The 48,504-nt window shown below is 40.9% G+C and carries 48 protein-coding genes, 18 tRNA genes, 1 rRNA gene, 1 pseudogene and 1 other annotated feature (2 of these 69 only partly in view); of the genes and pseudogenes, 4 read left to right on the plus strand and 64 right to left on the minus strand.

From position 1 onward, the window contains the following. The 3 genes from N4597_RS06905 to N4597_RS06915 all read left to right on the plus strand — a co-directional run. A protein-coding gene (locus tag N4597_RS06905) for a DNA-directed RNA polymerase subunit epsilon (RefSeq protein ID WP_056976502.1) crosses the window boundary here: on the plus strand, positions 1–110 show its 3' portion. The gene continues 103 nt to the left of window position 1, outside the view; only the last 110 of its 213 coding nucleotides appear in the window; the start codon falls outside the window, past its left edge; the stop codon is at positions 108–110. A 1-nt stretch (position 111) separates the two neighbouring features. Further along, complete coding sequence (rnjA, locus tag N4597_RS06910; protein WP_050612476.1) at positions 112–1,788, plus strand: ribonuclease J1; 1,677 nt, start codon at positions 112–114, stop codon at positions 1,786–1,788. A 168-nt stretch (positions 1,789–1,956) separates the two neighbouring features. Further along, positions 1,957–2,934: a diacylglycerol/lipid kinase family protein gene (locus N4597_RS06915; protein ID WP_260903082.1), complete on the plus strand. Its 978-nt coding sequence runs from the start codon at positions 1,957–1,959 to the stop codon at positions 2,932–2,934. Between the two features lie 38 nt (positions 2,935–2,972). Here N4597_RS06915 and recD2 read toward each other — a convergent pair whose 3' ends face one another. The 29 genes from recD2 to dapG (N4597_RS07055) form a co-directional block, all read right to left on the minus strand. Continuing rightward, positions 2,973–5,384, minus strand: a complete 2,412-nt coding sequence (gene recD2, locus N4597_RS06920; protein WP_260905249.1) for an SF1B family DNA helicase RecD2 — start codon at positions 5,382–5,384, stop codon at positions 2,973–2,975. Beyond that, entirely contained in the window at positions 5,380–6,057 is a 678-nt protein-coding gene (locus N4597_RS06925; RefSeq protein WP_260903085.1) for a tetratricopeptide repeat protein, read from the minus strand. Before N4597_RS06925 ends, recD2 begins: the two co-directional genes overlap by 5 nt. A 9-nt stretch (positions 6,058–6,066) precedes the next feature. Then, on the minus strand, positions 6,067–6,720 hold the full coding sequence (locus N4597_RS06930; RefSeq protein WP_056976498.1) for a histidine phosphatase family protein: 654 nt from the start codon (positions 6,718–6,720) through the stop codon (positions 6,067–6,069). A gap of 153 nt (positions 6,721–6,873) precedes the next feature. Further along, positions 6,874–8,001, minus strand: coding sequence for a tRNA 2-thiouridine(34) synthase MnmA (mnmA, locus tag N4597_RS06935; RefSeq protein ID WP_202022142.1), 1,128 nt, complete (start codon positions 7,999–8,001; stop codon positions 6,874–6,876). A 160-nt stretch (positions 8,002–8,161) separates the two neighbouring features. Beyond that, positions 8,162–8,503: a DUF1831 domain-containing protein gene (locus N4597_RS06940; protein ID WP_050612481.1), complete on the minus strand. Its 342-nt coding sequence runs from the start codon at positions 8,501–8,503 to the stop codon at positions 8,162–8,164. A gap of 9 nt (positions 8,504–8,512) precedes the next feature. Beyond that, on the minus strand, positions 8,513–9,664 hold the full coding sequence (locus N4597_RS06945; protein ID WP_260903096.1) for a cysteine desulfurase family protein: 1,152 nt from the start codon (positions 9,662–9,664) through the stop codon (positions 8,513–8,515). A 15-nt stretch (positions 9,665–9,679) separates the two neighbouring features. Beyond that, a complete protein-coding gene (locus tag N4597_RS06950) occupies positions 9,680–10,363 on the minus strand; it encodes a 5'-methylthioadenosine/adenosylhomocysteine nucleosidase (RefSeq protein ID WP_260903099.1) in 684 nt (227 codons plus the stop codon). Between the two features lie 12 nt (positions 10,364–10,375). Further along, positions 10,376–10,561, minus strand: a complete 186-nt coding sequence (locus N4597_RS06955; RefSeq protein ID WP_050612484.1) for a hypothetical protein — start codon at positions 10,559–10,561, stop codon at positions 10,376–10,378. Next, complete coding sequence (locus tag N4597_RS06960; RefSeq protein WP_260903103.1) at positions 10,562–11,098, minus strand: NUDIX hydrolase; 537 nt, start codon at positions 11,096–11,098, stop codon at positions 10,562–10,564. Between the two features lie 9 nt (positions 11,099–11,107). Further along, positions 11,108–12,085, minus strand: a complete 978-nt coding sequence (gene dapF, locus N4597_RS06965) for a diaminopimelate epimerase (protein WP_260903105.1) — start codon at positions 12,083–12,085, stop codon at positions 11,108–11,110. Positions 12,086–12,237: 152 nt separating this feature from the next. Further along, on the minus strand, positions 12,238–15,033 hold the full coding sequence (gene ileS / locus N4597_RS06970) for an isoleucine--tRNA ligase (RefSeq protein WP_202022139.1): 2,796 nt from the start codon (positions 15,031–15,033) through the stop codon (positions 12,238–12,240). A 260-nt stretch (positions 15,034–15,293) separates the two neighbouring features. Then, positions 15,294–16,016: a DivIVA domain-containing protein gene (locus N4597_RS06975; RefSeq protein ID WP_167589520.1), complete on the minus strand. Its 723-nt coding sequence runs from the start codon at positions 16,014–16,016 to the stop codon at positions 15,294–15,296. A gap of 34 nt (positions 16,017–16,050) precedes the next feature. Further along, positions 16,051–16,836 (minus strand): YlmH family RNA-binding protein, encoded by a 786-nt coding sequence (locus tag N4597_RS06980; protein WP_101811710.1) that lies wholly within the window; start codon positions 16,834–16,836, stop codon positions 16,051–16,053. A gap of 12 nt (positions 16,837–16,848) precedes the next feature. Continuing rightward, the gene (locus N4597_RS06985; RefSeq protein WP_260903113.1) at positions 16,849–17,103 is read right to left on the minus strand and encodes a YggT family protein; all 255 of its coding nucleotides are present in this window, start codon (positions 17,101–17,103) and stop codon (positions 16,849–16,851) included. A gap of 11 nt (positions 17,104–17,114) precedes the next feature. Further along, entirely contained in the window at positions 17,115–17,537 is a 423-nt protein-coding gene (locus tag N4597_RS06990) for a cell division protein SepF (RefSeq protein WP_056976489.1), read from the minus strand. 26 nt (positions 17,538–17,563) lie between these two features. Further along, complete coding sequence (gene ftsZ / locus N4597_RS06995; RefSeq protein ID WP_170091080.1) at positions 17,564–18,805, minus strand: cell division protein FtsZ; 1,242 nt, start codon at positions 18,803–18,805, stop codon at positions 17,564–17,566. A gap of 14 nt (positions 18,806–18,819) precedes the next feature. Then, positions 18,820–20,172 carry a cell division protein FtsA gene (ftsA, locus tag N4597_RS07000; protein ID WP_260903119.1) on the minus strand — a complete coding sequence of 451 codons (1,353 nt, stop codon included), beginning with the start codon at positions 20,170–20,172 and terminating at the stop codon, positions 18,820–18,822. Positions 20,173–20,336: 164 nt separating this feature from the next. Then, positions 20,337–21,185: a cell division protein FtsQ/DivIB gene (locus N4597_RS07005; protein ID WP_260903123.1), complete on the minus strand. Its 849-nt coding sequence runs from the start codon at positions 21,183–21,185 to the stop codon at positions 20,337–20,339. Between the two features lie 16 nt (positions 21,186–21,201). Then, positions 21,202–22,296, minus strand: coding sequence for an undecaprenyldiphospho-muramoylpentapeptide beta-N-acetylglucosaminyltransferase (gene murG, locus N4597_RS07010; RefSeq protein ID WP_089144563.1), 1,095 nt, complete (start codon positions 22,294–22,296; stop codon positions 21,202–21,204). After that, positions 22,296–23,672 carry a UDP-N-acetylmuramoyl-L-alanine--D-glutamate ligase gene (gene murD, locus N4597_RS07015; protein WP_390892628.1) on the minus strand — a complete coding sequence of 459 codons (1,377 nt, stop codon included), beginning with the start codon at positions 23,670–23,672 and terminating at the stop codon, positions 22,296–22,298. Before murD ends, murG begins: the two co-directional genes overlap by 1 nt. A 21-nt stretch (positions 23,673–23,693) precedes the next feature. Beyond that, complete coding sequence (mraY, locus tag N4597_RS07020) at positions 23,694–24,659, minus strand: phospho-N-acetylmuramoyl-pentapeptide-transferase (RefSeq protein ID WP_056976483.1); 966 nt, start codon at positions 24,657–24,659, stop codon at positions 23,694–23,696. Positions 24,660–24,684: 25 nt separating this feature from the next. Beyond that, positions 24,685–26,139, minus strand: a complete 1,455-nt coding sequence (locus tag N4597_RS07025; protein WP_260905251.1) for a UDP-N-acetylmuramoyl-L-alanyl-D-glutamate--2,6-diaminopimelate ligase — start codon at positions 26,137–26,139, stop codon at positions 24,685–24,687. 13 nt (positions 26,140–26,152) lie between these two features. Next, on the minus strand, positions 26,153–28,297 hold the full coding sequence (locus N4597_RS07030) for a penicillin-binding transpeptidase domain-containing protein (RefSeq protein ID WP_056976481.1): 2,145 nt from the start codon (positions 28,295–28,297) through the stop codon (positions 26,153–26,155). Next, complete coding sequence (ftsL, locus tag N4597_RS07035; RefSeq protein ID WP_234403088.1) at positions 28,294–28,659, minus strand: cell division protein FtsL; 366 nt, start codon at positions 28,657–28,659, stop codon at positions 28,294–28,296. The genes N4597_RS07030 and ftsL overlap by 4 nt, the downstream gene beginning before the upstream one ends. A gap of 24 nt (positions 28,660–28,683) precedes the next feature. Further along, on the minus strand, positions 28,684–29,628 hold the full coding sequence (gene rsmH / locus N4597_RS07040; RefSeq protein WP_172573979.1) for a 16S rRNA (cytosine(1402)-N(4))-methyltransferase RsmH: 945 nt from the start codon (positions 29,626–29,628) through the stop codon (positions 28,684–28,686). 9 nt (positions 29,629–29,637) lie between these two features. Beyond that, the gene (mraZ, locus tag N4597_RS07045) at positions 29,638–30,069 is read right to left on the minus strand and encodes a division/cell wall cluster transcriptional repressor MraZ (protein WP_050612502.1); all 432 of its coding nucleotides are present in this window, start codon (positions 30,067–30,069) and stop codon (positions 29,638–29,640) included. Between the two features lie 215 nt (positions 30,070–30,284). Continuing rightward, positions 30,285–31,484, minus strand: a complete 1,200-nt coding sequence (dapG, locus tag N4597_RS07050) for an aspartate kinase (RefSeq protein WP_167589526.1) — start codon at positions 31,482–31,484, stop codon at positions 30,285–30,287. 141 nt (positions 31,485–31,625) lie between these two features. Continuing rightward, positions 31,626–31,985: a DUF3397 family protein gene (locus N4597_RS10750; protein ID WP_050612504.1), complete on the minus strand. Its 360-nt coding sequence runs from the start codon at positions 31,983–31,985 to the stop codon at positions 31,626–31,628. 2 nt (positions 31,986–31,987) lie between these two features. Then, positions 31,988–33,190: an aspartate kinase gene (gene dapG / locus N4597_RS07055; protein WP_050612505.1), complete on the minus strand. Its 1,203-nt coding sequence runs from the start codon at positions 33,188–33,190 to the stop codon at positions 31,988–31,990. A 233-nt stretch (positions 33,191–33,423) separates the two neighbouring features. Here dapG (N4597_RS07055) and N4597_RS07060 point away from each other — a divergent pair, with 233 nt between their 5' ends. After that, positions 33,424–33,546, plus strand: coding sequence for a DUF4044 domain-containing protein (locus N4597_RS07060; protein WP_101812405.1), 123 nt, complete (start codon positions 33,424–33,426; stop codon positions 33,544–33,546). A gap of 73 nt (positions 33,547–33,619) precedes the next feature. Here N4597_RS07060 and N4597_RS07065 read toward each other — a convergent pair whose 3' ends face one another. The 35 genes and pseudogenes from N4597_RS07065 to rrf all read right to left on the minus strand — a co-directional run. After that, on the minus strand, positions 33,620–34,549 hold the full coding sequence (locus N4597_RS07065; RefSeq protein ID WP_050612506.1) for an alpha/beta hydrolase: 930 nt from the start codon (positions 34,547–34,549) through the stop codon (positions 33,620–33,622). A 23-nt stretch (positions 34,550–34,572) separates the two neighbouring features. Continuing rightward, a complete protein-coding gene (gene cls / locus N4597_RS07070) occupies positions 34,573–36,036 on the minus strand; it encodes a cardiolipin synthase (RefSeq protein ID WP_172575777.1) in 1,464 nt (487 codons plus the stop codon). A 21-nt stretch (positions 36,037–36,057) separates the two neighbouring features. Then, on the minus strand, positions 36,058–36,903 hold the full coding sequence (locus N4597_RS07075; protein WP_089144621.1) for an amino acid ABC transporter substrate-binding protein: 846 nt from the start codon (positions 36,901–36,903) through the stop codon (positions 36,058–36,060). Between the two features lie 24 nt (positions 36,904–36,927). Continuing rightward, on the minus strand, positions 36,928–37,563 hold the full coding sequence (locus N4597_RS07080) for an amino acid ABC transporter ATP-binding protein (RefSeq protein ID WP_094129966.1): 636 nt from the start codon (positions 37,561–37,563) through the stop codon (positions 36,928–36,930). 11 nt (positions 37,564–37,574) lie between these two features. Then, entirely contained in the window at positions 37,575–38,222 is a 648-nt protein-coding gene (locus N4597_RS07085) for an amino acid ABC transporter permease (RefSeq protein ID WP_056976471.1), read from the minus strand. A gap of 47 nt (positions 38,223–38,269) precedes the next feature. After that, positions 38,270–38,503 (minus strand) — a binding site (T-box leader). Positions 38,504–38,551: 48 nt separating this feature from the next. Continuing rightward, on the minus strand, positions 38,552–39,358 hold the full coding sequence (gene minD / locus N4597_RS07090) for a septum site-determining protein MinD (protein WP_050612510.1): 807 nt from the start codon (positions 39,356–39,358) through the stop codon (positions 38,552–38,554). Position 39,359: 1 nt separating this feature from the next. After that, the gene (locus N4597_RS07095; RefSeq protein ID WP_202022217.1) at positions 39,360–40,025 is read right to left on the minus strand and encodes a septum site-determining protein MinC; all 666 of its coding nucleotides are present in this window, start codon (positions 40,023–40,025) and stop codon (positions 39,360–39,362) included. A 12-nt stretch (positions 40,026–40,037) separates the two neighbouring features. Beyond that, positions 40,038–40,550 carry a rod shape-determining protein MreD gene (gene mreD / locus N4597_RS07100; protein ID WP_050612512.1) on the minus strand — a complete coding sequence of 171 codons (513 nt, stop codon included), beginning with the start codon at positions 40,548–40,550 and terminating at the stop codon, positions 40,038–40,040. 13 nt (positions 40,551–40,563) lie between these two features. After that, entirely contained in the window at positions 40,564–41,409 is an 846-nt protein-coding gene (mreC, locus tag N4597_RS07105) for a rod shape-determining protein MreC (protein WP_167589532.1), read from the minus strand. A gap of 93 nt (positions 41,410–41,502) precedes the next feature. After that, positions 41,503–42,507: a rod shape-determining protein gene (locus tag N4597_RS07110; protein WP_050612514.1), complete on the minus strand. Its 1,005-nt coding sequence runs from the start codon at positions 42,505–42,507 to the stop codon at positions 41,503–41,505. A 173-nt stretch (positions 42,508–42,680) separates the two neighbouring features. Beyond that, entirely contained in the window at positions 42,681–42,887 is a 207-nt protein-coding gene (locus N4597_RS07115) for a cold-shock protein (RefSeq protein WP_056976466.1), read from the minus strand. Positions 42,888–42,954: 67 nt separating this feature from the next. Then, positions 42,955–43,629 carry a RadC family protein gene (radC, locus tag N4597_RS07120; RefSeq protein WP_082618675.1) on the minus strand — a complete coding sequence of 225 codons (675 nt, stop codon included), beginning with the start codon at positions 43,627–43,629 and terminating at the stop codon, positions 42,955–42,957. Between the two features lie 54 nt (positions 43,630–43,683). Next, positions 43,684–44,331: an HAD family hydrolase gene (locus N4597_RS07125; RefSeq protein WP_167589534.1), complete on the minus strand. Its 648-nt coding sequence runs from the start codon at positions 44,329–44,331 to the stop codon at positions 43,684–43,686. 4 nt (positions 44,332–44,335) lie between these two features. Then, positions 44,336–45,631: a bifunctional folylpolyglutamate synthase/dihydrofolate synthase gene (locus N4597_RS07130; RefSeq protein WP_260903144.1), complete on the minus strand. Its 1,296-nt coding sequence runs from the start codon at positions 45,629–45,631 to the stop codon at positions 44,336–44,338. A 182-nt stretch (positions 45,632–45,813) separates the two neighbouring features. After that, positions 45,814–46,065, minus strand: a pseudogene (locus tag N4597_RS07135) (terminase); the annotation flags it as partial. A 306-nt stretch (positions 46,066–46,371) separates the two neighbouring features. After that, positions 46,372–46,644, minus strand: a complete 273-nt coding sequence (locus N4597_RS07140; RefSeq protein WP_094129987.1) for a glycine reductase — start codon at positions 46,642–46,644, stop codon at positions 46,372–46,374. 148 nt (positions 46,645–46,792) lie between these two features. After that, positions 46,793–46,876, minus strand: a tRNA-Leu gene (locus N4597_RS07145). A gap of 26 nt (positions 46,877–46,902) precedes the next feature. After that, positions 46,903–46,973, minus strand: a tRNA-Cys gene (locus N4597_RS07150). A gap of 24 nt (positions 46,974–46,997) precedes the next feature. Further along, positions 46,998–47,069 (minus strand) — tRNA-Gln (locus tag N4597_RS07155). Positions 47,070–47,076: 7 nt separating this feature from the next. After that, a tRNA-His gene (locus N4597_RS07160) sits at positions 47,077–47,149 on the minus strand. Between the two features lie 19 nt (positions 47,150–47,168). Further along, positions 47,169–47,239 (minus strand) — tRNA-Trp (locus tag N4597_RS07165). A 1-nt stretch (position 47,240) separates the two neighbouring features. Further along, positions 47,241–47,326 (minus strand) — tRNA-Tyr (locus N4597_RS07170). 4 nt (positions 47,327–47,330) lie between these two features. Next, positions 47,331–47,403: transfer RNA gene (locus tag N4597_RS07175), tRNA-Phe, on the minus strand. A 51-nt stretch (positions 47,404–47,454) separates the two neighbouring features. After that, positions 47,455–47,527: transfer RNA gene (locus tag N4597_RS07180), tRNA-Asp, on the minus strand. Between the two features lie 9 nt (positions 47,528–47,536). Continuing rightward, positions 47,537–47,626: transfer RNA gene (locus tag N4597_RS07185), tRNA-Ser, on the minus strand. Positions 47,627–47,634: 8 nt separating this feature from the next. Beyond that, positions 47,635–47,708: transfer RNA gene (locus N4597_RS07190), tRNA-Met, on the minus strand. A gap of 6 nt (positions 47,709–47,714) precedes the next feature. Continuing rightward, a tRNA-Pro gene (locus N4597_RS07195) sits at positions 47,715–47,788 on the minus strand. Between the two features lie 5 nt (positions 47,789–47,793). Then, positions 47,794–47,867: transfer RNA gene (locus tag N4597_RS07200), tRNA-Arg, on the minus strand. 17 nt (positions 47,868–47,884) lie between these two features. Then, positions 47,885–47,970 (minus strand) — tRNA-Leu (locus N4597_RS07205). A 10-nt stretch (positions 47,971–47,980) separates the two neighbouring features. Beyond that, positions 47,981–48,052 (minus strand) — tRNA-Gly (locus N4597_RS07210). 3 nt (positions 48,053–48,055) lie between these two features. After that, positions 48,056–48,128: transfer RNA gene (locus tag N4597_RS07215), tRNA-Thr, on the minus strand. A gap of 8 nt (positions 48,129–48,136) precedes the next feature. After that, positions 48,137–48,219, minus strand: a tRNA-Leu gene (locus tag N4597_RS07220). 14 nt (positions 48,220–48,233) lie between these two features. Beyond that, positions 48,234–48,306: transfer RNA gene (locus N4597_RS07225), tRNA-Lys, on the minus strand. A gap of 4 nt (positions 48,307–48,310) precedes the next feature. Then, positions 48,311–48,383 (minus strand) — tRNA-Val (locus tag N4597_RS07230). A gap of 5 nt (positions 48,384–48,388) precedes the next feature. After that, positions 48,389–48,504: ribosomal RNA gene (rrf, locus tag N4597_RS07235) — 5S ribosomal RNA — on the minus strand; it runs 1 nt beyond the window's last position.

Genomic DNA, 48,504 nt, shown 5'->3' on the forward strand with positions numbered 1-48,504 from the left:
TACTTGTTGAATCAAATACAGAATACAACGTTGAATTTATTGAAGGCTTGGACGAAGCAACGTTAGCATACGAAAAAGAAAGTCCTAACTTCAAACTTACGGAGTTTTAGCATGAAAAAGCTAAATGTTAAAAATAACGAAACGGCTGTTTTTGCTATTGGTGGTCTAGGTGAAATCGGTAAAAACACCTATGGTATCCAATTCCAAGATGAAATTATCGTCGTCGATGCCGGAATTAAGTTTCCCGAAGATGACTTGCTTGGAATTGATTACGTCATTCCTGACTACCAGTATTTAGTAGCAAACCAGCAAAAAATTAAAGCGTTAGTGATTACCCACGGGCACGAAGACCATATTGGGGGAATTCCTTATTTATTAAAAAAGGTTAATATTCCTATCTACGCCGGGCCACTAGCTTTAGCCTTAATCAAAAGTAAACTAGAAGAACATGGCTTGCTTAGAACAACTGAGTTACATGAAATTAACGAGGACACCGTCTTAAAGTTTAGGAAAACCAGCGTTAGCTTTTTCAGAACGACTCACTCTATCCCTGATACCTTAGGAGTGGCTGTTAAAACTCCTTCTGGTACGATTGTTTGCACCGGGGATTATAAGTTTGACCTAACTCCTGTTACTAATCAGCCACCTAATCTCCAAAAGATGGCTAAATTAGGATCTGAGGGCGTTTTGTGTCTCCTTTCTGATAGTACCAACGCTGAAGTTCCTAACTTCACCAAGTCTGAACGTTGGGTTGGGCGTTCTATTCGCCGCATTTTTGAAAAAGTCGAAGGCCGGATTATATTTGCGACCTTTGCCTCAAATATTTCTCGAATCCAACAAGCAGCCTCTGCAGCAGTTAATAAGGGCCGGAAAATTGTCGTCTTTGGCCGTAGTATGGAAGCCGCTATTGTTAATGGCCGCGAACTCGGCTACCTCGACATCCCAGATGATGCCCTAGTCGACGCCCGGGAAATCAATAGCCTTCCAGCTAACAAGGTCATGATTCTATGTACCGGTTCACAAGGAGAACCTATGGCTGCCCTTAGTCGCATCGCTAATGGGACTCACCGCCAAGTGGCCATTCAACCTGGTGATACCGTCGTTTTCTCTAGTTCCCCTATTCCTGGTAACACTTTGAGTGTCAACAAGGTGATTAATGAACTAGAAGAAGCAGGTGCAACCGTTATTCATGGTAAAGTGAACAACATCCATGCTTCCGGTCACGGTGGGCAAGAAGAACAAAAATTAATGCTACGGTTAATGCAACCTAAATTCTTCATGCCGGTCCACGGCGAATACCGGATGCTTAAAATTCATACTGAGCTGGCAGAAAAATGCGGAGTGCCAACCGAGAATTCCTTTATCCTAGAAAATGGTGATGTCCTGGCACTTACTAAAGATTCCGCCCGCATTGCAGGTCACTTTAATGCCGCCGACGTTTACGTTGATGGCTCAGGTGTTGGTGATATCGGGAACGTTGTCTTACGTGATCGTCGCATCCTTTCAGAAGAAGGTTTGGTTGTGGTAGTGGCTACAATCGATATGAAGAAGCGCGAAATCCTTGCAGGTCCAGATTTACTCTCCCGTGGTTTCATTTACATGCGGGAATCAGGTGAATTAATCAACCAAGGACGCAGACGCCTATTTAGAACGATTAGACGGACTCTGAAAAACGATAAAGTCACTGAAGCTATGTTGCGCGATGCTATTATCGGCGACTTACAGAACTTCTTATTTGAACAAACGGAAAGACACCCTATGATATTACCTATGTTAGTCACATTATAATCAAAGTTTTCCCAATAATTGCTAATCATAATAACCAGGGACAACTGCTAAAAACTAAGTCATTTTAGCAGTTGTCCCTCCTTGGTTAAGGTTACTAACATTTTACGGGCAAAGCTTACTGTTAGTTAATTTTAGAGACCTACTTAATTTAATTGGAGGCATCCAGGCGTGAAAAACTTTTTCGTTATCGTTAATGAAGATGCAAACGATGGCCAAGGTAAGAAAAACTGGCAACTAGTCAAGCAAAAACTGACTGAGCGGCAAGTTTCCTACACTTACCAACTCACTAACAATAATGCTAAAGACTTAGCTTATTCCTTTATCAAAAAAACAGCCACTTCAGAACTAACTAAAACTGTAATCTTAGTGGTTGGCGGTGACGGCACCCTAAACGAAACTTTAAACGGGATTAAGGCGGCCAAGTTAGACTACGACATTCCCTTAGCCTTTATCCCCTCTGGCAATAATAATGGCTTTGCCCAGGGAATTGGCATCAGCTTTGATCCTCTTACCGCACTAGAACAGGTTTTAACCACAGATAAGGCTAGCTATTTTGACATTGGCTTTTTTGAAGAAACGACCCATAATCAGACCGGTTATTTCCTCAATGACTTTGGAATTGGGATTGACGCCTACATTGTCAGTCTTAACGCACACGCTCCACACCATAAGTACCTACAAAAGTTTCATTTGGGCATTTTCTCCTACATTTGGAATGTTTTTGAGGCTTATGTTAACCAAGAGGCTTTTAATGTCACAGTGCGAATTGGGAGTAAGTATGAATTTTACAAGCATGCTTTTCTTGTCAACGTCGCCAACCATCCTTATTTCAAGAAAAATATTGCCCTTTCACCCGTGGCCAACGCAGGTGACCATAAATTAGACCTGATTATCGCCGATAACATGAATTTCTTTAAATTCCTGTTGTTAAGCATCTTAATTTATTTCCGCAAGCAACTTAAACTTCCATCGGTACACCACTATAAAGAAAAGGATATTCATTTGATTATCAATTCTTTAGAGTTTGGCCAAATTGATGGTCAAGAGCAAGGAAATAAATACTATGATATTTTCTTTAAAGCTAGCAAGTATCCATTTTGGTTTACCGCGCTAACACCGACTGATTCCCAAGAAAAATCAGCCTAACAAAATCCCCCCTAACGCTAAGTTAAGGGGGATTTTGTTTAGTTAACCTTTTCCATAAAATCATAGGGGCTTAACCCATCAAGTCCAATCAAAGGTTCAATTTGATTGCCCTCAATTAATGCCATCGTTAAAATTCTTTCTTGAGTAACTTGCCCTTCGGTTGTCTGCTCAGCTGCTACTTGAACTGTATCCGCATCCTCTTTGCGACTTTGGTCAGTTTCAAAAACCTCCGTCAGTCTCTGCTTTAAACTAGTCTGCCGGTTTAAGGAGAGAGTTTCCACGCTAAGTTTAAATGCACTGGGATCTCCAACCATGATTAGCTTTTGTTTAGCCCTAGTTATGGCCGTATACAGTAAATTGCGGGTCAACATTCGTGAAAATTGGCGTACCAACGGTAAAATCACCACGGGAAACTCACTTCCTTGCGACTTATGAATCGATAGGCAGTAAGCTAGCCTTAAATTATTCCAGTTTTTAGTATCGAAGGTAACTTCATTACTATCAAATGCCACAATTAACTGTTGCTCTTTTTTAGAATCCTCAATCCCCACAATCTTGCCAATATCACCGTTAAAGATATTTTCTTCCGGGTTATTGACTAGGTGTAACACCCTATCACCAATGCGAAACTGCTGATTTAAATAGGTGACCTCTTTTTTATTAGCCTTTCTTGGATTAAAAATTCCTTGAATCAACTCATTTAACGCATCTACCCCTGCTATTCCCTTATACATCGGGGCTAGCAGTTGAATTTCGTCTTGCTTGATTCCCTTAGCTAAGGCAATTTTGACGACCTGCTCTATCACTTGTGGAACTTGGTTTGGTTGACAGTTGATAAAAGATCTATCTGCTTGTTTAACTAGCAAATCAGCGGGTAGCTTTCCTTCCTGAACCTTATGAGCTAGCGTCACAATGGTTGAGCCTTCACCTTGACGATAAATTTTACTCAATTCCTTCTTAGGTAAAACGTCGCTATCCAATAAATCGGAGAAAACTTGTCCTGCCCCAACTGAAGGTAACTGATTTCTGTCCCCTACCAAAATAACCTGCATCCCACTCGGAATCGCTTCGAGCAAGGTTTCCATCAAGTGGGTATCTACCATAGAACTTTCATCCACAATTAGTAAATTACCCGTAACCTCCTTAGGTTCAAATTCATCTTCCTCGTTACCGTTTAGACCTAATAACCGGTGGATTGTACTTGCCGTTAAGCCAGTGACTTCACTCATTCTTTTGGCCGCCCGGCCTGTGGGTGCGGCTAACTTAATTGCTTGGGGATTTAAGTCATATAATAGGCAGTAGGCTTCAATAATCCCCTTAATGATAGTGGTTTTACCAGTCCCGGGACCACCTGTCAGTAAAAAGACTGGCGCAACTATAGCCGCCTTGATAGCTTCAAGTTGGTCATGGTCATAGTCAATTCCTAATTTTTTTTCAACAATTCTTAGGGCATGAGCTAATTTTGTTGCCGAAAATTCCGGTTGGTCCTTATCCTTCACCAGGCGGTAACAGTTTTCGGCTATTTTCAATTCGGCGTAGTAATTACGCTTGAGGTAGACTAGCTTTCCTTCGGGAACAATTTTCCTTTGCTCAGCCAACTTAATCATCATATTGGCAATCTCGTTTGGATCAATTTCCTCGTTACGCCCCGCTTCTAAGTAAGCCTGAGCTTCACTTACAACTTGTCTAAGCGTGAGATAAGTATGGCCTTCTTGGTCATTTGCTTCGTATAAAACTTGAAAAATGGCGGCCTCAATTCGGTTAGGGTCATTGCTTGCAAAGCCTAATTCCTCGGCAATTTGATCAGCCCTTGAAAAACTAATCCCGCTAATATCTCGCGCTAAGCGGTAGGGATTTTCATGAATAATATCTAACGCCTGTTCATGATAAGCATTATAGACTTTATTTGCTAAATTTCCCGAAAAGCCAAAACTATTTAAGCCAACGATAATTTGCTCCATCCCATTATTGGCCTGTAAGACCTCAACAATAGTTTGGCGTTGTTTGGCGCTCAGGGCTAGGTCAGCCAGTACGCTTTTGGACGCGAGAATTTTGCTAATGGCATCAGTTCCTAACTTAGCTACAATCTTCGCTGCCGTTTTCTTACCAATTCCAGGAAAATTTTCACTAGCAAAGTAGGCAATCAAGCCCTCTGCAGTCGTTGCAACCTCTAATTGATAATTATCAACCCTAAACTGCTCGCCGTAGGTAGGATGAGCCACTAACCTTCCAAAAAAACGATAGCGGCCTCCTTCCTTAATATCACTAAAGTTTCCCACTACCGTAATCTGACTTTTAGCCCATTCAAAATCATGCTCGAGAGCTTTAACCACTAGTACCTTATAAAAGGTATCGTGAGCTTCGAACAAAATATGTTTTACTACTCCCACTAAGGACTTATTTGTAGCAGTGGAATTTCCAGCAAATAAATTTAGCTCCTCCGTTTTAATCACCTGCTTTATCCTTTGGTTGGGTTTTCTCTATGAAGGCCTCTACCTCTTGGAGACGGGTTTGCATTTTAGCATAATACTTGGCATCGCTTTGTTTTACTTTGGTAAATAAGCCTTTGGCATCTTCGCCTAGTACCAGCTTAACTAAACCTAATGAGAACAGGACTTCCACATTAGCTGGACTAAGTTCCAAAAATTTTTGGTAATATTGCTTTGCCTCTGCAAAACTACCCAAGGCCATTAAACTATCAGCTACTAATTTTAAGGCAGTCGTATTAGTAGCATCTTGTTCAAAAACCGTTAAAGCAAAAGCTACACAGGATTGATATTGCTTTTGCGCATAGTTAGTCTGAGCCAACATCAATAACGCCTCGTTAGCCAACTTACTATCCTTAACCGCTTGAAATTCTTTAAGTGCCTCTGGATAAAACTCACTGGCATAAAAGACGTTACCTAAACCATAATGTAACAATGCCTGCTTATCTGCTTGCCCCTCAAACACATTCAAGGCTTTTTTGAAAAGTTCTTCGGCCTGCGGATAACTTTTCATTTCCGTCAAAGCCATCCCTAATTGGTAATATGCTTCGGGATTATAAGGATCTTTGTCTACTTGAGCGATTAACTGCTTAAGTGCTACTTGAGCCTGCTTTTCTTTTTCTTCACGTTTTGTCATTTCTTCCACCTAAACCATATCTGTTTTATCTAATTTTCTTTTAAGATAATCATGTTTATTCCAGGCTAAGCATTTAAAATGTTCACCATCATTCGTTTGCAAAATAGTAGTGCTAGTATTATTGAGGCCCCCCTTAGCTCGCAATTGCTCTAAAGGTACTCCCAGTAAGTGCCTAATTTCAGCACATAAGGCTGCCCCATGACTAACGATAATTACGTTTTCGTTAGGATAGCGCCGACAAATCTCCTTTACTTTAGGGGTCATCCTAGCGAAAACCTCTTCAAAAGACTCGCCCCCAATTTTGGTTGCATCGTATTTGTCGGGATGGTTTCTAAAAGCATCTACCTCCTCAGGAAAAAGGCGCTCACAGTCTGTAAAATACATTCCTTCCATTTGGCCCAAGTTAAATTCCTTAAAGGCATCATTAATCTCTAGCTTAACATTCTGGTCTAGACTAGCAGCTAATTTTTGAGCCGTAACCCTAGCCCGTTTGATGGGACTAGTATAAATTTTGGCAAACTTAAATTGCTTCAAATAAGTTGCTAACTGCTCGATTTCAGCATACGATTGTCCTAATAGGGGGGAATCCCCCTTAGCCCCTTGGTATCTACCTTCTAAATTCCATTCAGTTTTACCATGTCTAACAAAATATAGTTTAGTCACTTAAAAAACTTCCTTCATCTTATCTAATACCCTTTATTTTACTAGAAATAAGCTTTGGCTTCAAACACCACCCCTTTTTTGGGGTAAATAAAAAATCTACGTTTAATAACTAAACGTAGATTTAATTAGTCCCGTTAAGACTTACTCTTAAGCCTAGACATATTGCAATAATTTTTCGTCTTGGTAAGCATGATCAATCGTCCCGCTCCCTAAACATTCAGCGCCGTCGTAAAAGACCACTTCTTGTCCAGGGGTAATCGCACGAACTGGCTCATCAAAGATAACGTCAACTTTAGTCTTATCTTTATTAAAACGAACTGTTACCCCGCTATCAGTTTGCCGGTACCTAAATTTAGCAGTACAGTGAAATTCATTGCCCCGTTCTTCGATTGGAGCAACAAAACTCAACTTACTTGCATCTAAACTAGTTGCATAAAGGTGCTCATTATGATAGCCTTGTCCAACTAATAAAGTATTAGTCTTAAGATCCTTTCCGACTACGAACCACGGCTCGTTACTCTTGGAATCACCACCGATTCCTAGCCCCCGCCGTTGACCAATAGTATAGTTCATCAAACCATAGTGTTCACCCTTATATTCACCATCGACCGTCATCATCTTACCTGGTTGAGCGGGTAAAAATTCACTTAGAAACTTACTAAAGTTACGCTCACCGATAAAGCAAATTCCGGTTGAGTCTTTCTTTTCAGCGGTGGCTAAGCCCGCCTTCTTGGCAATTTCACGAACTTCTTGCTTGTTCATGCCACCGATTGGAAACATTGCTTTTTGGAGTTGCTCTTGGGAAAGTTGACTAAGGAAGTAAGTTTGATCCTTATTATCGTCTGCCCCCCGCATTAGGTGAACTGTCCCATCTTCGTCACGCTTAAGCTGCGCATAGTGTCCCATGGCAATATAATCTGCATCCAATTCCATTGCGTAATCTAGGAAGGCCTTGAACTTAACTTCCTTATTACACATCACATCAGGATTTGGTGTCCGGCCATTTTTATATTCGTCTAAAAAGTAGGTAAACACTCGGTCCCAATATTCTTTTTCAAAATTAACTGAATAATAAGGAATGCCAATTTGATTAGCTACTTTCGCAACATCTTGATAATCCTCTGTTACCGTACAAACACCACTATCATTTTGATCATCCCAGTTCTTCATGAAGACCCCGACAACGTCATAGCCTTCTTGCTTCAATAAGTAAGCACACACGGATGAATCAACTCCGCCACTCATGCCGACTACGACACGAATTTGGCTCTTATCTTTCATTTAAGTCACCATCATTTCTTTCAGATTCTGAATCTACGATTTGAAGGTCGCTTATCCAGTAAGAGCTATTATACTAATAAAAGTTCTTTTCTGCAAGCTGTCAGCTTAAAAAGGGCCATTCATCTTCGTGATTTGAAACGAGGATGAATAGCCCTTCGTACTATAGTTTAACTAAAATATTATGCGCTACTAAGTCGGCCAAAATAAAGTTTAATTGTTCAACGTTAACCTCAGCATTTTTACCAGTAAAAACGTTAACTTCCTTCAAGCCGTTAGCAGTAACTGTTGCCAATTTAAACTTCTTTAGGCTAGCATCGACCACTACCTTTAACTTAAAGGCTTGACCAAACGGAGTATTAGGATCCAATGAACGTTCTAGTTGAAACTTGCCTCCCTTTGTTTCAACAAAGCCCACATCCCGCAATGAATATCTTTTAATTTCAGGTGAAAGCCGGTAACTATCCTGTGCTCCTAAAACTTTTGCTACCTCTGTATATGCCATAATATTTCCCTACTTTCTTTTTAAGCGCCCAATTATATTAGCGAGGGCCGCTACAGTTTGACTAATTTCGTCCTTGGTATTGGTAATTCCAAAACTAAAACGTAGTGACTGACTTACCCGCGGACTGTCTTTTCCATACATCGCCGTCAAAACATGGGATGGTTCGAGCGAGCCCGCTGTACATGCTGAACCAGCAGCGGCAGATACCCCAGCTAAATCCAAGTTGGTCAGTAACGCATCGGCTGGACAACCCTTAAACCAGATACTTAAAACATGGGGTAATTCATCTTCGTTATGCTTACCGTTAACTTCAAATTCGATTCCTAAAGCCGTAAGTTCGTCAATAAATTGTTGTTTAAAAGCTAAATAATCCTGCCGATGCTTAGCCTTATTTTGGTTAGCCAACTCAACTGCTTTAGCAAAACCAGCAATGGCAGGAATATTTTCAGTGCCGGCACGCCGCTTTAATTCTTGGTCTCCCCCTTTTAATAAGGGTTTAAAGTTGAGCCCATCACGCCGGTACAAAAAACCCATGAATTTAGGTCCATTTAGTTTATGAGCTGAAGTAGAAAGTAAATCAATCTTATCTGCCTGAACATCAATCTCAAGCAATCCATAAGTTTGAACACAATCAGTATGGAACCAAGCGTTAGAAGCGGCCACTACTTGACCGATTTCATGAATTGGCATCCTGGCCCCCACCTCATTGTTTCCCATCATAATTGAGACCAAAATGGTATCTGGCCGTAAAGCTTTTTTGAGGTCTGTAATTGAAATCAGCCCATTTTCATCAACTGGTAAGTAAGTAACCTCAAAACCGATTTCTTCTAAATAAGCCATGGGCTTTAAGACTGCCTCGTGTTCAACTGCACTGGTAATAATATGCCGCCCTTCACTCTTACGGGCTAAAGCCGTTTGAATAATGGCCGTATTATCACTTTCAGTCCCACCACTAGTAAAAACAATCTCGTTGTCATTTTGGGCATTAATTGATTGTGCGATTAGATGACGGCTAGTATCTAAAACAAAACGCGCCTGGCGGCCATAATAATTGACCGCAGAAGCATTACCGAAGGTTGTTTCCATCTTCGTAGTCATTTCCGCAATAACCTCTGGTGCCATGGGGGTGGTTCCAGCATTATCTAAGTATATATAATTCATTTAATATCATCCCTACTAAGCAAGTAAGTTAAGAATCATTTGCGCCGACTTCTTACCTGCATCAATAATAAATTCATCAAAACTTTGACCGGCGTCTTCATCCCCAACGTCCGACATTGCCCGGACAATTAAGAAAGGCTTATCAAATTGGTAGGCCACTTGAGCTACCGCTGCCCCTTCCATCTCACAACATAGTGCTTGTGGATAAATTTCCTTAATTGCCACAATTTGGGCTTGAGAAGAAACAAACTGATCACCAGTCACGATTAAACCAGGTTTCACCTGTAAACCTGCTTGGCTTGCCGCTTCACTAACGGCTTGCAACAATTCTTGATCAGCTTCAAAAATTTGTGGTTGCTGTGGTAGTTGGCCCGGTTTATAGCCAAAGACAGTCGCCGAAGCATCATGGTAAGCGGCCCCGGTAGAAAGCACTAGGTCTCCTACAGCCAAGCCGGCCCCAATTCCACCAGCTGACCCTGAATTAATCACAGCGTCAACCTTGAAGTTTTCAATTAAAAAGGCTGTCGTTACTCCAGCTTGAACTTTACCAATTCCTGCCCGCACCAATACCACTTCGTGGTCATTAATTTGCCCACTATAAAAAATCATATTGGCAATGTTTTCTTCATTAGCATTCGTTAACTGTGCGCGTAATTCCTTGATTTCTTCTTCCATCGCACAAATAATTCCATATTTCATTAAATCTACCACCTAAAAATTAATAAAACGCATAAACAACAAAATCAAGATTAATACCGTCACTAAAAAGGCAATGACATAGTTAAGGCGCCGTTTTAGTTTGGTTATCTTGGCCTCCTCTAAGAGCTCTTTTTGTTGCTTACGCATCTCTGTCCGACTTAGATTTTCAGCCTTGGTTTCTACTTGTTCTTCTGTCATCTATTGCATCGCCTGCCATATCATAATTGCCATTAGGGTTTTGGCATCACAAATCGTTCCCGCTGCAATCTGAGCTTGAACTTCAGCTAAAGTCAATTCTTCCAATTGCAAAAACTCATCGTCATCTTGAGCTAGTTTATTAGCTACTGCCTGCAAATTAACGGCATGGTAAAGATACATCTTTTCATCAGCGAAGCCTGGTGAAGTATAAAACTCAGTTAGTAGTTCTAGCTTGTCAGCTTGAAACCTTGTTTCCTCATTTAGTTCCCTAACCGCAGTTTGACTAGGTGTTTCTCCCGGTTCAATTTTCCCTGCGGGTATTTCCAGGGTAACTTGACCTAAAGGTGCACGCCATTGCCGAATTAACACGATTTTATTAGCCGGAGTTATTGCAATTATACCGACAGCACCTTGATGGCGAACAATTTCTCTCTTGGCTTGACGTCCATCCGGCAGACTGACCGTTTCTAAGTCTAATTTCAAAATGGCACCGTCGTATAAATTTTGGTTAGAGATTACTTTTTCCTCAAAGTCCATCATGACCACCTACTTTTTTAAGTTAGCGACAAATTCTTCATATGCCGCTTGTTCTCCAGTTTCATTCCAAGTTGCCTTAGTAAAGTCGCCTTGCATAGCATCAGCTTGTTCAAGTTCAACTTCGGCTACAAAGCTTGCATTCCCAATCAGTGACATCCAGTATGACCCATCTTGACGTTGATGAACCTTAGTCTTTACCATTCCGCCTGGATTTATTACCGTGATTAAGTCTTCCACGGAAGTTTCTGGATAAAGTAGTGAGTAAACTAAGCTAGAAGCAGACATTGCTGTCCCACAAGCGTTGGTATAACCAACCCCTCGTTCGTAAGTTCTAACAAAAATTTTGTTAGTTGCTAACACCTCTACAAAGCTGACGTTAACCCCATCAGGGAAGAGTGGATTTTGACCATCATTCAAGTAGGAAGCAATCCGACCTAGTTCTTCCACCATTAAGGTTTCATGGTCAACAAAACTAATTAAGTGCGGGTTAGGTACTGCCACGGCAGTGAACTTCAAATTGCTTCCTAACTGGGGAACAGTTTCATTAATTAGTTGTTCCTTGCCAATATGCATTAGCAAATCTTCTGCTTTAAAGCTGACTGGTGAAATCTCAACATCAAATGCGGGTACCCCTTTGGCAAATGCGGGAGCTGCTTTTACTTCTAAATCAGCGTGCATGGTCTCCACTTTAAAATCAGTTAACCCGGTTTGCGTACTCAAATAACGCGCTACGGTCCGTAAACCATTCCCACACATACTTGCTTCACTACCATCAGCGTTAATTACCCGCATCTTTCCAGCTACGCTAGCATCATGACCGGAGGTTACATACAAAACCCCGTCGGCCCCACCATGTAATCCACCTTTTCTATCACAAAGCTTTTGAGCTAGTAACTTTAACTCAGCTTCACTCAACGGCTTCGTTAAATTAGCGGCTGGTAAAATAAAAAAATCATTATTTGAACCATGAACTTTCAACATCTTCATTTTACAATACCTCTTAAGCGAAATTTATTACTTACTCCATCTTAACAAAAAACAATTCCAGTGTGAAGTATTCCAACCTTAGCCCTAATTTGAGCAAAAAAAACAAACCTCAGCAATTAAAGCCAAGGTTTGTTTTTACTAATCAAATACTATTAATCTTCTAAACCAGCACTTACAGCTTCTGGGTAGTTAGCCCGTACAATTTGAGCACAGTGAGCACACAACTTAGGTAAGTCTTGATCTGCACCGACATCTTCTTTAATCATCCGGCACCGTGGGCAAACTTCGCCGCTAGCATGTTCTACCTTAACAGTAACCGCGTCGAGTTTTAATGCATCCGCTGGTGCTTCTTCAAGTGGTAACACATCCAAAGCAGATACAATTAAGACTTGCCGTAAATTAGTATTGAGGCTATCTAGTTCAGCCTTAACCCCTTCAGAAACATAAAGGTTAACGTGGGCTTCAAATGACTTCCCAATTAACTTAGCATTCCGTGCTTCTTCTAAAGCTTTCAAGACATCAGAACGAACCTTCATGAAGCGAGTCCAATTTTCAACCAATTGGTCTTGCCCATCATAGTATTCAACTGCTGGCATCTCTGATAATTGAGCGTATTCTTCTGGTTCTTTTAGATATTCCCAAACTTCTTCAGTAGTGTGTGGCATTACAGGTGTCATTAGCTTAGCTAAGCGAACAGCTACTTCGTAAAGAACTGTTTGCATTGAACGTCTCTTCTGGCTAGCTGCTGCCTCGATATAAACTACATCCTTAGCAATATCTAAGTAGAAAGCTGATAACTCCGTAGTTAAGAAGTTGATTAGCTTCTTGTAAATCGTCATGAAGTCATAGTTAGCATAAGCATCTAGAACTTCCTTAGTAAATTTATTAGTTAAAACTAACATATACTTATCTAGGGATTCTAAGTCTTTGTATGCAACCGTGTCCTTCTTAGGATCAAAGTCACTAGTATTTGCTAACAAGAAGCGCATGGTGTTTCTGAATTTCCGGTAGCTTTCAGAAATTTGTTGGAAACTGCCCATTGAAACCCGGACGTCCGCAGAAGAATCAACACTTAGAACCCAAAGTCTGATGATTTCGGCCCCCATCTTGTCAATTACTTCACTTGGAACGATGGTGTTACCCAAGGACTTACTCATCTTGCGGCCCTTACCATCAAGCGTGAACCCTTGTGATAGGACTTGTTTATAAGGAGCTTTACCCGAAACAGCCACACTTGTAATCAAACTTGAGTTAAACCAACCACGATATTGGTCTGAACCTTCAAGGTACATATCTGATGGGTATTTTAGGTAATCACGTAAAGCTAATACCCCTTGGTGGGAACTACCAGAATCGAACCAAACGTCCATGATATCTGTTTCCTTAACAAAGACCCCATTAGGTGAATGTTCGCTTGTGAAGCCTTCAGGTAGTAAGTCTTTAGCTTCACGTTCAAACCAAACATTAGAACCAAATTCTTCCACTAACTTAGCCACGTGTTCGATGGTTTCCTTGGTCATGATTGCTTCACCATCTTCGGCATAAAAGATTGGTAAAGGCACACCCCAAACGCGTTGCCGTGAGATAACCCAATCGCCCCGGTCACGAATCATATTGTGAAGTCGTTTTTGACCCCAATCTGGGAAGAACTTAACTTCATCAATCGCAGCTAAAATTTCATCCCTAATCTTATCAACGGATGCAAACCATTGTGGAGTAGCTCTGAAGATAATTGGCTTTTTAGTCCGCCAGTCAAATGGGTAACTATGTTCATAGTCCATAGCCTTTAAAAGTAGCCCAGCTTCTTTTAATTTAGCTAGTGAAATTTCGTTAGCATCTTCATAAAAGACTCCGGCAAAGTCAGGCCCGGCTTCTTCAGTTAGGTAACCTTTGTCATCAACAGGAACAAAGATATCTAAACCGTATTTCATCCCTACGTTAAAGTCGTCTTCCCCAAAACCAGGAGCCGTGTGGACTAACCCGGTCCCAGCATCTAAAGTAACGAAGTCGCCCAACATCGTGACTAACTTCCGGTCAGGGTAAAATGGGTGTTGGGCCAATACCTTGTCTAATTCTTTACCTTTAACAACCTTAACTTCTTCATAACTTTCCCAGCCAAAGAGTTCAGCGTTTTGCTTAACTAATTCAGTGGCTAGTAAATATTTCTTGTCGCTACCTGCTGGTTTAACAACAGAATAATTAAAGTTAGGGTCAATCGTAATCCCTTCAGAACCAGGGATAGTCCAAGGGGTAGTAGTCCAAACCACCATGTAGGTATCTGTGTCTAAGACCCCTTTACCATCCACAACTTGTTCACCATAAAAAGCGGATGGAGAAGTTACGTCATGGTATTCAACTTCTGCTTCGGCTAAAGCTGATTCGGATGACCAAGACCAAAAGACTGGTTTTTTACCCTTGTAGATTAAACCTTTTTCGGCCATCTTGCCAAAGACCCGAATTTGAGCTGCTTCAAACTTAGGGTCTAAGGTTACGTAAGGGTTATCCCATTCACCGGCTACCCCTAAGCGTTTAAAGTCAGTCCGTTGCTTGTCGACTTGTTCTAGGGCATATTCACGACATTTTTCCCTAAATTCAGCAACACTCATTGCCTTACGGTCAACCCCAGCCTTTTTTAGCTGTTGTTCGATTGGCAAACCGTGTGTATCCCAACCAGGAACGTAAGGTGCCCTAAAGCCCATCATTGACTTAGAGCGTACAATAATATCCTTAGAAATTTTGTTTAAAGCGTGGCCCATGTGGATGTTACCATTAGCATATGGAGGTCCATCGTGTAAAACAAAACTAGGTTTACCTTCGTTTAATTTTTGTCTTTGTTGGTATACTTTATTTTCTTCCCAAGCCTTTTGCCGTTCTAATTCACGAACTGGTAAGTTACCCCGCATTGGAAATTTAGTCTTACCTAAATTTAATGTGTCTTTAACTCGCATAGACAGCCTTCCTCTCTTTTAATAACTTAGTGATACAAAAAAAGACCTCATCACAAGGGACGAGATCTTACCGTGGTACCACCCAAATTTAAACTTTAACAAGTTCATCTTAACCATTTGATAACGGTAATGAGCCGACCACGCTTACTATTAGTTCAGCCTAGTATTTATAAAGATGATAAGTGTTTATCCGCCAACTACCAATCTTCCACCAACCATTGGCTCGCTATTGTCTAAGATAAACCCTCGCGTTCTTCTAATTAATTATTAATATAAACATTATCTGCAAATTCATTATCATTAGTGTCATCACTAGCATCTGGGAAAACGACAACCGTTTCATTATCATTTTCAGTGTCAGTTTGTGAGTCTCCATTAGAAAATGAAATATCATCTGCAACTGATTGTACTTCTGAACTGCCGTCTTTGTCAAGACTTTCATCCTTACGAATTGCTTCTTGAATTTCTTCAAAGCTACTTGTGTCGCCTTGCTTCAAGATTTCATCCCATTCGCTACCTTTAACCACTTCAAGCTGAGATTCCATCATTACTTGGAGTTTTTGTCTAAAGATTCTTGCTTGTTTGCGTAAATCATCGGTTTCTACCGCTAACTTCTTAGCCTTCTTAGAAGCTTCATCTAGGATATGACGCGCCTTTTCGTTGGCTTGGTCAATAATATCTTGCCCTTGCTTTTGCGCTTCCCGGTTAATAATTTCAGCTTCTCGCTGTGAATTTGCCTTAACCTTGTCAGCTGCTTCTTGGGCCACAATAATTGATTGGTTAAGGGAGTCCTTCAAATCATTAAAGTACTTAAGCTTTTCTTGATTTTGCTTAAGGCTATCTGTTAAACGTTCATTTTCTTTTAACGCTTGCTCATAATCCTTAATAACTTGATCCAAGAAGTCATTTACTTCATCTTGATCGTAACCACGCAACTTTACATGAAATTCTTTATTATGAATATCTAATGGGGTCAATGCCATCCCCAACACCTCCAAGTATGTAATGACTACATAATTATTTACCTAATATGGATACGCCTAAACGTAATTTACCTTTTTTAGACGTTCCTAACACTTCATCTAAACGAATTCTGCCATGACCTCTGACAGAAATGATATCGTACGAGTCCAAAGTATAGTCAGCCTTTTCAATTAGCATCCAATTAAGTTGGACCTTACGACTTTTGATTAATTCTTTTGCCCGTTGCCTCGAGATATGATAGCAACTCGCAATTATTGCATCTAACCTAAGGGAAGTTACCGTTATACTAGCTTGTTGCCATTCATCCAAAGGCTCAATGACTTGCGCTGGTTCTAATTCAACTAACTTAACCTTAATCTTGGCAATCCTTTCAATTTGGCTTTGAAAGTAATCCTTCATGTTAGTTTGTGTAAATACTTGCCAACGCTCACCATCTGTAATAATATCTCCAATTACATTTCGATTTAAGCCACTATTCACCAACGTACCTAAAATTTGGCCATGGCTTAGTTCCGCAAACTTTTGCGGATAGCTTATCTCTAGCGGAGTTACTTCAAAGTCACTTGCTTGTGGTTCATAGTAACTTGGAAAAATTAACATTCGCTTTCGCTCGGCCGCTAAATAGCCACCACGAGCCTCAAGTTTTAGCTCGTCACTATTTCCCAGTAACGTTTGGATGATATAACGTTCCCTTGGATTTAGAAAGTGCGTCAAGATTGGACGGTACTCAGTTTGCGCTTGCGCGATTAAAGCCATAAACTCATCGACTAAGGGTCTTTCTTCCACCCGAAAATGTTGATAGATTGTAGGGTTTACCATCGTTTTTACCTCTTACAAAATTAAACTTAAGAAAAACAACAACCCTTTTTCAACAATTCCTAATGCAAAAAAAGCAACTAGCGGTGAAAAATCAATTCCCCCCAATGACGGAATGAAGCGAAATATCTCTAAGTATGGCTCACAAATACTAGCCAAAAACCTTCCTAGTCCAGTCTGATATGCACCTGGAAACCAAGACATCAAAACATAGACTACTAGAGCCAATTCGTATAAGCTAAATAAATTTATAATAACGGTAAACAGCAAATTGTCACTCCCTAATTAAAACTATTCTTACTTTGACCAAAGCCCGATAAATCGCCCTCAATCGTGAAACTACTTGAAGTACAAAGAAAAATGGTTTCACCAACCCGCCTAATTTCTCCGTCGACTGCAAAGACTACCCCTGAAAGGAAATCGACTACGCGGTGGGCACTATCGTCATCCATTCTTTGAAAATTAACCAAGGTCGCTTCACCGGCTAACAGTCTCCGCGCAATTTGCTTCACATCAGAAAAGACCCGTGGTTCAAAAATCATGATTTTCTTTTCAACTGTTTGGCCTTTATTCTTACCGACCAATGACATCACCTTAGTATCACGGCTAGTATCTGAATTACTAGTAACTGGTGTTTCATCTTCCTCATAGTAATCTTCTTCGTCATAGTCATCACCAAAAAAACGCTTCAACATATTATTCATTTTTCTTGGCACCCCCTATCCATTTTTTAATGACGGTGTCTTAAAAACGGTGGTGTATCTAAATTGTCATCATCACTATCAACTGATTGAGCAGAACCTGAGCCGAAGACATCAAACTGAGTCTTTTCAACATTTTCAAAGCGATTAGTTCTAGTCTTAGGGGTAACTTTAGGACCATTATCAAGTTCACGACTTATATTCCAGTCATTGAATTTGTCCTTGGAACCAGTGTCCCCATCCGTCTCTTGCTTAGACGCACGTGGACGTTCATTTAAAATTCGCTTAGGCTTTTTGCTTTCGTTTTTTTTATCAATCCCAGTTGCAATTACAGTTACAACCACCGAATTTTCTAGTTCTTCGTTAATTGAAGTCCCAAAGATAATGTTGACATCGCTCGAAGCAGCTTGGGTCACAATTTCTGAAGCGGCTTGTGCTTCAAATAGTGATAAATCACTACCACCGGTGATGTTAAGCAAGACATGTTCTGCCCCATCAATTGATACTTCCAGTAATGAAGAAGAAATTGCCCGCTTGGTAGCTTCTTCAATCCGGTTATCGCCTTCGCCAGTCCCGATTCCCATCAAGGCTGCCCCTTGGTTTTCCATCACGGTCTTAACATCGGCAAAGTCCAAGTTAACATAACCTGGAGAAGTGATTAAATCAGAAATTCCTTGCACCCCTTGGCGTAAAACATTATCGGCTTCATGGAAGGCTTCTAACATTGGGGTATTCTTATCGACAATTTCTAATAAGCGGTCGTTAGAAATAATTACCAAGGTATCGACGTTTTCCTTTAGTTGAGCAACACCCTCAGCGGCGTATTTTGCACGTCTTTGCCCTTCAAAGGTAAATGGGCGGGTAACGACCCCAACAGTAAGTGCCCCTTGTTCTTTGGCAATTTTAGCCACAATCGGTGCAGCTCCTGTCCCTGTACCGCCACCCATTCCGGCGGTAACAAAAATCATGTCGGCACCTTCTAAAGCTTGGGCAATTGCTTCTTCACTTTCTTCTGCTGCCTTTTGGCCCTTATCAGGGTTAGCCCCGGCACCAAGTCCCCGTGTCAATTTAGGTCCTAATTGAATTTTCACTTCGGCGTTGGAATTCTTTAAAGCTTGAACGTCGGTATTAGCAACGATGAATTCAACCCCTTGAACGTTATCAGAAATCATCCGGTTAACGGCGTTACCACCAGCGCCCCCAACCCCAATTACCTTAATAACTGCTTGACTTTCTTCTGTATTTGAATCTAATGTTATATCAAAGCTCATAATCTACCTCCACCTTAATCCTCGTCAAATAGGCCAGCCATCATACCTTTTATCTTACTAAAGAAGCCTGCCTTCTTTTCTTCATTAGGATAATCCGCTGCTTCTTCGTAATCATCTAGTTCTTCTGACTGCACTTCTGCTTGCCTATCTTTAACTTGCTCATTTCTATAGGCATTAACGTTGCTAGTTCCCAACTTCTTATCAATGGTATGTTTTACCACCAAAGCTACTTCATTTTGCAAAGCAACGTAAGTAACTAACCCCAATACCTGGGTGTAAGAAGGAATTCTTAGCCCCATTTCATTTGACCTAAAAATGCGTACATTCACTCCAAAAATTTCTTCCGCTAATTCGGCAATTCCTGGCAGGTCAGCCATACCACCAGTTAAAATTATCCCACCTGGTAAATCTAAGGCCCCAACCTTACCCAAGGCTTGAGCAATCTTACCAAAAATTTGCTCTAATCTAGCTTGGATAATTTGAGCTAAAAATTCTTCGGTCACCATCCGAGGCTCTTGCTTGCCGACAACTTGAACTGCAAACATTTCTTCGCTAGACGCACCGCTAGCTAATGCCAAACCATAGTTTCGCTTTAGAGACTCTGCATTTTCAACAGAAGTATTTAAAACAACAGAAATATCTCTCGTTACAAAGTCGCCGCCTTCTTGGTCGACATATGTATATTTCAACTTATGATCATGAACAACTGCGGCGGTTGTCTGTCCTCCGCCTAAGTCAATCACAATCGCGCCAAAATCCTTTTCGCCTTCGTCTAGCGCCAATTGAGCGGTTGCAATTGGGGCAACCACAATTTCTTGAACCCTCAGGCCGGCTCTTTCCACACACTTTTTAGTATTGTATAAGATTGTTTTAGGGCCAGTATACATGACCCCTTTCATTTCTAGGCGAACTCCCACCATTCCGCGGGGATCCCTAATACCTTCAAAGTCATCCACAACAAACTCATCAGGAGCTATATCGATTACATCACGTTCTGGGGGTAAATTTTGCACAAGGGCTGCTTCCGTAACCCTCTGAACATCTTCGTCGGTAATTTCCTTAGCACGGTTAGCATCATCACCGATAGAGATCATTCCTTGACATTTTTCAATTTGAAGCATGTTGGCTGGTAACCCAACAATTACGTCAGTAATGTCAACTCCTGCTTTATCTTCAGCTTGCTTTACTGCATCTTTGATTGCATCTACTACTTGATCGATATCAACAATGACCCCTCGATTCAAGCCAGCAGAAAGCGTATTTCCTGATCCAATAATATTAAGCTGCCCTTTCACATACTCAGCAATTATGACTTTAATCGAAGTAGTCCCGATGTCCAATCCTACATATAATCCAGAATTATCCATCAATTAGGCCTCCTACTCGAATAATCTTTTATTTAAGCATATTTTTTTATTGCATTTTATCTTATACAAGTATATTAAATATTCGTATTAATAATTAGATTTTACCACATTTGTTAGGTGTTTTACCATTGTTGTCTGTTTAATTATCTAAAAAAAACTTAAGGTTATTCATTACTATTCTTAGGATATGAATATGCCCCTACTTCTAGGTCGATTATTCCTTGATAGTTCATTTTAGCTACAATGCTTGGATAATAAGCCAACTTCTTAGCAAGCGTTTCAGCATTAGCAATTACCTGGTTACCATCATTCATATAAAGTAACAGCTTGGTAGGGTCGGACTTAGTTGGGGTAAAGTGAATTTCGGAAATGGCTCCTAGTAGCCTATTTGGCAACAAATTTAATTGTTGCGCTAATAAAGTAAGGTTGGCATTAGCTTTATATACAACTACTGGAACATTTCCGGATATATTAGTCGTTTCACTTAGGTTTGTGCTGCCATTTTGCCTCAATGAATAATAGTGCTTATCCTTTTCCAAAAAGGCCACCCGCCGAAATTGGTTAACCTTGATGACAATTTGACTTCCAGCCATAGTTACTTTAGCCCTATTTACAAAGGGGACGTTAGTGACAATTGTTTTTTCCGCCTTATTTTTATTCAATAAAACTGATACTAGGGTCTGGCGTTGCTTAATCTTACTAGCTTTAACCACTACTTGTTCATCTTTAGTTGCCAGGTGTTCAACCTTTACTTGGGCTACCCGACTGATAGGCAAAATAAAGTACAAAGAAACTACTGCAATCGTAGCAAAAATAATCAATAAGCTACCACCAGTTTTCTCCACCCGACGTCGTTTTACCTCTGCTAGCAAGGGTAGCTTACGTTTTTGGCGTTTTTTTTGCTTTTGCTTAGCAAATTTTTGGGTTTGTTGCTTTGCCCGTTTTGCCTGGGCCTTTTCCCAAGGGGTTAATTCTGCCTCACTAGTAACTGGCTTGTTTACCTTTTTTTTCAAAAAACCCCCCCTAACCTCACTTGATTAGGCTTTCTAAAACAGCTAACAACTTGTCTGCTGCATTAGGCATCCCCATTTGTTTACAGTTAGCCGCCATTTGCATGCGCTCTTTATCATCGGTCATCAACTTATTAATTGCAGCCACTAAGCTAGTTTCATCTAACTCACTTTCTTTAATCATGACCGCTGCCTGTCTAGTTACCAGGCTTTGGGCGTTTTTAGTTTGGTGATCATTAGTTACATAGGGACTTGGTATTAAAATAGCTGGTAAACCCAAGGCCGTAATTTCCGCCAAACTAGTGGCACCAGCGCGTCCCACGATTAAATCGACTTCGGGTAAAATAGCTGGCATATCGGCGATATAAGGGACGATGTGCACATTTTTAGGTAGTTTTTTATCAGCTAGCTTTGCCATAATTTTTTCATAGTGACCTTGACCACTAACAAATAGGACCTGATAGTCCGCTTGTTTCCAGGCAGAAATTGCGGCCGTGCTAGCTTCATTGATTCTGCGTGCTCCCTGGGACCCCCCAAAAATTAGCACCGTCTTCTTATTTTTTTCGAGGCCATATTCACTGTACAACCGCCCGGTCTTTTTCATCAGTGCCACCTGCTGTGCCCGCGGGTTTCCTGTCAAAATAACTTTCTTTTCAGGAAATTGGCTGGCTGCATCCTCAAAACAAATTCCAATTTTATCTACAAAATGGCTCAAGAATTTATTAGTTACCCCGGCAACACTATTTTGTTCGTGAATCATAGTTGGAATTTTTAGCTTGCTAGCTGCGTACACAACCGCACCACAGACATAACCTCCAGTTCCAATAACTACATCCGGTTTAAATTCTTTGATAATTCGCTTAGATTCATGCACGCTCTTTAAAAAGAGGTAAACCGTCTTTAGGTTTTCTAACGACAAGGAGCGCTTAAAGCCCTGAATCTTTAATGTTTTTAAGGGAATCCCAGCAGCCGGCACAATCCGCGTCTCAAGTCCCCGGGTAGTACCAACATATAATACTTCTGCCGTTGGATCTTTTTTCTTTAATGCTTCTATTAAAGCTAAGGCTGGGTAGATATGACCACCGGTCCCACCACCAGATACTAACAACCGCATTACTTTTCCTCCACTTCTTGGGCCAGTTTAGTTACTGCCTCAATAAATTTATCTCCGCGCTCTTCAAACGTCTTCCACTGATCCCAACTAGCACAAGCAGGTGATAATAAGACGATATCTCCTGGTTGGCTTAATTGATAGGCTAACGGAACAGCTGTTACCGCATTTTCGGTTCTAATAATATGCTTAACTCCAGCTGCTTTCCCAGCTTGAGCAATTAATTCCGCGGTTTGTCCAAATACAACTAACCCGCGTAAATCCTTAAAGAATGGGACTAACTTTTCAAACGTAAATCCGCGATCTAAGCCCCCCGCTAGCAAAACGACCGGTTGCTTAAAGCCAGCCAAGGCTTTTTCTGTCGACTCCATGTTGGTAGCCTTAGAGTCATTATAAAATTTACGGTCATTGATGGTCCGGACGTACTGGGTCCTGTGTTTAACCCCTGAAAAAGTCTTCAATACTTCCACAATCGCTGCGGTTGGTACTCCCATCAACTTAGCGACTGCTAAGGCAGCGAGCGCATTTTCAACATTATGTGTCCCTGGTACCTTGATATCTGCAGCTGCCATAATCGCTTCGTCTCTGAAATAAAGGATACCATCTTTTAGGTAGGCTCCCTTTTGACTTAGGTTATTGCGTGAAAAGGGTACGACTTGTGCTTGACTTTGTTTAGAAAGCTCGCGCCACTCTGGGTTGTCCCAGTTAACAACAAAGTAATCGGCTGCCGTCTGATTCATGGTAATTCTCATTTTGGCTTTAACATAATTTTCCCTACTGCCATGGTAGTCAGTGTGGGCTTCATAGATATTGGTTAGTACCGCGATATGTGGGTGCAAAGCGCTAATTCCTAATAATTGGAAACTAGACAACTCCGTTACCAAAATATCTTCTTGCCCCAACGTTTGGGCTTGCTTGCTAGCAGGAATCCCGATATTACCAGCCTTATAGGCATGTTGCTTAGCACTTGCTTGGTTTAGCATTAGGGTAATCATTGTCGTTGTGGTTGTTTTCCCATTTGTCCCAGTAATAGCAATCATTTGGCCCTCTAAGATTTCATAGGCCAATTCTGGTTCAGTTATAATTTTTAACCCCCGTTTTTGAGCTTCAGCCACTAAAACATTTGTATATGGAATCCCAGGATTTTTAACCATTAAATCTATATCTGTTAATAAGGCAAGTGGGTGACTGCCTGTAACCACCTTGATATTTTGGGCTTCCAAAGCGGCTACCTGGTTTAAATCACTTGGCTCATTTTTATCATTAACCGTGACCTTAGCACCTAGTTTAGCCAATAACTCGGCCGCATTGATACCGCTCTTACCTAATCCTAACACTAGTACTTTTTTTCCTTGATAAGTAGTAATCTTTTTCATCACACAAGACTTCCCATCTATTTATTAAAGTATAACTATTAAATCAACAATCACTGCCGCAAGTAAGCCAACTCCCCAGAAGGTTAAATCAATCCGCCATTCACTCCAGCCGGATAACTCAAAGTGGTGGTGAATGGGGCTCATTTTAAATAGCCGCTTACCAGTTTTTCTAAAATAGGCAACTTGGAGCATCACACTCGCAGTTTCACAAACAAAAATTATTCCAATTAGGAGAAGAGATAGTTCATGGTGGAGCAAAATAGAGACAGCAGCTAAAGCTCCCCCTAAAGCTAACGATCCCATGTCACCCATGAAAATTTTGGCTGGTTTATGGTTAAACCCTAGGAAGGCCAGTAATGCCCCCATCACTGCTAAACAGAAAGTTAACACCGCATACTGGGCTTGCACATACGCAATGACAGCGTAAGCACCAAAAGCGATTGTTGCTTGACCTGCTACTAAGCCATCAATTCCATCCGTAAGGTTTACCGCGTTAGAAAAACCAACTAACCAAAAAATTACAAATAATACGTAGATAAAACCGATGTTTAGTTCATATCCGCCTAAAGCTAATGACAAGGGCAAGCCTTCGTGTAAGTAAACTCCCATAAAAATTAAGGCCCCTACTATCTGACCCAATAATTTTTGCCAAGGTTTTAGCCCCTCATTTTGCTTCTTCCATAGCTTGATTGAATCATCAAAAAAACCTAAAAAGCCGTATAAAAGTAAGATGAAGGCTAAAATAATTACGGCGGAGTTGAGGTTATCCTGTAACCATGCCGTCAGTAAGGCCGTAATTACAATGACAAAGTTAAAAACAAAGCCCCCCATCGTTGGTGTTCCCGACTTTTTGGCATGCCAAGTTGGGCCATCTTCTCTAATCATTTGCCCTTGTTTTTTCTTATGCGCGTAATTAATAAACAAAGGGGTAAATAAAGTCGTCAAAATAAAGCTAACTACTAACGGGATTAACATCGCTATAATATCCATTATCTTTCTCCTTATATAACAAAAACTAGGCTTGCTTAAAATAATTAGTTACTTCTTCTACATCATCAAAGTGGTACTTTTGCTTGCCGATAATTTGGTAATCTTCGTGCCCCTTACCGGCAATTAACACCACATCACCGGGTTGTGCTTGTTCTAGGGCCCACCTAATGGCTTGACTGCGGTCTACAATAACTTTAGCAGTCCCGGCTTCAACGCCCTTTAACATATCATCAATAATTGCTTGGGGTTCTTCTGTACGTGGATTGTCCGAGGTAAATACAGCTAAATCACTGTTTGCTACTGCAATTTGAGCCATCTTAGGCCGCTTATCGTGATCACGGTCACCGCCACACCCAACTACACAGTACACTTTACCCTTAGCAAAATCATTAATTGTTTCCAAAGCATTTAATAACCCGTCGGGGGTATGAGCATAGTCAACAATTGCGCTTACTTGCTTATGACTTAACAGTTGCAGCCGACCTTTTACCCCTGGAAATTTAGTTAGGGCGGAAATAATATCTTCTGTCGCTATTCCTGATACATAGGCGGCACCAAAAGCGGCTAGTAGGTTATAAACGTTAAATAACCCAACCGTCTTAACGTGGAGGTGATACCTTTGTTTGAACACGACTAAATCAAAATCCGTCCCCTGGCTATGGATATCTATGTTTTCTGCCCTAATCATGGCAGGACTATCAATTCCGTAAGTCAATACTTGAGCTGGGGTATCTTGCATAAACTTCTTGCTCATTGGGTCATCTAAATTAAAAACAGCCACTTTTTCTTTGCCACCATAGCTATTGCCTAATTGTGCAAATAACAAGCTCTTAGCGTGAGCATAGTTGGCCATAGTCTTATGGTAGTCTAGGTGATCTTGACTAAAATTAGTAAAAACCGCTACATCAAAGTCTACCCCCCAGACCCGACCTTGAATCAAGGCGACTGAAGAGACCTCCATCGCAACTTCGCTGACGTTAACAGTCGCCATCTTAGCTAAAGTTCTTTGCAAAGTAATAATATCTGGTGTCGTATTGTTAGTTTTTAAAACCTCATCACCGATACGCCGGTACATGGTCCCAATTAACCCAGTTTTTTGACCTTGGTCCCTAAAAATAGCATCAATCATGTGGGTTACCGTCGTTTTGCCATTAGTCCCAGTAACTCCAATCACTTGCAATTTTTGGCTAGGATAGTTGTAAAAGGCACTGCTGAGAATAGCCATCGCCTTATAGGTATTTTCAACATACACGACTGGTACGCCAACCTTAATTGGTTTTTGAGCAATAATGAGTTTAGCACCACTTTGTAAAGCCTGGTCCACAAAGGCATGGCCATCCACTGTATGACCTGCTATTGCTATAAAAATACTATCTGCTACAACTTCCCTTGTATCTTGAGTTACCAAAGCAACCTCAAAATCCGTAAAATTCTCAACTTCTTTGAACTTCAGTTTACTAATTAATTCACTTGCTAACATTGTATCCATCCTCTTAACTGAGTTTGACTGTCAATTCCTTGACGCCACTTAAATTACTATTTGCAACCACACTTTGCTCGCTTACGTATCCAGCTCCCACAATTTTTAGTTTTAATCCTAATATGGTAGCTAGTTTAACGACATCACTGCGTGACCAGCCCTTAATATCTGGCATCGTCATCGTGCCACCAGTCTTTAAAATAATCCTGCTACCTACAAATAATTCTTGGTTGGCTGGTGTAGACTGGGCTTGTATCTGCTTTTTATTACCTAAGACTGTTACCACCAACCCAGCGGCTTGCAACTTCTCGGCAACCTCTGAACTAGATTGGTTCTTATAGTTAGATATCGTCACCGCCTTTTTACTTGTAGAAGCTGCAGTCTCTTTCATTGACCGTTCCATCAACGGGTTAAAGACCTCGGCTAACATTTCGCCTGAAGTCTTGCCGGCAAAGGTCTTCGGCTGTTTGACGGTAATATATAAAATATACTTAGGGTTATCAATGGGAGCCATCCCTACAACGGAGAAGATATAATTTGTATCTCCGGTTAGGTAACCGCCCCCACTAGGGGAGGCAATTTGGGCTGTCCCCGTTTTGACCCCGACTTCATATTGGTCTGATTTAAAGGCGGTCCCGGTCCCATGTTCATCGGTTACAACCTGCGTCATTAGGTTTCGTACCTGCTTAGCAGTCGTTGCCTTTATTGGCTGCCCAATTACCTTTTTACCTTCTTGCTTCAAAACTTTATTGCCGTCAGCCGAAACAATTTTCTTTATCATGTAAGGTCGCAGTTCTTTGCCGTTATTGGCGATTGCACTAAAACCTTGCATCATTTGAAAGACCGTTACGTCTATCCCTTGACCGTAAGCAGTATTAGCTTGCTCAATGGGATAATTGTAGGAGATACTTCCTTTAGATTCCGGGCCTAAGCCAGCATTAGTTTCCTTTAGGAAGCCAAACTTTTGGATATAATTTAACCAAAGCTTTTTACCCATTTGTTGCTCTAATAAAGCCATCCCTACGTTAGAAGACCGAATAAAGGCTTGGTCATAAGTAATACTTCCCCAACCAGCCCGGTTCCAATCGTAAATTTTAGAACCATCAATTGTCAATGCTCCCGAATTGTAGTAGGCATTACCATTATAATGACCGCTATTAATGGCAGCTGCGGTTGTGAAAATCTTCATAGTCGATCCAGGCTCATAAGTTTCCGCCAACAGCTCATTTCTCCAAACCGGAATGTTACTCTTGGTTTGGGCATTAAAAGTTGGGCGCTGGCTAGCAGCTAAAATCGCCCCCGTTTTCGCATTCATTAAGACCGCCGTCATAGATTGCGGCTGGTATTTCTTTTGCGCAGCCGTCAGTAAATTTTCCATATAAACCTGTAATTGGGAATCTAAGGTTGTGTAAACATCGGCCCCATTTTTGGCTTTCTTATACTTAGATTTCGTTCCCGGAATCTCTGTGCCACTGTTATCCTTCATATAGCTGCGGGTACCATTAGTTCCTTTCAAAAAGTCATTATAGACTTTTTCAATCCCCATTGTGCCACTGATCTCGTTGTTCATAGTTGCAGTTAAGCCAATAAAGTAAGAGGCAAAGTTACCGTTAGGGTAAAGTCTAGCTACGGTAGGGGTAAAGTTAATGCCGGTAATATTGGCTGCCTCAATGGCTTTTTTGGTTTCTAAGGATATTCCTTTACCTGCCGTTCCAAGTTCCACCTGATACAAATCTGGGTTATCAGGATTTAAAATTTGGTAAACCTTCTCATAGGAAATGGGTAAATTCTTACTTAAGACCCGGGCAGCCTTTTCCTTATCCTTATCCGCCAAGTAGGCGCGCTTCCCGTAATAAACCGCGCTCTTAGATAAAACTACATAAACCGAATACGTGGTAGTATCCTCTGCAATTGTATTCCCATTAGTATCATAGATGCTCCCACGTTTAGCTTTGATTTGCGTTTTGTTAGCATATAACTGCGCTACTTTTTTATTTAGGTCAATTCCTGCAACTTTATGAAAAACGCCTACATAAAAAAAACGCCCTATGAATATCACAAAAATTAGGAATACTGTAAAAAAAAGGCCTATCCCTAGTCGCTTTCTTTTTAACTGCATTTTTTGCTTATTCAATGTTCGTTTATTTTTCATATTCATTTAGTAACATTCCTTGTACTAGATTCATTAAGTTTTAAACCCGCACTAGCTGCAATTTTACTCAAGCGTGACCGACTAGATAACTCACTAATCTCTTGCTTAGCATTAGTATTTTGAACTTGAAGCTTAGTTTGTTGCTTCCTAATTGTCTGTAACTCATGTTGGGCATTTGTCAGTGCGACTGTTGACTTAACAACGGAAGTCGTAACCGCAAAAGCAATAATTACTACTGCAGCTAAATAAATAAAATCTTTGCCTACAAGCGTCACCTTTTTAGCTAGCCTTTTAGGCTGCTTATTAATTTTATGTACTGGACTTGGGTTAGTAGTTTCCGTCCATTCTTTTAATGCCGGTTGTGCCAATTTAATCACTCCCCTACCTAATAACTATACTTTCTCAATAACCCGCAATTTAGCAGAATGAGCTCGGTGGTTAGCCTCTAACTCAGCTTGACTAGGGGTTATTGGTTTACGGTTAACTAAACGATACTCTAATTCCAACTCACTTGGAATGACCGGTAAGCCCCTTGGTAATTCCGGCAGACTAGTTTTTTCCTTAAACATCGTCTTAACCAGGCGATCCTCCAAGGATTGGAAGGTGATGACACTTATTCGTCCGTGAGGATTCAATAGTGAGAGGGCTTGACCTAATGAGTCTTCCAAAACTCCTAACTCATTGTTAACCGCAATTCGTAATGCTTGAAAAACCTTTTTAGCAGGGTGACCACCTTTACGCCGGGCCTTAGCTGGAATTCCCGCCTTAATTAGCTCCACCAATTGACCGGTCGTTTGAATTTCTTCTTCCTGACGCTTTCTTTCAATTTGCCTTGCAATCGACTTAGCAAATTTTTCTTCGCCATATCTAGTGAAAATTCGTACTAATTCACCATAAGACCATTCATTTACAATCTTGCGGGCAGTCAAAGCCTGACTTTGATCCATCCGCATATCCAAAATTGCATCCTGGCGGTATGAGAAACCCCGTTCAGCAACATCAAATTGTGGAGAAGATACTCCTAAATCATATAAGACTCCATCAACATGACTTACCCCATGCTCAGCTAACTTTTGCTTTAACTGTTGGAAGTTACTCTTAATTAAAGTTAACTTTTTAGCCACTAGCCAATCACGTAAATTTTCCTGATTATAATCCAATGCTGTTTGGTCTTGATCAAAGGCATAGAGGTGACCGTTTGGCCCTAATTGTTCAAGAATCTTTCTACTATGCCCGCCACCACCTAGTGTGCAGTCAACGTAGATGCCGTCAGCTTTTATATTTAAATTATCCACTGCCTCATTTAATAGGACCGTTACATGTTCAAATTCTGTCATCGTCTCACCTTAAAGTTCAAAATCAATCATATTCTCAGCAATCTCATCAAAATCCGTGGCGGTTTGCTCACAAAAATCAAGCCAGTTTTCCTCAGCCCAAATTTCAAACCGATTAGAAACCCCAACAATCACGCACTTTTTCGTCAGTTGTGCATGCTGGCGTAGCATACTAGGGATGTTAATCCTACCCTGCTTATCAAATTCACACTCCGTGGCCGCTGCATAAAAGAAACGTACAAATGCCCGGGCGTCCTTTTTAGTCAAGGGTAAGCTTTGCAACTTAGTGGCTATCTTTTGCCATTCAGACTGTGGGTAGCCAAAAAGGCACCCATCCATTCCGCGCGTCAAGACGAACGTTGGCGTTAACTTTTCTCTAAACTTGACCGGGATAATCAACCGCCCTTTAGTGTCCAAGCTATGCCGGTATTCTCCCATGAACATTCGTCTTCACCAGCCTTTACGATAGTAACCCTAGCTTAAAATAATACTATGATTAAATAGTACCACAATTCCCCACTTTCAACCACATCTTATTTAGAAAAACCCACCTTACCCTAAAAATGAAAACTTGCTGTGGTTACCAATTAAATCGGCCACGAAAAAAAGGTGAACTTTCGTCCTATCACGAAAATTCACCCTATTAACTTATTGATTTATTAATCATTCAATAAAAAGGTATCATGTAATGCGTTGACTGCCTTTGATAAGTCCTTGCCATGAACTAATACCCAAATGGTTGTATCACTATCGGTTGTTTGCAAGATTTGAATTCCTTGCTTGGATAAGGCCGCCACCATCTTGGCCGTTACCCCCGGAGTATTTAGCATCCCCGCACCAATTACTGAAACCTTAGCGCAATCTGCCACTACTTTAGCCTTAATTTTTTCCTTGGTAAATAAAGCCTGTGCTGCCTCCCCTTGTTCCCGATTCAAATTGAAAACAATTCTATCGGGACTAATGTTGATGAAGTCAACACTTAACTTATTGGCTGCCAGTAAGTTAAACACTTCGTCTGCCGTGACATCGCTTGTCGCAATGCTAAATTGGGTTAACCCTACTTGGTGAGCTACCCCTGTTACTGTCCGGTAATGACTGATTGAGAGGTTCCTATTGGAAATCAAAGTCCCTAATTCATTAACCCCATCCCAAGTTGACCTAATTCTTAGTGGTAGGTGGGCTTGTTGAGCTACTTCTACCGCCCGGGGGTGAATAACCTTCGCCCCTTCATGAGCCATATTGGCAACTTCTTCGTAAGAAACTTCTTTTAAGAAGCGGGCCTTTTTGACTAACCGCGGATCACCTGTCATCATCCCCGAAACGTCGGTGAAGATATCACAGCGCTCTGCTCCTAAGGCTGCACCCAACAGGGCTGCTGATGTATCTGAACCACCCCGACCCAAAGTCGTAACGTGCCCTTCCTTTGATAGGCCCTGGAAACCAGCCACAACTACAATGTCTACTTCTTCAAAGGCCGCCATAATCTTGTCCGTCTGCACGTCAATTACCTTGGCGTTTTGGTAGTCATTGTTAGTCCTAAAACCAGCATCCGGGCCGGTTAGAGCCGTGGCCTTGTAGCCATTTTGCTTGAGCATTTGGGTAAAGACTGCCGTTGAGATTACTTCTCCCACCGAAACCAGCATATCCAATTCACGCCCGTTTAAAGCTGTCTTTTCACCACCAACCAGATTTAATAGTGAATCTGTGGCGTAAGGTGCGCCATTTCTTCCGATGGCTGAAACAACCACGGCCACCTTATAACCCTCTGACACAGCGTGGGCCACGTGGGCCATGGCTTTCTTACGCGCCTCTTCATCTTGGACCGACGTCCCGCCAAACTTATCTACAATAATCTTCATTAGCCTTAATCACCCCTAAATAGTATCTCACTTTTTTAAAAGTGTCTTTTAATCTGATTTAACTCTTTTTAATTATACAGAGTAACTAATTAAAATGCAATTATTTATTGCTAATTAACTATTAATGCATAATTTTTCATTTCAGTTAAAAAATACGATTATTCTGCTTACCAAAACCACCAGCAAACTTAAACTAAGCACTAAGTCCACCAATAACCAGTAACGTCTCAAAAACCTGCTCAAAATGATGTCCCCTTTAACCAAGATTTGCTTAAGCGTCATCAATAGTCCTAGCAAGGCTAAGCTAAAAATGAGGTATAAGCTTAGGGAAAGTCCCCAGATTTCTTGACTAAAAAAGGCAAGCGGAACCAGGTACAGAGGGCTAATAATATCCATTACTAATAGCTTTTTCGGCCACAAACGTAACCTTTTTTTTAATAGGAACAATACCAAGGCTAATAAAATTAGAACCACTAACTGTATAAACGGATTCATCAGCATCTTTAAGCTTCCTTAACTAGGAAAGTATCGTGCAAGGCGTTAACAGCCGCTACTAAATCCTTACCATGGACTAGCACCCAGATAGTCGTGTAACTATCAGTTGTTTGGAGAATTTGGATTTTTTGCTTAGACAAAGCAGCCACTATTTTAGCCGTTACCCCTGGGGTTCCCATTATTCCGGCACCAACAATCGAAACCTTAGCACAGTCTGGAACAACCTGGGCCTCAATTTTTTGCGCCTCTAAAAGTTTTTGTGCTAACCGGCTTTCTTCCCTATTTAAATTAAACACGATTTTGTCCGGGTTAATGTTGATGAAGTCAACACTTAACTTATTGGCTGCCAGTAAGTTAAACACTTCGTCTGCCGTGACATCGCTTGTCGCAATGCTAAATTGGGTTAACCCTACTTGGTGAGCTACCCCCGTTACCGTCCGGTAATGACTGATTGAGAGATTCCTATTGGAAATCAAAGTCCCTAATTCATTAACCCCATCCCAAGTTGACCTAATTCTTAGTGGTAGGTGGGCTTGTTGAGCTACTTCTACCGCCCGGGGGTGAATAACCTTCGCCCCTTCATGAGCCATATTGGCAACTTCTTCGTAAGAAACTTCTTTTAAGAAGCGGGCTTTTTTGACTAACCGCGGATCACCTGTCATCATCCCCGAAACGTCGGTGAAGATATCACAGCGCTCTGCTCCTAAGGCTGCACCCAACAGGGCCGCCGATGTATCTGAGCCACCCCGACCTAAGGTCGTAACGTGGCCTTCCTTTGATAGGCCCTGGAAACCAGCCACAACTACAATGTCTACTTCTTCAAAGGCCGCCATAATCTTGTCCGTCTGCACGTCAATTACCTTGGCGTTTTGGTAGTCATTGTTAGTCCTAAAACCAGCATCCGGACCGGTTAGAGCCGTGGCCTTGTAGCCATTTTGCTTGAGCATTTGGGTAAAGACTGCCGTTGAGATTACTTCTCCTACCGAAACCAGCATATCCAATTCACGCCCGTTTAAAGCTGTCTTTTCACCACCAACCAGATTTAACAGTGAATCTGTGGCATAAGGTGCGCCATTTCTTCCGATGGCTGAAACAACTACGGCCACCTTATAACCCTCTGACACAGCGTGAGCCACGTGGGCCATGGCCTTCTTACGCGCCTCTTCATCTTGGACCGACGTCCCGCCAAACTTATCTACAATAATCTTCATGAAACTATCCCTCCGCTTGAGTAATCAAGACTAAGCATTTCTAGCCTTCTTAACAAAGTAGAACCACCTGTTATATTAATCCATTATAGCGTAGGTCACAATACAATACAAAAGCAGCTAACCATAAATTTAGCTTTCTTTTCTAAGGTCTACTCCCCCAGAAAAATTGACATTTTAGTAATACTAACGGTATAGTAGTACTTAACAAAAGCTATTGTAAAGGATGACTGGCAGTGAAAGAAAAAAAGAAAAAGACTACCCTTCAAAAGATTACCATGGTAGTTGTTTGGATTATGTTAATTTTTACGCTTCTCTCGGTAATTTTAGCAGCCGTTGGTGGCGTAATGGGTTATTAATTCAATTCTGATTAAACAAATTAAAATCCCCGTTAATCATTGAGTTCAATGGTTAACGGGGATTTTGACTTACTTACTGCAAATACTTAGCAAAGAAAGCTCCTACTCTTTGTTGATATTCATGCGGATAATTGTAATATGTCATCGCATGCCCTGTCTTTTTGCTAATCCATAGCTTCTTTGTTCCAGCTTGGGCTGCATAGTTTTGCTTAACCATCTTTGTAGCCACAAAGTGGTCACTATCCCCATGAATTAAGTATAAAGGTAAAGTATTTTTACGTAACGCGGTCGTAGCTTTAGCCTGCCTGAAATCAAAACCAACCCTAATTTTGGCAATCATACTAGCCAACATAATAAATGGTTCTTTAGGCAGATTAAACTGCGCCTTTAATTGGTTGGTTAACTCGGCTTCAACACTGGAATAACCACAGTCCTCGACGATTGCCTTTACTTGGGAAGGTAGCTTTTGGCCACTGACCATCATCACCGTAGCTCCACCCATTGAAACACCAAAAAGCCCTATTTGTGAATTTTGGCCTTGATATTTAATGACTTTTTTTATCCAGTTAACATAATCTAAGCGATCTAACCAACCAAACGTAAGGTATTTTCCTTGGCTTTTCCCGCTCCCACGGTCATCAGGAGCTAAGACATTGTAGCCTAAGTTATGGAATAACCTTATATACGAAGCCATGCTAGTATGATTTTCGTGATAACCATGTGCAACAATAATCGTTTTATTGGTAGCTTTAGCGGCCGGAACATACGTGGCTACCAAGCGTAAGGAAGAGTTGGCTGCTCGTTGCTGCCATTGTTCTTGCTTAACATTTTTTAGCCAAACCTGGTCTGCCTTTAAAACAGCTGCCTTCTTATGATTGCTTGGACCAGGTACTCCCCGTGTAAAAGCATATGACACTAAGTAGTTACTTCCGACTAAAATTCCTCCTACTAAGAGAATCATTAGCCCCACTAATCCATATTTTAACCAACGTTTCTTAATCATCTCTTTTTCTCACTCTCTTATTACTATAAAATTGGCGCTAATAACCGGGAAAATTGTTGCTTAAAGCGTAGCCAGACCGATTGTTGTCTAAAGTGGGCTTCATCTAAGCGACTACACTTGGCTAAATCTTGTTCAAAACTCGCCTGTAATTTTTGAACCAAGGCGCGATCATAACAAAAGGCATTGGTTTCAAAATTCAGTTTAAAGCTCCGAAAATCGACGTTAGCTGACCCAACAGAAGCCAGTTCATCGTCAACTATAAAAGTTTTAGCATGTAAAAAACCATCCTCATACTGATATATCTCCACGCCTTTTTCTAACAAGGCCTTAGCAAAATACTGGGTAGCTCGGTAGACAAACGGATGATCCGGTTTAGAGGGAATCATAATTCTAACCTTAACTCCTGACAGGGCAGCCACACTTAAGGCCTCGTAAATTGAGTCATCCGGTATTAAATAGGGAGTTTGAATGTCAATCGTCTTATTGGCACTACTAATTAACTTCAAATATCCTAATTTTATAGCTTCGTTTTCATTATCTGGTCCCGAGGAAACTATCTGGATACTGGTGGTTCCTCTTACCGGACTAAGTGGAAAGTAGCTGTCTGCATAAGTCAGCTTGGTGCGCTTCTTATCCCCCTTAATTGTGGCATTCCAATCCATAAAGAAGCGGGACTGCAACGCAATTACCGCGTTACCAACTATTCTTAGATGAGTATCACGCCAGTTACCAAAATATTTAGATTTTCCTAGATACTGGTCGCCTACGTTAAAACCACCTATATAGCCAATCTCACCATCAATTATGACTAACTTACGGTGAGCTCGATAGTTAAAGCGGGGGCTGTGAACTGGTGACCGCCTATGACCAAAGAAGGGTTCGGCCTGGCCGCCAACCTTTTCGAGGTCCTTAAAAAAACCATGCCGCTGGCCACGCGACCCTAAACTATCGTAGATAACTTTAACCTTAACCCCTCTTTTAGCCACCGTTATCAAGGCTTGCTTTAATTTAGTCCCAATTTCATCGGAAAAAATTGCATAATACTCCACGTGGACATGTTTTTTAGCTGCTAAGATATCAGCTAACAATGCGGCAAACTTTTCCTGTCCATCCGTGTATAAGGTTACTTGGTTATGCTTAGTTAAAACCGCTTCGTCGGTCTCCAAAAAAAGCTTGGTAACCTGCCTTGACTCAACCGTTAAAATTTCTTTAGGCATTAGCTCTTGTTCTTGCCATTGTTCTTTTTGAAGAGACACTAACTGGGCCAAGCCTGTCCGTTCCTGGGTTTTTAAATCAAAAATCTTCTCTTGCGAAATTTTCTTACCCGCAAACAAGTAAAAGATAAACCCTACCACCGGAATTAAAGTTAAAACTAATAACCAAGCCCAGGTAGCAGCTATATCTCTTTTCTCGCGAAAAACCGTGATGATTGCAATAATATCATTCACGATAAAAACGCCTAAGACGACTAGGTTAATAATTGCCATGTCGCTGCCCCCTACTTTAAATTACTTCTTATTAATTTTAACATCTTTAAAAGAAATTTGATTATTTTCCCCAAACCATTTCTGATTTAATTTATTCAAACTACCGTCCTGAGCCATCTGTGCTAAGGTTAGGTTAATCTTTTGGCGCAAAGTTTTATCCCCTTTACGCATGCCGATTGCAAAGTCTTCATTAGGAAAACCGACCTTTAGCGTGCGATAACTAGCTGAGTCCTTTAGGTGAGCAATGTAATAATTAGCATAAACACTATCTATCACTAGGCCTTGAATCCTGTTGGCATTTAAATCTAAAAAGGCATTCGTAAAGGTATCATACTGAATGGCTTGCTTAGGGTATTGCTTTAGCATGCTTGGATATTCATTATAAGCGGTATAACCAGATGAACCACTCTGAAGTCCAATCAGCTTATTTTTCATATCCGCTGGCCGTAAAATTTGATTTTTTTTCTTACTTACTAAAATTTGTTCATTTTTTAGGTAAGTGTGACTGAAAGCAACCGTTTTTTCACGAGCTTTGGTTTTCGTATAACCATTCCAAATTAAATCAATCGTTCCATTTCGTAGTTCGGTCTCCTTCATTGACCAATCAATCGTTTGAAAGCTAACCTTTAAGCCAAGACGTTTAAAAACTTCCCTAGCCAAATCGATATCATAACCAGCTAATTGACCATTTTTTTGCCGAAACCCCATCGGTACGAAGCTATCGTCTAGCCCTACGACTACCGTTCCACGCTTTTCTATCTTATTCCAAGTATCGGTTTGATTAGCCCGTTTACTAACATTTTCACACCCGGCCAAACTACTGGTTAATATTATCAGTAATGCTAATATCTTCCATACGTACTTCATTTTTTTCAAATGTCTTCCCCCCATTTAAAATTTTAAGGGCTTAACCTTCAAGATTTGATCCGCAATTTCATCGGCAAAATCCCAGTCGTGAGTAACAATAATTTGGGTCATCCCGCTCTTTTTCAGATCTAAAATAATTTGCTTAACTGCTTGTGATAAGTTGGGATCCAAGGCGGAGGTTGGTTCATCATAACATAAAATTTTGGGCTGCATTGCTAAAGCTCTGGCGATTGCAACCCGTTGCTTTTGCCCCCCAGATAATTGGTAGGGATAAAGTTCTGCTTTGTCACTTAAAGATAATTTTGCCAGCAGCTGCCTTGCTTCTGCCTGGGCACTAGCTTCGTCTTTTTTCAAAACCATTTTAGGCGCTAACGTAATGTTTTCTAACACAGTTAGGTGCGGGAATAAATTGTATTCTTGGAATACGACCCCAATCACCGCCTCACTCGTTGACGAACTTGGGTCAAATGGTTGCTTATCAATTAGTAACTGGCCGGAATCAATGGTTTCTAAACCACTAATACACCGAAGTAAGGTGGTCTTTCCTCCTCCGGATTCACCAACAATGCAAAGGATTTCTCCATCCGCAACCTGTAGATTCAACCCGTCAATAATTTTTCTTTTGCCAAAGCTCTTAGTAAGATTTTGTAACTCTAACATAAAATCCCCCCTTATTTCCAATAACTGTAGTGATTTTCTAACTTACCCAAAATAAAGGTTAAAATCGCCGTCATCATCAAATAAATTATTCCAACCATAATTAACGGTACCAGGGTTACATCTCGAGCGGTCGCAATATTTCCGGCTCTCAACAAATCACCCAAACCGATTACGTAAACTAAACTAGAATCCTTAACTAGGTTAATAATTTCATTTCCAATTGAAGGAAGAACAATTTTCACCACTTGTGGTGCAATGATTTTTCTAATTGTTTGCCAATAAGTTAAGCGTAATACCCGGGCACTTTCATATTGGCCCTTATCAATCGACTGCAAGCCCCCCCTAAAAATTTCAGCGAAATAAGCAGTATAATTCAAAATAAAGGCTACTAAAGCTGCTTCGTAACGGGGTAAAATCAACCAACTTGCTAAAATTGGCAAGCCATAGAAAACAAAAATTAATTGTAATAATAAGGGAGTCCCCCTCATTAGCCAAACGTAAAAACGTAATATTCCCTTTACCACTTTAAAACGTGACATTAAGCCTAAAGCAACCACTAGTCCCAATGGAACTGAACCAACTAAGGTCCAGCAAAAAACTTCTAATGTTAATTTAGCTCCTGCCATTAAAGACGGCAGTATTTCCACAATATAGTCCATCTTATTTCCTCCCTCTTTAAACAGAAAAAGCCCTCTGAGCGAATTGCTCAGAGGGCGTATCTACGCGGTCCCACCTCAATGACGTTAACTTCTCACAAAGTTAACCTTAGCGAGTTTTAAACTCAGCTGTTAACGGGGGCTCCCGACTAAACCTACTAAACTATGCGTTCAATCTAGTAACTCGCAGATGTGGTTCGGCCAACCTTTTCTTTTCTCTTTTCAGCTCCTGAGAAATCTCTGCTAAAAAAGAATCGACCTACTCTTCTGTTCACTGTCTTTAATATAATTAAAAATCTATCATCATTGCTAATTGTTGTCAAGCAATTTCCTTAGGCCCGTTTAAACCAACGGGCAATTTTACTAAAAAAGCCCTCTTGTTGTGCCTCTTCCATCGTCAACAATGGTACCGTTTCTCCTTCAAGGCGCCGGGCAATATTTTTAAAACATTGGGAAACGATATTGTTATCAGCAAGCACAATTGGTTCGCCCTTATTGGTTGAACTAATCACGGCATCATCATCAAATACAATTCCCAATAATTTAATTCCCAAATGATGGGTAATCTCATCCACATCCATCATTTGACCATTGTTAACCATATGCTTTCTAATTCTAGAAATAACTAACATCGGTGGCTGTTCTAAGTCATATTTTTCCAATAAACCTACCACCCTATCTGCATCCCTAACCGCAGGTATTTCCGGCGTAGAAACTACAATTGCCTCATCAGCCCCCACAACTGCATTCATAAATCCTTGTTCTATACCAGCTGGACAATCTAACAAGACATAATCAAACTCTGGTTTTAACTCATTTACCAACTGTTTAACTTCTTCTGGTTCTAAGGCATCTTTATCTGTATTTTGTGCAGCCGCTAACAAGAACAAAGTATTATCAAAACGCTTGTCCTTTATTAAGGCTTGGTGAAGTTTGGCTCTTCCTTCAACTACGTCAACAATATTATATATTATTCGGTTGTCCAAACCTAAGACCACGTCTAAATTTCTTAGCCCAATATCTAAATCCACCAGGCAAACCTTTTTGCCTTGCAGAGCTAACGCAGTTCCTAGATTAGCAGTCGTGGTTGTCTTACCAACTCCACCTTTACCGGATGTAATTACAATTGCTTTTCCCATCTTAGAAACCCCCTATTTTTACAAATAATTTAGGTCTAAGTGCCCTTAGTTCACTTATATCTGCATAGGTTAGTGTATGCAAATCATTTACATACACTAAACATCTACTAGTCGGAATTGTCTTTTCTTCCACAATATCGACCAAATCCCCAATTCTTACTTGCTGAGCCTGGGAAATCTCACCCGCAATAATTGCTCGCGAGTTATTATCATAGCCAGCATGGACAATGCCTTCGATTTTGCCGAGACTATAAATACTACCGCTAGTTTGCAAAACCCCACCTTGGTGCACGGCCCCAACAAATAAAACATCACCAGTTAATTCTAAGACCTGACCATTTCTTACGGTTGCAGCGTTAATATGAATATTGTGGTTCTCCATAAAATCCCATGCCTCTTGCTTATCAATTACGCTAGCTGTAATTTTATGAATGGCAAAATAAGGATAGTCGCCAAAAACCTTTTCTAGTTCTTTTTTCTGCCAGGTATTAAGTAGGCGTGCTCCAGTATTTACTTTAAAGGTGATTGTTGTTTGCTTTGAGCCTTCATCTTGCTTTAGACCATCCAATAACTGCCTTAATTCTGAAGTAATCAAAGTAAAGTCCGCATCATCTTTTAAAGTGATCTCGTAACCATCCTTATGTCCCTTTAATATAACTGTCTGCATACCTACACCCCTTTAAGCAAATTTTGTAAATAGCCAGTGCAAAGGCATAAACAAGATAACGTAGCAAGCTAAATTATAAATTAAGGTCGGACCTAGATTTTGTCCGATAAAGTCTGCTATCGACACACTAGTAAATCCTATTAATACATTGGCCCAATAAAATAGTATGGTTAAAACCGTAATATCAATTAGATATATTAATAATACCACAATAAATGATGGGGTGAAGTATTTCATGATTTCACGTGTTAGATAGACAATTAGCGGCAACATTACGGTAAATAGTCCTAAGATTCCCGTATAGTAGCTATCAAATAGCAACCCAGCAACGGTTGCCCAAACAAAAATATGCCTAGCGTCACTGTAACAAACAGCCATTACCAACCATAACAAAACCAGTCTGCTCTCCATGAAGGTTGTCTGGGTAAATAAATAGTTAGCCCAGTGTCCACTTAATGCCCCATCTAAAAATAGTGCTAAAAATAATCCAATCGGAAAAAGGTATCTCATTTTTGTACTCGCCACTATGCTTCACCCTCTAGTCAGTTCTCTTGGCAACAGTTACGATATTTAGTTTATTCATATCGGCGGCCGGTTGAATGTAAATCTTAGTGTTGGAGCTGTCCCCACTTGTAGAGACCTTAACCACCTTACCCACATAAATTCCTTGTGGGGTAGTTCCCCCCATACCGGAAGTAACAACCTTAGTATTTTTCTTAACCTTAGCATTATTAGTTATCTGTCCCATTACTAAGAATTTACCAGAAGTACCTGTAATTAATCCGTTGACCGTTTCACCTTTATCATTAGTAAGTTGAACAGCAAAGCGGTTAGCGGCATCATTTTTGGTGGTTACAAGTTCTACCTTACTATTAGTAGCATTTACCTCAGTAACCCGCCCAACTAAACCTTGATCAGAAACCACTGCAGAATTCTTAACAATTCCTGCATTGGTTCCTTTACTGATAATAATTTGATTTTGCCAAGCAGATGGTGTTCTAGCTAATACATAAGCAGTAACCTTAGTATAATCAGTTAAACTTTTGTTTAAGTGTAGTTGTTGCTTTAATTGCTTATTTTCTGATTTTAGTGTTTGATTTTCAATCTTGGTAGCTGCTAAGCTATCAATCTTTTTTTTCAGTAATTCATTTTCTTCATAGGTATTATGTAAATCAGAGATAGCCGTCCCTAAGTTACTAATAGCAGTTAGTGGTAAATCCACAACTCGATTGACTAAGCTTGCAGACTCATTACCTATTTTTTGAACAAAGGATGGTGTGTTGCGATTATTGCGAACAGAAATTGAAAATGCAATCAAAAGAAAACTAATAATTAACGTAATTAAGATAATAACTAGTTTCTTGTTGAAAAAAGCCTTCTGCATAAAGCTGCCTCCCAAATTAGTAATAACTAAAAATTAAGAGGCTGGACGATTAAACTCCAACCTCTTAACCTCTATGACCTTTAACCGTCAGTATTATTTTTTCTTCATAACGTCGATGCTCTTAAGTGATTCACCAGTTCCGATTGCAACACAATCTAATGGTTCTGAAGCAACAAAAACGGGTACCTTAGTAGCTTCTGCAATTACTTCTGGTAAGTGACGTAATTGTGCACCACCACCGGTTAAGACAATCCCGTGGTCAATCACGTCGGCTGCAATTTCAGGAGATGTTTCTTCAAGTGTTTCTTTAATCGCGGTAATAATTTCTTCAACTACTTCTTGGATAGCAGTCGCCACATCTTCTGCCTTGATTTCGATAGTCTTTGGTAAACCAGTTACTAAGTCACGCCCACGAATCGTTTGACTATCTAATTCCTTAGCAAATTCTACGGAGGCAGAAGCAACATCCATCTTCAATTGTTCAGCTGTCCGTTCACCAATTAACAAGTTATAGTTCTTACGTACGTAGTAAATAATTGACTCATCAATCTTGTCACCAGCCATCCGGATTGAACGACTAGACACAATGCCACCTAAAGAAATAGTTGCAACATCGGTTGTACCACCACCGATATCAACTACCATACTCCCAGTTGGATCCATAACTGGAAGCCCTGCCCCAATCGCTGCAGCAAATGGTTCTTCAATAACATAAGCGTCCCGGGCACCCGCAACCCTAGTTGCATCAATTACGGCCCGCTTTTCAACTTCAGTTACACCACTTGGAACACAGACCATCACGTAAGGCTTGCCTGCCCTGCGACCACATGCCTTTTCAATGTAGTATTTCATCATTGCGACCGTAGTATCGTAATCAGCGATAACCCCGTCTTTCATTGGTCGGATTGCGACAATACTTCCTGGTGTCCGCCCAATCATATCGCGTGCTTCTGAACCAACAGATACAATTTCACCAGTTTTAGTATTTTTAGCTACTACAGATGGTTCACGTAAAACAATCCCCTTACCTTCTGCGTAGACAATTGTATTAGCTGTCCCAAGATCAATTCCAATATTTTTTGTTCCGATTCCGAACACGTTAATTTCATCCCTTCACATGCCATTATGGCCTTTAAATTCACAATATAGTAAAATTATACCATACTTTATTAAATATCGTTCAGACTATTTTACTATAGTCCTTAGCATACAAGATTTAAAGTTACTTGTTGCTGTTTACGGTTAATCTTAATGATTACTTTAAATCTTATTTAATCAATCAATTCAACCATCACGGCTTGCGGACCCTTTTTCCCTTCCATAATTAAAAACTTGACTTTTTGTCCGGGACTTAAGGTCTTGAAGTCGCCTTGCTTTAAGGCCGTGTAGTACATAAAAACCTTGTCACGACTATCATCTGGTTTAATAAAACCGTAGCCCTTTTCTGTTTCGAATGTATCAATTACTCCAGTTAACATTAACTTGCACCTCTGAATACTAAATCATTTCAAAGTTTATCATACTTGCTCAACAAAAAACAGCTTTTTAGTTAATAATTCCTTCTTCACGCATACTTAGATAATTATCATTGCCGACAATAATATGGTCAAGTAACTCAATGCCCATAATCTCCCCCGCTTGCTGTAACCTCTTAGTCATTGCTAAATCATTTTGCGACGGCTGCAAGTTACCACTCGGGTGATTATGGGCCACCATAAAGCGGGCGGCACTGTAACGAAGTGCAAAATTAAAAATCTCGCGTGGATGAACTAGCGAGGAATTGAGGGTTCCTTTAAAAATGGTCTTCATATCTAAGAGCTGATTTTTATTATCTAAGACCAATAGCACCAGGCACTCTTGTTTATTAGCCCCCAAGCGTTCTATTAAAAATTCTCCTACCTCCTTACTCGAATATATCTGTCCTAAATTCAAATGACGTTGCGACCGGTACCGCCGTGCAAATTCGCATAGACTTGCAAAAACGGCGGCTTTATCAGCGTCTGCTAAAAATTTTTGCCAATCGGTCAGCGTAAAATATTCCAGGTAGCCTAAACTTTCATACTCTTTAAAAAACTTATCCACTAACTGTTTGCTTTTATTTTGCGAATAATGTTGTTCAAATAAAAAGGTTAACAACTCCCTGTCCGTTAAAGCTGCGCTTGAAAATTTAGCCACTTTGGCCTGTAAATAGTTTTTAGGGTAAACATTAATTAATGACATAAAAAAACCTCCTCACTTTTAAAATACGCAAAGGGGAGGTAAATCAATTCTTTATTAAAGATTTTTAATTTTGGCTAAGTCAGCAACGATTGCCACCGTATTTTGCCGGGCATAGTCATTAGGGGCAATACAATCCGGAACCATTGCCACTGGTAGCTGCGCATTGTTAGCAGCCTTAATGCCGTTTAGTGAATCTTCTAAGACAAGACACTTTTCCTTAGGGGGACAGCCTGCCTTTTCCCACGCTGCCAAGAAGATATCTGGAGCTGGTTTTGCCTTAGCAACGTCGTCTGCACTAATAATCCCATCGAAGGTTCCACTTAAGCCTGTATTTTCAAGGAAAAAGTTAATCTCGCTTATAAAGTTACTTGAAGCCAAGTAGATTTTGGTCTGTTTTGCTTTAAGGTAACTAACTAATTCATGGAATCCGGGCTTAATTTTTAATTCGCCCTGCTTAACCAATGGGTGAACCAAGGCTTTGCTGCGTTCCATAAATTGGGCAACTACTTTTTCATCACCATAATCCCTAATCATCCCGGCAACCATCGCATCATCACCAGCACCTATATACTGTTGATAATAGTCAAACGTATAGTTAGCCAACCCTAACTCCTTAGCCGCAATCTGATTAGCTTCAAAGTAAACTGTCTCAGAATCAAATACTAATCCATCCATGTCAAATAAAACTAAGTCTAAGTCCATCTACTTACCCCTCTTCTATAAAATAATTTCTAACGTCCGAAATAAAATATAACGAACCAGTAATTAGCAACATGTCGTCACCATTTAGCTCTTTTATGATTTTTAGAAAGGCCGCTTGCCAATTTTCCTCGGTCCTTAAATCGGGAAAATGAGCCTGATAATGTTTTAAACTGGTTACCTCTCGCGGACCAGCAAAGGTGGTTAACGTTAACTCAACGTTAGGCAAAGAGGCGAGGTTAGCAATCATCTTATCAGCCTGCTTATCCGCTAAGACTGCCATTAAAATTTTCACCTGCATATCAGCAAAGCGCGTTTGTAACAATTTTTTCAACTCTAGACTGGCAGCCTCGTTATGGGCACCGTCAATGACAATTAACGGCTCCGAAGTTAACTTTTCAAACCTGCCCGGCCAAGTAGTTCGACCTAAAGCAGCTTTTAGTTCCCTGCCAATTGGCACAAACCCTTCTTTATGCGCTAGAATCAAAAATGCCGTTAAGGCACAAGCAGCGTTATCGATTTGACAACTACCTAACATCTGTAACTGCAAACGATATGTCTTACCTCCAAAGCGGTAGGTAAACGCTTCTCCCCAACCATGGTAGTTATCGTTAGTAACTTGGTAATTACTTTGCGGCTCATAAAGTGGGGCCTGCAATTTTTGCGCACGCTGTTTCACCACGTCTAAGGCCTCTTTAGGCAGCCTGCCCACCACAACCGGCGTTTGCTTCTTAATAATTCCTGCTTTATGGAAAGCAATCTTAGTCACCGTATCTCCCAACCACCGCGCATGGTCTAGTGCAACCGTCGTAATAACAGACACCAACGGGGTTATGATATTAGTTGAATCATTTAAGCCACCTAATCCCACTTCAATTACAGCGTAATCAACCTTTACCCTGCTAAAATAGGTAAACATGATGGCAGTGATTATTTCAAATTCAGTTGGCCCCATTCCCTCCGCATCCAGCTCCTTTACCACTGGATAAACTTCATTTACCAACGCGACCAAGTCATTGTCAGCAATCATCTGCCTATTTACAGAAATCCGTTCATTAAATCTGGTAATAAAAGGAGAAGTGTATGTTCCCACTTTAAATCCCTGACTCATTAATAAATCTCGCAAATAAGCTGTCGTCGAACCCTTACCATTTGTCCCTGTTACGTGAATCATTTTTAACTGCAGCTGAGGATTACCTAACTTTTCAACCAAGTACCTCATCCTATCTAGTGTGGGACTCTTTTTAAACTGCGTCCGTCCGTGAATAAATGCAAGTGCTTCTTCATAAGTAGTTATAGCCATTGTTACCTTCCTAATCCTGTTTAGAAAGTTGTTTCTAAACTCTATTCACTAAAAATTATATCATTCAACTAGCTAAATTTCATTAATCCCACCTTGAAACTCAGCTAGCAATTTTACCTACACTTTACTTCCTTAATGAGGAATACTGATATCGTACCATTAAGTCTGTGTTTCAAAACTCATATTTCCTTTATGTAAATAACCTCGGTTTTACCATTACGTCTAGGAATGGCATAACCAAACTTTTGATGAACCCACAAGCCATCTTCATCAACAGCCATAATTGGATCTAGCAAATTCTTTTGCCATTCATAACATGATAACCCGGTGCGCTCGTAAAACGTAACGGTCTCATCACTTAACATTTTTTGATATGGAGCAATTACCGATTGAGTAGGAGTTTGATTTCCAACCTTTTGCTTGTGATTAGACATATCCTTGCTCCTTTCAATCTTTAAAGTTAATAGTCACACCACCTCCTTAAATTAGAGTATAAAAATAGCACCCAACCACTGAAACGGTTGAATGCTATTTACTTTGCTCCTGCAATAATTTTTTTCTATATTCTTCTCTCTTTTTTTTACGTTCCTTTTGAAGCCTCAATTCTTCATCAGTATAAAAAGGTCTTCGTGACTCCGAATCAATTCGCTCTTAATAATATTTTTCAGCTAATTCTCTACTTAACACTCTACTCACCTCCAAATTAACTATATCAATTCATCCCTATAAATATCACGATGTTACTTATTAACTACTTCAATTTCTTTTTCTAAATACTCAATGAACCTTTTCCTGTCGGCTGGTGTGAGCTCCGGTGGAACAAGTTCTTTTTCTAAGTCGTCAAAATAGATATAGCCATCTGTTTTGTCGAAATCATAGTCAGACCATTTAGAATTTAAAGCTGCAATTTTTTCATATTGTTCATGAGTATACTCGTCTACAATTTTCAAAACTGAAAATTCATAATAAACAGATTCTATTCTATATTTTTTAGTTTTGTTTATTTCTTCCATTCCAACATACCTCGATTTAGAATAACGCAAATTACAAAAATCACCCAAGCAATTGGACAACTTTTTCACGATTTCTAACTGTTTTTAACTGTAACTACAAAAAAAGCCCGATTTCTCGGACTTTACTGTTTCTAACGGTTTCTAAAAATACCGGCGATCGGGGTCGAACCGATACGTCCCAAGGGACACTAGATTTTGAGTCTAGCGCGTCTGCCAATTCCGCCACGCCGGCATAAGATATGATGTTAACGCCTAAAAAGGCGGTAACCGGATTTGAACCGGTGATAAAGGTTTTGCAGACCTCTGCCTTACCACTTGGCTATACCGCCATTTATTAAGGAACAAATCCTTTACTGGGGTAGCTGGATTCGAACCAGCGCATGACGGTACCAAAAACCGTTGCCTTACCGCTTGGCTATACCCCAATCACAGGGCGGTAGGTGGGAATCGAACCCACGCGTGCCGGAGCCACAATCCGGTGCGTTAACCACTTCGCCACTACCGCCATAATATTAAACTGCTAACAGGGATAGTAGGAATTGAACCCACACCGACGGTTTTGGAGACCGTAGTTCTACCTTTAAACTATATCCCTATGGTGGAAGGGAGTGGATTCGAACCACCGAACCCGAAGGAGCGGATTTACAGTCCGCCGCGTTTAGCCAGACTTCGCTACCCTTCCATAATGGCGCGGGACGGAATCGAACCGCCGACACATGGAGCTTCAATCCATTGCTCTACCGACTGAGCTACCGAGCCATACTTTAAACATTATATCATATTTTTTCAAAATAACAACTGTATTTTGAACGGTCCATGACGGATTTGAACCGACGATCTTCTCCGTGACAGGGAGACGAGATAACCACTACTCCAATGGACCTTCTAAATAAGGAGGATAAGAGATTCGAACTCTTGCGTGGTTTGACCCACCTGACGGTTTTCAAGACCGTTCCCTTCAGCCAGACTTGGGTAATCCTCCATAATAAATCGCGGCGGAGGGGATCGAACCCCCGACCTCCCGGGTATGAACCGGACGCTCTAGCCAGCTGAGCTACACCGCGATATTATCGGGAAGACAGGATTCGAACCTGCGACCCCCTGGTCCCAAACCAGGTGCTCTACCAAGCTGAGCTACTTCCCGTTAAATGCACCCAGCAGGAGTCGAACCTGCAACCTTCTGATTCGTAGTCAGACACTCTATCCAGTTGCGCTATGGGTGCATATATAAAAAACAAAATGCCGAGGACCGGAATCGAACCGGTACGGTGATCACTCACCGCAGGATTTTAAGTCCTGTGCGTCTGCCAGTTCCGCCACCCCGGCATAATGTAAGAGCGGAAGACGGGATTCGAACCCGCGACCCCCACCTTGGCAAGGTGATGTTCTACCACTGAACTACTTCCGCATATGCCGACTAGACGATTCGAACGCCCGACCCTCTGATTACAAATCAGATGCTCTACCAACTGAGCTAAGTCGGCATATAGTATACGGGTGAAGGGACTTGAACCCCCACGTCATAAAGACACTAGAACCTAAATCTAGCGCGTCTGCCAGTTCCGCCACACCCGCATGATATTTAGTTATGAGTCGTGACAGGCTCGAACTGTCGACCCTCTGATTAAAAGTCAGATGCTCTACCGACTGAGCTAACGACTCATGATGGAGGATACAGGGCTCGAACCTGTGACCCTCTGCTTGTAAGGCAGACGCTCTCCCAACTGAGCTAATCCTCCAAATCGCACGGCAACGTCCTACCCTCACAGGAGGCGTTCCTCCAACTACTCTCGGCGCTATGAAGCTTAACTTCTGTGTTCGGAATGGGAACAGGTGTAGCCTTCATGCCATCGTCACCGC

It is taken from the genome of Ligilactobacillus agilis, assembly GCF_025311475.1.
Lineage (GTDB): Bacteria > Bacillota > Bacilli > Lactobacillales > Lactobacillaceae > Ligilactobacillus > Ligilactobacillus agilis.

What these genes read in the sequence shown, in the direction of transcription:
- N4597_RS07125 (WP_167589534.1), bottom strand. Translation starts at nt 44,331, where the DNA reads ATGGACTTAGACTTAGTTTTATTTGACATGGATGGATTAGTATTTGAT.
- mraZ (WP_050612502.1), bottom strand. Translation starts at nt 30,069, where the DNA reads ATGTTCATGGGAGAATACCGGCATAGCTTGGACACTAAAGGGCGGTTG.
- ftsZ (WP_170091080.1), bottom strand. Translation starts at nt 18,805, where the DNA reads ATGAGCTTTGATATAACATTAGATTCAAATACAGAAGAAAGTCAAGCA.
- N4597_RS06990 (WP_056976489.1), bottom strand. Translation starts at nt 17,537, where the DNA reads ATGAATAATATGTTGAAGCGTTTTTTTGGTGATGACTATGACGAAGAA.
- N4597_RS06955 (WP_050612484.1), bottom strand. Translation starts at nt 10,561, where the DNA reads ATGACAGAAGAACAAGTAGAAACCAAGGCTGAAAATCTAAGTCGGACA.
- radC (WP_082618675.1), bottom strand. Translation starts at nt 43,629, where the DNA reads ATGTCATTAATTAATGTTTACCCTAAAAACTATTTACAGGCCAAAGTG.
- N4597_RS07025 (WP_260905251.1), bottom strand. Translation starts at nt 26,139, where the DNA reads ATGTTAGCAAGTGAATTAATTAGTAAACTGAAGTTCAAAGAAGTTGAG.
- dapG (WP_050612505.1), bottom strand. Translation starts at nt 33,190, where the DNA reads ATGAAGATTATTGTAGATAAGTTTGGCGGGACGTCGGTCCAAGATGAA.
- N4597_RS06960 (WP_260903103.1), bottom strand. Translation starts at nt 11,098, where the DNA reads ATGGACTTTGAGGAAAAAGTAATCTCTAACCAAAATTTATACGACGGT.
- N4597_RS06975 (WP_167589520.1), bottom strand. Translation starts at nt 16,016, where the DNA reads ATGGCATTGACCCCATTAGATATTCATAATAAAGAATTTCATGTAAAG.
- dapF (WP_260903105.1), bottom strand. Translation starts at nt 12,085, where the DNA reads ATGAAGATGTTGAAAGTTCATGGTTCAAATAATGATTTTTTTATTTTA.
- minD (WP_050612510.1), bottom strand. Translation starts at nt 39,358, where the DNA reads ATGGGAAAAGCAATTGTAATTACATCCGGTAAAGGTGGAGTTGGTAAG.
- N4597_RS06945 (WP_260903096.1), bottom strand. Translation starts at nt 9,664, where the DNA reads ATGAATTATATATACTTAGATAATGCTGGAACCACCCCCATGGCACCA.
- N4597_RS06925 (WP_260903085.1), bottom strand. Translation starts at nt 6,057, where the DNA reads ATGACAAAACGTGAAGAAAAAGAAAAGCAGGCTCAAGTAGCACTTAAG.
- cls (WP_172575777.1), bottom strand. Translation starts at nt 36,036, where the DNA reads ATGGCAATTATTAACCTAGTCGTCTTAGGCGTTTTTATCGTGAATGAT.
- N4597_RS07130 (WP_260903144.1), bottom strand. Translation starts at nt 45,631, where the DNA reads ATGGCTATAACTACTTATGAAGAAGCACTTGCATTTATTCACGGACGG.
- rnjA (WP_050612476.1), top strand. Translation starts at nt 112, where the DNA reads ATGAAAAAGCTAAATGTTAAAAATAACGAAACGGCTGTTTTTGCTATT.
- rsmH (WP_172573979.1), bottom strand. Translation starts at nt 29,628, where the DNA reads ATGACAGAATTTGAACATGTAACGGTCCTATTAAATGAGGCAGTGGAT.
- N4597_RS07080 (WP_094129966.1), bottom strand. Translation starts at nt 37,563, where the DNA reads ATGTTAGAGTTACAAAATCTTACTAAGAGCTTTGGCAAAAGAAAAATT.
- N4597_RS07115 (WP_056976466.1), bottom strand. Translation starts at nt 42,887, where the DNA reads ATGTTAACTGGAGTAATTGATACATTCGAAACAGAAAAGGGCTACGGT.
- N4597_RS07140 (WP_094129987.1), bottom strand. Translation starts at nt 46,644, where the DNA reads ATGGAAGAAATAAACAAAACTAAAAAATATAGAATAGAATCTGTTTAT.
- ileS (WP_202022139.1), bottom strand. Translation starts at nt 15,033, where the DNA reads ATGCGAGTTAAAGACACATTAAATTTAGGTAAGACTAAATTTCCAATG.
- N4597_RS07075 (WP_089144621.1), bottom strand. Translation starts at nt 36,903, where the DNA reads ATGAAGTACGTATGGAAGATATTAGCATTACTGATAATATTAACCAGT.
- mraY (WP_056976483.1), bottom strand. Translation starts at nt 24,659, where the DNA reads ATGGATATTATAGCGATGTTAATCCCGTTAGTAGTTAGCTTTATTTTG.
- mreC (WP_167589532.1), bottom strand. Translation starts at nt 41,409, where the DNA reads ATGCAGAAGGCTTTTTTCAACAAGAAACTAGTTATTATCTTAATTACG.
- N4597_RS07065 (WP_050612506.1), bottom strand. Translation starts at nt 34,549, where the DNA reads ATGATTAAGAAACGTTGGTTAAAATATGGATTAGTGGGGCTAATGATT.
- N4597_RS07085 (WP_056976471.1), bottom strand. Translation starts at nt 38,222, where the DNA reads ATGGACTATATTGTGGAAATACTGCCGTCTTTAATGGCAGGAGCTAAA.
- ftsA (WP_260903119.1), bottom strand. Translation starts at nt 20,172, where the DNA reads ATGGATAATTCTGGATTATATGTAGGATTGGACATCGGGACTACTTCG.
- mnmA (WP_202022142.1), bottom strand. Translation starts at nt 8,001, where the DNA reads ATGAAAGATAAGAGCCAAATTCGTGTCGTAGTCGGCATGAGTGGCGGA.
- dapG (WP_167589526.1), bottom strand. Translation starts at nt 31,484, where the DNA reads ATGAAGATTATTGTAGATAAGTTTGGCGGGACGTCGGTCCAAGATGAA.
- N4597_RS06950 (WP_260903099.1), bottom strand. Translation starts at nt 10,363, where the DNA reads ATGAAATATGGAATTATTTGTGCGATGGAAGAAGAAATCAAGGAATTA.
- N4597_RS06940 (WP_050612481.1), bottom strand. Translation starts at nt 8,503, where the DNA reads ATGGCATATACAGAGGTAGCAAAAGTTTTAGGAGCACAGGATAGTTAC.
- N4597_RS07095 (WP_202022217.1), bottom strand. Translation starts at nt 40,025, where the DNA reads ATGCAGACAGTTATATTAAAGGGACATAAGGATGGTTACGAGATCACT.
- murG (WP_089144563.1), bottom strand. Translation starts at nt 22,296, where the DNA reads ATGCGGTTGTTAGTATCTGGTGGTGGGACCGGTGGTCATATCTACCCA.
- N4597_RS10750 (WP_050612504.1), bottom strand. Translation starts at nt 31,985, where the DNA reads ATGCTGATGAATCCGTTTATACAGTTAGTGGTTCTAATTTTATTAGCC.
- N4597_RS07030 (WP_056976481.1), bottom strand. Translation starts at nt 28,297, where the DNA reads ATGAATATGAAAAATAAACGAACATTGAATAAGCAAAAAATGCAGTTA.
- N4597_RS06980 (WP_101811710.1), bottom strand. Translation starts at nt 16,836, where the DNA reads ATGGTAAACCCTACAATCTATCAACATTTTCGGGTGGAAGAAAGACCC.